Origin of the sequence: Amycolatopsis ruanii (assembly GCF_003385175.1) — a bacterium.
In the GTDB taxonomy this organism is placed as follows: Bacteria; Actinomycetota; Actinomycetes; order Mycobacteriales; family Pseudonocardiaceae; genus Amycolatopsis_E; species Amycolatopsis_E thermalba.
The window spans coordinates 1-49,464 of the sequence record NZ_PQHY01000052.1; the positions used below are offsets into that span (position 1 = coordinate 1).

Sequence of the window (49,464 nt, forward strand, 5' to 3'; positions counted from 1 at the left end):
GGATCCGGTCGCCCGCCTCGTCCGTGGGCAGCGCGGCGACGCCGGCGAACGCGCCGGTCAGCCGGTCCAGTCCGTCGTCGAGGACCTCGGCCCGCCGCTCCACCAGACCGTCGGTGTAGAGCAGCAGATCACCGCCCGAGCGTGGGGCTCGCGAACCTGAACGTGGAACTCGCGTACCCGAGCGTGGGACTCGCCCGCTGGAACGTGGGACTCGCGAACCTGAGCGGGGGACTCGCGGCTGGTTACGGGAACGGCAGCGGCTGCGCGCCCCGCGCGGTGAGCATGTCCCGCATCACCGTCATCTCCGCGCCCTGCGACGTCAGGATGCTCTGCGTCAGCGCCTTCACCGCCGGCACGGTCGTGTGATCGTGCGCGTACTGCGCCATCTCCGTACCACCCTGGTGGTGCCGCAGCATCAACTGCAGGAAATAGACGTCCAGCTCGGTCCCGGACCGCGACCGCAGCTTCGCCAGCTCGTCGTTGGTCGCCATGCCGGGCATCGGCGCCCCGGCCGCCGCGGCTGACGACGGCGGCGCCATCGCCATGTGGCCGTGCCCCGCGTCGGAGGTCATCCACGTCATGTACTCGCCGGTGGCCTGCTCCGGCTGACCCCACAGCATCAGCCAGCCCTTCATCCGGCCGACCTGCTCCCGCTGCGTGGACTCGATGTCGAAAGCCAGCTGCTCCAGCTGCGGATCGCTGGTGTGGCCCCGCTCCCAGCTCGCCATCGTCACGGCCTGCAGGTGGTGCACCGACATGTCCTGCGCGAACCCGACCTCGACCGAGCCCGCGCCGGGCGTGGCGGCGGACTCCGGCCGCAGCGCGGTCTGCGTCAGGAACATCCCGAGCACCACGCCGACCAGCAGCACCACGATCACCGACGCGCCGATGACGACCGGCCGGGATCCCGGCCGGTCCGCCACCGGAGCTTCGTCGTCCGCCATCAGGATCAGGACGTCGGGGCGGAGCTGGGCATCCCGGTGTCCTGCTGCGTGCCGGCCGAGCCCTGGTAGTCCATCGGCTTCGCGTCCGGGCCGGGCGGCGTCGGGTCGAACGGCGGCGGGTTGTCCGGGTCGAAGGCGCCCGCGCCCAGCGCGTCGCACGAGGCGCCGACCTCCGGGTAGGTGTTCTGGTTGGTCCGCAGCGCGGTGATGAACTGGTCGATCCGCTCGTCGGTGGCCGAGTCGAGCTTCAGCTGGTGACCCCACGACTGCAGCGAGATCGGCTTGTCCAGCCCGGGGTAGGGCGACATCATCGTGTACGGCTTGCCCTCGACCTTGGACTTGAGCGTGTTCAGCGCGTCACCGGTCACCTGGTCGGGGTTGTAGGCGATCCACACCGCACCGTGCTCGAGCGAGTGCACCATGTTCTCGGTGCGCACCGCGACCGGGTACACCACGCCGTTGCACGCCGCCCAGTAGCCGTCGTGCGGACCGCCGTAGGGCGGTGAGTGGTCGTAGGCCACCCGTTCGGTCGGCAGGACGTGCACGCTGGCCTGGTACTGGCCGGTGACGATGCCCGGGATGCTCAGCGACGGGTCCGGCTTGTCCGCCGTGGGCGCCCAGCTGGCCAGCGCGCGCTTGGGCGCCGACTGGACCAGGTAGTACCCGACCACCACGGCGGCGAGCGCGACCACCGCGACCACCGAGATGATCGTGCCCCAGGGCACACCCTTCTTGGACACCACCGAGCCGCGGGCCGCCTTCACGCTGCCCTTCTTCGGTGCGCCCTTCTTCTTCGTGCCGCTGGCCATGGCTCCCGCGTCTCCCGTCAAGTGGATATACCCGGGTAGAGTTTAGGGACCCCGTGTTCGGTCCCTGTCAACGGCCGAGGTCGTGGCCCTTACACTCGGCTGGTGACTCCCGAGGCCCTAGCTGACCTGGTCCGTACGTCCGCCGCGCAGGTGCTCACCGCCCGTGGCGCCGACCCCGCCGTGCTGCCCGCCACGGTGACCGTCGAGCGCCCGCGCAACCCGGAACACGGAGACTACGCCACCAACCTCGCGCTGCAGGTGGCGAAGAAGGCCGGCCTGGCCCCGCGCGACTTCGCCCAGGAGCTGGCCGACGCGCTCGCCGCCACCGACGGCATCGACTCCGCCGAGATCGCCGGCCCCGGGTTCGTGAACCTCCGGCTGGCCGCCGACGCCCAGGGCGAGCAGATCCGCCAGGTCCTCACCCTCGGCGACGCCTACGGCCGCGGCACCGCCCTGGCCGGCCGCAAGATCAACCTGGAGTTCGTCTCGGCCAACCCGACCGGCCCGGTCCACCTGGGCGGCACGCGCTGGGCCGCGGTGGGCGACGCGCTCGGCCGCGTCCTGCAGGCGCAGGGCGCCGAGGTCACGCGCGAGTACTACTTCAACGACGCCGGCGCGCAGATCGACCGGTTCGTCCGGTCGCTGATCGCCGCCGCGAAGGGCGAGCCCGCGCCGGAGGACGGCTACGCGGGCGCCTACATCAGCGACATCGCCGCCGAGGTGCTGCGCCAGGAGCCCAGCGCGCTGTCGCTGCCCGAGACCGAGCGCCACGAGACCTTCCGCCGCGTGGGCGTCGAGCTGATGTTCGGCGAGATCAAGAAGAGCCTGCACGAGTTCGGCACGGACTTCGACGTCTACTTCCACGAGGACTCGCTCCACCAGTCCGGCGCGGTGGAGAAGGCGGTCGAGGGCCTGAAGGAGAACGGCCGCCTCTACCACGCCGACGGCGCCTGGTGGCTGCGCTCCACCGAGTTCGGCGACGACAAGGACCGCGTGGTCATCAAGAGCGACGGCGCGCCCGCCTACATCGCCGGTGACATCGCCTACCTGCAGGACAAGATCGGCCGCGGCTTCGACCTGTGCATCTACATGCTCGGCGCGGACCACCACGGCTACATAGCCCGGCTCAAGGCCGCCGCGTCCGCGATGGGCCACGACCCGGCCGTCGTCGAGGTGCTGATCGGCCAGCTGGTGAACCTGGTCAGCGAGGGCAAGCCGGTCCGGATGAGCAAGCGCGCCGGCACGGTGATCACCATGGAGGACCTGGTCGAGGCCGTGGGCGTGGACGCCGCCCGCTACGAGCTGACCCGCTACTCGGTCGACTCCAGCATCGACGTCGACCTCGACCTGCTGCGCAAGAGCAGCGACGAGAACCCGGTGTACTACGTGCAGTACGCGCACGCCCGGCTCGCCTCGCTCCAGCGCCACGCCGCCGACCTCGGACTGAAGTTCGACAACGACGCAGACTTCGGGCTGCTCACCCTCGACCGCGAGGGTGACCTCATCCGCACGATCGGGGAGTTCCCGACGGTCGTGCAGCGCGCCGCCGAGCTGCGTGAACCGCACCGCGTGGCGCGCTACCTGGAAAGCCTCGCCGGCGCGTTCCACAAGTTCTACGCCGTCGCGCAGGTCCTGCCCAAGGGCGACGAGGAGGCCACCCCGCTCACCTACGCCCGGCTCGCTCTGTGCGAGGCGGCGCGCCAGGTGTTCGCCAACGGCCTCGCCCTGCTCGGTGTCTCAGCTCCGGAACGGATGTAACCCCTCATGGCTCACCCCGCCGGCCCGCGGCACGCGGAGGTCTACCCGCACGCCGACAACTCCGGTTTCCCCCCGTCCAGTTCCGCCGAGCTCGACCGGCTCTACCCGAAGGTCTGGCCGCGCAACGCCTACCGCGCCCCGGACGGCGTCGTGCGCATCGCCGGCGTCGACGTGCGCGAGCTGGCCGAGACCTACGGCACGCCGCTGTTCGTCGTCGACGAGGCCGATTTCAAGTCGCGCTGCGCCGAGTACGCCGAGGCGTTCGACGACCCGTCGCTGGTGCACTACGCGGCCAAGGCGTTCCTGTGCACCGAGGTGGCCCGCTGGGTCGCCGCGCAGGGCCTGAGCCTGGACGTGGCCAGCGCCAGCGAGCTGGCCGTCGCGCTGCGCGCCGGGTTCCCGGCCGAGCGGATCACCTTCCACGGCAACAACAAGTCGGTCGCCGAGCTGGAGACCGCGGTCGGCGCGGGCGTCGGCACGGTCGTGCTGGATTCCTACTACGAGATCGCGCGGCTGGCCGACGTCGCCGCGCGGCTCGACGTCGAGCAGAAGGTGCTGATCCGCGTCACGGTCGGTGTCGAGGCGCACACGCACGAGTTCATCGCGACCGCCCACGAGGACCAGAAGTTCGGCTTCTCGCTGGCCGCGGGCGACGCCGCGGAGGCGGTGCGCCGGGTGCTCAACGCGCCGTCGCTGCGCCTGGTCGGGCTGCACAGCCACATCGGGTCGCAGATCTTCGACGCGGACGGCTTCGAGGTCGCCGCGCGCCGCGTCATCGGGCTGATGGCCGAGCTGGTCAAGGAGCACGGCGAGCAGCTGCTGGAGCAGCTGTCGCTGGTGGACCTCGGCGGCGGTTTCGGCATCGCCTACACCGACAAGGACAACCCGCCGCCGCCGGCGCAGATGATCACGCAGATCCGCGAGATCGTCCGCAAGGAGTGCGAGTTCGCCGGGCTGCCGGTGCCGCGCATCGCGGGCGAGCCGGGCCGCGCCATCGCCGGTCCGGGCACCGTCACGCTGTACGAGGTGGGCACCATCAAGGACGTGTCGCTGGGGGACAACGAGTCCCGGCGCTACGTCAGCGTGGACGGCGGCATGAGCGACAACATCCGCACGCCGCTCTACGACGCGGTGTACGACGTCCGGCTGGTGTCGCGCGCGAGCGACGACGGGGCCACCGACCAGGTCGGCGCGGCGCTGAGCCGCGTCGTGGGCAAGCACTGCGAGTCCGGCGACATCGTCGTGCGGGACTGCTGGCTGCCCGACACCCTCGCCCCGGGCGACCTGCTCGCCGTCGCCGCGACGGGCGCCTACTGCTACTCCATGGCCAGCAACTACAACCGGCAGCCGCGCCCGGCGGTCGTCGCGGTCCGCAACGGCAGCGCGCGGCTGCTGCTGCGCCGCGAGACGATCGACGACATGCTGCAGCTGGAGGTGTCGTGACTGAAATGTCCACTGTAGACGGCAAGACGGTGCGCGTGGCGCTGCTCGGCTGCGGCACGGTCGGCACCGAGGTCGCGCGCCTGCTCACCGAGCACGCCGACGAGCTGGCCGCCCGCGCCGGGGCTCCGGTCGAGCTGGCCGGCATCGCGGTGCGCCGCCCGGACAAGCACCCCGAGCTGCCGCAGCACCTGCTGACCAACGACGCCGCCGCGCTGGTGGAGTCCGATGTGGACGTCGTGGTCGAGCTGATCGGCGGCATCGACCCGGTGCGCGAATGGCTGCTCACCGCGCTGCGCAAGGGGAAGTCGGTCGTCACCGCGAACAAGGCGCTGCTGGCCGAGTACTCCGCGGAGCTGTTCGAGGCGGCCGACGCCAGCGGCGCCGACCTCTACTTCGAGGCCGCGGTGGCCGGGGCGATCCCGCTGCTGCGCCCGCTGCGCGAGTCGCTGGCCGGTGACCGCATCACCAAGGTGATGGGCATCGTCAACGGCACCACCAACTTCATCCTGTCCGCGATGGACTCCACGGGCGCCGGTTACGCCGAGACCCTGGACGAGGCCAGCCGCCTCGGCTACGCGGAGGCGGACCCGACCGCGGACGTGGACGGCTACGACGCCGCGTCCAAGGCGGCCATCCTCGCCTCGCTGGCCTTCCACACCCGCGTCACCGCGTCCGACGTGCACCGCGAGGGCATCTCGAACGTGTCGGCCTCCGACATCGCGGCGGCGAAGGCACTGGGCCGCACGGTGAAGCTGCTCTCGATCTGCGAACGCGTCGAGGGCGAGGACGGCACCGAGTCGGTGTCGGCGCGCGTGCACCCGGTGATGATCCCGCGCACCCACCCGCTGGCGAACGTGGGCGGCGCGTTCAACGCGGTGTTCGTCGAGGCCGACGCGGCGGGCAGCCTGATGTTCTACGGCCAGGGTGCCGGTGGCGCGCCGACGGCCAGCGCGGTGCTCGGCGACCTGGTCGCGGTGGCCCGCAACCGGGTGGTCGGCGGCCGCGGCCCGCGCGAGTCGGCGCACGCCCAGCTGCCGGTGCGGCCGATGGGCCAGACCCCGACGCGCTACCACGTCAGCCTCGACGTCGCCGACAAGCCGGGTGTCCTCGCCCAGGTCGCGCAGGTGTTCGCGGCGCACGAGGTGAGCATCGCCGCGGTCCGGCAGCGTGACCGGCACGACACGGCCAGCCTGGTCATCGTGACGCACCTCGCACCGGACGCGGCGCTGGAGGCGACCGTCGAGGCCATCGGGAAAATGGACGTCGTCAACGAGGTCGTGAGCGTGATGCGGGTGGAAGGCGAGGATTCATGACTGCGAAGGCCGGCTGGCCCGGGATCATCGAGGCGTACGCCGACCGGGTACCGGTGCCGGCCGGGGCGGAGGTCATCACCCTCGGCGAGGGCAACACGCCGCTGATGCCCGCCCCGCACCTGTCCGAGCTGACCGGCTCGACGGTCTACCTCAAGGTCGAGGGCGCCAACCCCACCGGGTCGTTCAAGGACCGCGGCATGACGGTGGCGATCACCCACGCCAAGGCCAGCGGCCTGCAGGCGGTCATCTGCGCCTCCACCGGCAACACCTCGGCCTCGGCCGCGGCCTACGCCGCGCGCGCCGGCCTGACCTGCGCGGTCCTCATCCCGCAGGGCAAGATCGCGATGGGCAAGCTCGCGCAGGCCATCCTGCACGGCGCCCGCATCCTGCAGATCGACGGCAACTTCGACGACTGCCTGGAGCTGGCCCGCAAGACCGCGATCGACCACCCGGTCACGCTGGTCAACTCGGTCAACCCGGTGCGGCTGATCGGTCAGAAGACCGCCGCCTGGGAGATCTGCGACGTGCTCGGCGAGGCGCCGGACATCCACTGCCTGCCGGTGGGCAACGCGGGCAACATCACCGCCTACTGGGCCGGGTACTCCGAGTACGCCGCCGACGGTGTGGTGAAGAACACCCCGCGCATGTTCGGGTTCCAGGCGGCCGGCGCCGCGCCGCTGGTCAAGGGTGAGCCGGTGCCCGAGCCGGAGACCATCGCGACCGCGATCCGCGTCGGCAGCCCGGCCTCGTGGGAGGGCGCGGTCAAGGCGAAGAACGCCTCCGGCGGCCTGTTCGAGGCGGTGACCGACGAGCAGATCCTCGCCGCGTACCGGCTGCTGGCCAGCAAGGAGGGCGTGTTCGTCGAGCCGGCGTCGGCGACCAGCGTCGCGGGCCTGCTCGCCACCGCCGCCGACGGCCGTCTGCCGAAGGGGTCGACCGTGGTGTGCACCGTCACCGGCCACGGCCTCAAGGACCCGGGCACCGCGCTGGAGGGCAACGTCGAGGTCGAGCCGCTGGCGGTGGACCCGCGGGCGGTGGCCGCCGCGCTGGAGCTGACGTGACCGCGTTGAAGGTGACCGTCCCGGCGTCGAGCGCGAACCTCGGCCCGGGCTTCGACGCGCTCGGGCCCGCGCTCGCGCTGCACGACGTCGTCGAGGTGCAGGTCACCGACGCCGGTCTCAAGGTCGAGGTGTTCGACGCCGGGGCCGGGGGGGTCGAGGACGTGCCGACCGACGAGACGCACCTGGTGGTGCGGGCGCTGCGGCGCGCGTGCGAGCACCTCGGCGTCACGCCGCCGGGGCTGCATCTGCGGTGCTTCAACAAGATTCCGCACGCGCGCGGGCTCGGGTCGTCGGCCGCGGCGGTGGTCTCCGGGATCGCCGCCGGGTACGCCCTGGCGGGCCGGTCCCTGGACGGCGACGCGGTCCAGCTGGCCGCCGAGTTCGAGGGGCACGCGGACAACGCCGCCGCCAGCCTGCTGGGTGGTTTCGTCCTGGCGTGGTGTGAGAAGGGCCGCTTCCACGCCGAACGGCTGACGCCGCACCCGTCGATCCGTCCGGTCGTGGCCGTGCCGTCGGTGAAGTCGTCGACCGAGGCGACGCGCGGGCTGCTGCCGGCGCAGGTGCCGCACCCCGACGCCGCGTTCTCCGCCGGCCGCGCGGCGCTGGCGGTGCACGCCCTGACCAGCGACCCGTCGCTGCTGCTGCCGGCCACCGAGGACCGCCTGCACCAGGACTACCGCGCCCCCGCCTACCCGGCGACCGGGCGCCTGGTGCGCGAGCTGCGGGCCGCCGGGGTCGCGGCGACGGTGTCCGGCGCCGGCCCGACCGTGCTGGCGCTCACGGTCGACGGAATAATTCCGGCCGCCGTGGACGTTGCAGGGTTCGAAGTCATCGAGCTGCCGGTCGACCAGACCGGGGTTCAGGTCACGGGCCGGTAGATTCCGTGCGGAGATTCGCGGCACGCCGGGGGGTGGTTGTTGCACCTCGTGCCCGGTCGGTCTACCCTCGGGGGCGTTCGATCACCGCGCGCAATCCGCACCCGGTGTCGGTCCCGGGGGTTCCATCCCGGATCGTATTCTCTCGTTGAGTCGATAATTCCGCATAGCTGGTGCAGGGATTGACCTAGGCGGGTTTCCGGTAGCTACGGTGACACGAATTCGGCGCGTTCCACCAGGAACACGCGAGAACCCCGTGTGGCGGCCCGGCCGCTGTGACCCGCGTGTCCCGGCCGGGGAAGCCACACCGGGCAGGAGCAGACCGTTCCGCGATCGGACGCGGGCGGTAGTCCGCTGATCCACCTGGAGGCGTGGATCGGTCAGGAAGGACATGTGTGAGCAACACCGATCTTTTGAGCGGCGACGTGGCGGCCGCCGCGACGAACGCTGAGCCAGGGGAGAGCAACGGCACCGCCGCGCCGAAGCGCCGCAGTGGCGGCCTGTCCGGCATGGTGATCGCCGACCTGCGGGAACTCGCCACCCAGCTGGGCATCGGCGACACCAAGGGGATGCGCAAGGGCGACCTGATCGCCGCGATCCGCGAGCGCCAGGGCAAGGCCCCGCGCAAGCGCGCCGCCGACGAGACCCTGCCCCTTGACGGCATCGCCGCGAAGGTGGAGGCTCCTGCCCAGGCCGAGTCTGCCCAGACCGAGTCTGCGCAGACCAAGCCCGCCGAGAAGGCGCCCCGGCAGGCCGAGGCGCAGGCCGAGAAGCCCGCTCCGGTGGTGGAGAAGGCCGACAAGCCCGCTCCGGCCGACAAGCCCGGGAACGGCGCCGAGGCGCCCCAGCAGGCCGAGGACGGCCCGCGGCGCGAGGGCGGCGCCCGCCGTCGCCGTGGCGCGAACCGCGCCGCAGGCAGCCCGGACAACCGCGGCGGCAACGACAACCGCGGCGGCAACGACCAGCGCGAGCAGCGCGGCGGCAACGACCAGCAGCGCGGTGGCGACCAGTCCCAGCAGGGCGGTGGCGACCAGCGCAGGCAGAACAACCGGGACTCCGGCTCCGGTGGCGGCCAGTCCAAGCAGAACGCGGGCGGCGGCCAGAACTCCGGTGGCGGCCAGAACAACGCGGACGACGACGAGGGCGGCCGTCGCGGCCGCCGGTTCCGGGACCGCCGCCGCCGCGGTGGCAACCGGGGTGAGGGCGGCGCGGACACCGAGATCCGCGAGGACGACGTGCTGCTGCCGGTCGCCGGCATCCTCGACGTCCTGGACAACTACGCGTTCGTGCGCACCTCGGGCTACCTGCCCGGGCCGAACGACGTGTACGTGTCGCTGTCGCTGGTCCGCAAGCACGGCCTGCGCCGCGGTGACGCCATCACCGGTGTGGTCAAGCAGCCGCGCGAGGGCGAGCAGCAGCGCCAGAAGTTCAACCCGCTGGTGCGCGTCGACAGCGTCAACGGCCTGGACCCGGAGGAGGCCAAGCGCCGCCCCGAGTTCACCAAGCTGACCCCGCTCTACCCCAACGAGCGGCTGCGCCTGGAGACCGAACCGCACAAGCTGACCACCCGCGTGATCGACCTGGTCATGCCGGTCGGCAAGGGGCAGCGCGCCCTGATCGTGTCGCCGCCGAAGGCGGGCAAGACCACGATCATGCAGGACATCGCGAACGCGATCACCACGAACAACCCCGAGTGCCACCTGATGGTCGTCCTCGTCGACGAGCGTCCGGAAGAGGTCACCGACATGCAGCGGTCGGTGAAGGGCGAGGTCATCGCCTCGACCTTCGACCGCCCGCCGTCGGACCACACCTCGGTGGCCGAGCTGTCCATCGAGCGCGCCAAGCGCCTGGTGGAGATGGGCATGGACGTGGTGGTCCTGCTCGACTCGATCACCCGTCTGGGCCGCGCCTACAACCTGGCGGCCCCGGCGTCCGGCCGGATCCTCTCCGGTGGTGTCGACTCGACCGCGTTGTTCCCGCCGAAGCGCTTCCTCGGCGCGGCGCGCAACATCGAGAACGGCGGCTCGCTGACGATCTTCGCCACGGCGATGGTCGAGACCGGGTCCACCGGTGACACGGTGATCTTCGAGGAATTCAAGGGCACCGGCAACGCCGAGCTCAAGCTCGACCGCAAGATCGCCGAGCGGCGCGTCTTCCCGGCGGTGGACGTCAACCCGTCCGGCACCCGCAAGGAGGAGCTGCTGCTCTCGCCGGACGAGCTGGCGGTCACGCACAAGCTGCACCGGGTCCTGCACGCGCTGGACTCGCAGCAGGCCATCGACCTGCTGCTGTCCCGCCTGCGCAAGACCAAGACCAACATCGAGTTCCTGATGCAGGTCAGCAAGACGGCTCTGGCGTCCGACGACGACTAGTCGTTCGTAGCCGGCGAAACGGCCACCCTCCCCGCCGGGAAGGGTGGCCGTTTTCGCGTCGTCCTAGCGGTGCGGGACCGCCGCCGGGGTCCAGCCGCGGTAGTTGCTGTAGTAGCTGTAGCCGCCTTGGGCCTTGGTGACGTGCCCGATCTTGCCGCCGACGCTGGTCGCGTAGAAGCCGCCGGCGCCGTCGGAGATGCCGACGTGGCCGTAGGGCGAGGCGATGTTCCAGTAGACGAACGCGCCCAGCGGCGGGTTGCGGTCACCGGCGTGCTTGGGGCTGGCGCCGTTCCAGTGCGCGTTGGCCGAGGCCCACACCCCGGTGGTGCCGTAGGCGTTCTCCACGGCCTTCTCGCAGTAGCCCTGGTAGGCGGTGCTGCCGATGCGGGCCTTGAACCAGGCGACCGCGCCGGACGGGGTGCCGTCACCGGCGGCGAGGATCGAAACGTCGCTGCTGGGGGCTTCGGCGAGGGTGGCGGCCTGGCTCGTGAGCGGGACCACCGTGAGCGCGGCGGCCGCGAGGGCGGCGACGGCGACGGATTTGATGCTGCGGGACATCGGCTCCTCCTCACCCGGCGGGTCCGGGTCTCGGGCGAGAGCCTCCCGCGCGCCCGTACAAAACCCGTACACGTCCCGTACCCGGAATATGCGCCGCCCGGGGGGCGTTGACCTGCATGTCAGCGCGTCTGGCAGAATCAATCCGCTAACGTCCGGCTCCGGTTCACCCCACGTGTCGAAGAACGCCGCGGGGACCCGGCGGCCACCGAGAGAGGACTCCATGAAGAGCGGTATCCACCCCGAGTACGTGCCCACCACGGTCACCTGTGGTTGCGGCAACACCTTCACCACCCGCAGCACCAAGACCTCCGGTGCCATCACGGTCGAAATCTGCTCGAACTGCCACCCCTTCTACACCGGCAAGCAGAAGATCATGGACACCGGCGGCCGGGTGGCGCGCTTCGAGGCGCGCTACGGCAAGCGGGCCGGCAAGAAGGCCGACGCCAAGTAGCTTCACCACCGGCGCCCACTCCCGACCACCGGGGGTGGGCGCCGCTTTTGTGTCACCGGAACGAGAGGAAGGTGCGGTCGTGGATTCGTCCTCCCTGCACGGGCTGCTCGACGAGTACGCCGAGCTGGAGAAGCAGCTGGCGGATCCGGCCGTGCACGCCGACCAGGGCCGGGCGCGCAAACTCGGCCGCCGCTACGCCGAGCTGAGCCCGATCGTCAAGGTCATCAACGAGCTGGACCAGGCCCGGGACGACCTCGGCACGGCGCGCGAGCTGGCCGACGAGGACTCCACGTTCGCCGCCGAGGCCGAGGAGATCGCCGCGCGCATCCCGCAGCTGGAGTCCCGGCTGACGGAGCTGCTGCTGCCGCGCGACCCGTACGACGGCTCGGACGTGCTGATGGAGATCAAGTCCGGTGAGGGCGGCGAGGAGTCCGCCCTGTTCGCCGGCGACCTGCTGCGCATGTACCTGCGCTACGCGGAGCGGCACGGCTGGAAGGCCGAGGTGCTCGACGCGGTGCACTCCGACCTGGGCGGCTACAAGGACGTCACAGTCGCGGTGAAGAGCAAGGGAACGGATGCCGACGGGGTCTGGGCGCGGCTGAAGTTCGAGGGTGGCGTGCACCGCGTGCAGCGCGTCCCGGCGACCGAGTCACAGGGCCGGATCCACACCTCCGCCGCGGGCGTCCTGATCTACCCGGAGCCGGAGGAGGTCGAGGTCGAGATCGACCCGAACGACCTGCGCATCGACGTGTTCCGGTCGTCCGGCCCCGGCGGGCAGAGCGTCAACACCACCGACTCGGCCGTGCGGGTGACCCACCTGCCCACCGGGATCGTCGTGTCCTGCCAGAACGAGAAGTCGCAGATCCAGAACCGCGCCCGCGCCATCCAGGTGCTGCAGGCGCGGCTGCAGGCCATGGCGGAGGAAGAGGCCGCCGCCAAGGCCGCCGACGCCCGCAAGTCGCAGGTCCGCACGGTCGACCGCTCCGAGCGGGTGCGCACCTACAACTTCCCGGAGAACCGGATCTCCGACCACCGGGTGAACTACAAGGCGTACAACCTGGACCAGGTCCTCGACGGCGACCTCGACGCCGTGCTGGACGCGCTGGCCGCCGCCGACCGCGAGGCGCGGCTGGCCTCGGCCGGTCAGTGACGGAACTCCCGGATCCGGGCGAGCCACTCGTCGCGGGCCTCGGCCTGCATCGAGTGGCCGCTCGCGATCTCCACGTACTCGGCCCCGGGGATTCCCTCGGCGAGGTCGCGCTGCACGTCGATCGGCACCAGGACGTCCTGGCGGGTGCCGATGACGCGTGTCGGCACGGTGACGCGGCCCAGCTCGGCGGTGGTGTCCACCGAGGCCACGAGGTCGACCAGCTCCGCCGTGCCATCCGGCACGACCACGCCGGCCACCGCTTCCTCGAGTTCGCGCGGCGTCAGGGCGTTCAGGAACTGCCCGCCGACCCCGGCGAAGGTCACGTACTTCGCCAGCAGCTCCTCGTTCCCGAGGTCGAGCAGCTCGCGCCACACCGCGAGGGCGAGCCGCATCTGGTTGGACGGCCGGGCGAACCCGGCGGTCAGCACCAGCCCGGTCACCCGCTCCGGGTGACGCGTGACGGCGCGCACCGCGACGGCCGTGCCCAGCGAGTAGCCGAGGATCGTGAAGCGCTCCACGCCGGCGTCCACCGCCGTCTGCACCAGGGCATCGGCCAGTCCGTCCAGCGACGGCCGGTCCGCCACCGGGTAGTCCCGGCCGACCACGGTGTGCGTCTGGGCGAGGTCGTCCAGGATGGGCCCGAAGTTCGCGTGGACGCTGCCGCCGGCGCCGTGGGCGAGCAGCAGGCCGGGACCGGATCCGCGGACGACGGGTGCGAAATGTTCGGTCATGCCGCGACGTTAGGTTTTGACATCGGTGTGAAGGTCAACGTCGAGTGAGCGAGGTCGCATGCGGATCGGGGAGCTGGCCGCCCGGACCGGCGTGAGCCAGCGGTTGCTGCGGTACTACGAGGAGCAGGAGCTGCTCTCCACGAAGCGGGACACCAACGGCTACCGGGTCTACGACGACGACGCGGTGATCACGGTGCGGCAGATCCGCGCCCTGCTGGCCGCGGGGTTGTCGACGTGCGTGATCCGGAAGCTGTTGCCGTGCGCGCGGGGGGAGAAGCCGGAGCTGGAGATGTGCCCCGAAGTGGTGAGCACGCTCCGTGAGCAGCTGGACGCCCTGGACGAGCGCATCGACGATCTGCGGCAGACGCGCGGTGCGCTCGCGGCATACGTCCCCACCGCCGGCTGACGGCTGTGGAAAAGTTGGGAGCGTGAAGCGGCAACCGTTGCGACTGGCGATCCTCGAGGCGATGCGCATCCTGGAGGAGGCGGGCGTGGCGTCTCCGCGCGCCGACGCCGAGCTGATCGCCGCCCACGTGCTGGGTGTCGAGCGCGGTCGCCTGCCGCTGGTGCCGCTCGTCGACCCGCCGGTGGTGGAGGCGATCGGCAAGCTGGTCGCCCAGCGCGCGAAGCGGGTGCCGCTGCAGCACCTCACCGGGTGGGCCGGGTTCGCCGGGATCACGCTGGACGTCGGCCCCGGGGTGTTCATCCCGCGGCCGGAGACGGAGCTGCTGGTCGAGTGGGGGTTGCGGCACATCCACGGGCGCGAGTACCCGGTGGTGGTGGACCTGTGCACCGGGTCGGGGGCGCTGGCGCTGGCGATCGCGCACGAGCGGCCGGACGCGGTGGTGTACGCCGTGGACATCGACCCGAACGCGCTGGCGTGGGCGCGGCACAACGCGGACAAGCAGGCGGCGGCGGGGGACACCCCGATCCGCCTGTACTCCGGGGACGTCGGCGACAACACCATCTTCGCGGAGCTGGACGGCCTGGTGGACCTGGTGGTGTGCAACCCGCCGTACGTCCCCCCGGGCGGCGACCTGCCGCCCGAGGTGGTCGACTTCGACCCGCCGCAAGCGGTCTTCGCCCCCGACGGCGGCCTGGCGGTGGTCCGGCAAGCCGTGGCGACCGCCTGCAGGCTCCTCAAGCCCGGCGGCGGACTGGCCATCGAACACGACGACACACACGGCTCGGCCGCCCCGGCGCTGGTGGCGTCGCGGAAGGTGCTGACGGAGGTCCAGGACCACCGCGACCTCGCCGGACGCCCCCGTTTCGTGACAGCACTACGCGGCTGAACCCCAGCGCGGCCCCCTCCTGACTCGGGTCGTCCTCACTGCGCCACGACGGCCGGAGCGTGACCGCCACCCGCAACCGAGCCGTTACACGCTTCGGAATAGTCTTCACCCCATGAGCGCGGTGTACGACTGCAGCCGTCCGGAGACGCGGGCCGAGGGGCTGGCCGCGGCGGCGAGCGCGGTCCGTTCGGGGCGGCTGGTCGTGCTGCCCACGGACACGGTGTACGGCATCGGGGCGGACGCGTTCGACTCGGCCGCCGTGCGCGCGCTGCTGCGGGCGAAGAACCGCGGTCCCGACCTGCCCGTCGGCGTCCTGGTCGGTTCCTGGTCCACAATAGACGGTCTGGTCCTCGGGGTGCCGCCGCAGGCACGCGCCCTCATCGAGGCATTCTGGCCCGGTGATCTGTCCATTGTGCTCTCGCACGCGCCGAGCCTGCGCTGGGACCTGGGCACCACCCGCGGCACCGTCATGCTGCGGATGCCGCTGCACCCGGTCGCGCTGGAGCTGCTGCGAGAGGTCGGCCCGATGGCCGTCTCCAGCGCCAACGTCGCCGGACGGCCCCCGGCCGCCGACGCGGACGAGGCGCGGGACCAGCTCGGCGAGTCCGTCTCGGTCTACCTCGACGCCGGGCCCAGCCGGGAGGCGCTGCCCTCGTCCGTCGTCGACCTGACCGGGGACGAGCCCGTCCTGCTGCGGGCCGGCGCAGTGAGCGCCGAAGCGGTGAGCGAGGTGCTCGGCGCACCGGTGAAGACCGCGGCCTGATGACCCCCGTAACCACCGCCGGCCTCCCGATCCGGGAGTACATCCTCGTCGGCCTGATCGCCGCGACCCTGACGTTCCTGCTCACCGGCGTCATCCGGCGCCTGGCGATCCGCCTCGGCGCGATCGCCAACCCGCGCGCCCGCGACGTGCACGTCATCCCGATCCCGCGGATGGGTGGCGTCGGCATGTACCTGGGCGTCGTCGGCGGCATGGCGATGGCCCACCAGCTGCCGGTGCTGCGCCGCGCGTTCGACTTCTCCCTCGACCCGGTCGGCGTTCTGATCGGCGGCGGCGTCATCGTGCTCATCGGCGCGCTGGACGACCGCTTCGAGATCGACGCCTGGACCAAGCTCGCCGGCCAGGTCATGTGCGCCGGCATCCTGGTCATCTTCGGCGTGCAGTGGAACGTCTTCTGGGTGCCCTGGGGCGGCAACGGCGACGCGCTCGGCTCGGTCGTCACCCTGGACAACAACCAGGGCGGGCTGCTGATGGTGCTGCTCGTGGTGGTGCTGGTCAACGCGCTGAACTTCGTCGACGGGCTGGACGGCCTGGTCGACGAGCTGGGCTTCATCGCCGCGGCCGCGACCTGCGCGTTCTCGCTCGGCCTGCTCAACTCGCAGGGCGGCGACGTCGGCGTCTACCCGCCCGCGCTGATCGCCGCCACGCTGGCCGGCGCGTGCCTGGGCTTCCTGCCGCACAACTTCCAGCCCGCGAAGATCTTCATGGGCGACTCCGGCTCGATGATGATCGGCCTGATGCTGGCCGGCGCCACCACCTCGGCCTCCGGGAAGATCAACTACACCCGGTTCGGCGGCTCCGACGCGCTGGCGCTGCTGTCGCCGCTGCTGGTCGTCGTCGCGGTGCTGTTCCTGCCGGTCCTCGACCTGCTGATGGCCGTCATCCGGCGCACCCGGCGCGGCGAGAGCCCGTTCGCGGCGGACAAGATGCACCTGCACCACCGCCTGCTGGAGATCGGCCACTCGCAGCGCCGCGCGGTGCTGCTGATCTACCTGTGGGCGGGCCTGCTCGGCTTCGGCGCGGTCTCGGTGACGCTGTTCGACACGACGGCGGTACTCTGGATTGTCGGCGCGGGCCTCGTCCTCGCCGCGATCGTGTCCGTCATTCCGCGCCTGAGGTCGCGGAACCAGGGAGTGTCATGACCGACAAGACCGAGAACCCGCACGCGCAGTCGGTGCTCAAGCTGGCCGACGCGATGCTGCGCTTCGCGCTGTGGCCGGGGCTGGCCACGGTGGTGATCGGCGTGGTCGTCTCGACGATCCTGTCCGGGGTCCCCGGACTGCTCGGGTCGCTGGTCGGCGGCGCCATCGCGTTCGCGTCGTCCCTGGTCACGCTGTTCATGATGCGCAAGTCGGCCGCGCTGGACCCGTTCATGGTGATGGCGGTGGCGATCGGCGGCTACATCCTCAAGGTGCTGGTCCTGTTCGGCGTCATGACCGCCCTCAAGGGCGTGGACTCCTTCAACCGGTACGCGCTCGCGTTCACCACGCTCGCGGTGATCCTGGTGTGGGCGGCGGCGGAGTTCCTGGCCTTCCGCAAGACCAAGATCCCGACGATCATCCCGGGCTGACCTCCCGCAGGTCAGCGCCGGATTCCGGCGATCACGCGGCGGGTGGGGACTCAATTAGGAGTACGCCCGTACGGTGTCGATTTACCGGCTGGTATCGTCCGGATCGTGGAGGTGGGCTCCGGGCCGCGCTCCCGATGTGGAACCCCGACCGGCAACGTGGCGATCGAGACGGATGGCCCCTGAGCCGGGTGGGCCGATTCTGCCGTCGGAGATCGTAGTACCGAAACCCCCAAGTGGCTGAAAGTACACGCGGTGTTCACTCAGGGGATCCGCCTCCAACCACCCGAAACGTATCGGGTACGTTAAGTCCAGATCGTGACGATTCCCCCGGCGGAGTGAACGCCGGCCGGGAGAACCGGAAGGAGCCCAGTTGGGCGCGCTGGTATTGGCCGAGGGCGACACGTTCGCGCCCCCGGGTGCCGGAGACTTCGACCTGCCGCCGATCTTCCTCGGCGTCACCAAGCCGATGATCCTCGTCGTGCTGTCGGTGATCATCATCGCGGCCTTCTTCCTGCTGACCTCGCGCAAGCTGAAGGTCGTGCCGGGCAAGGCGCAGTTCGCCGCGGAGTACGTCTACGACTTCGCGCGCAACGGGATCGCGCGTGAGCAGATCGGGTCGAAGGACTTCAAGCCGTTCATCCCGCTGGTGCTGACGCTGTTCAGCTTCGTGCTGATCAACAACCTGTTCGGGATCATCCCGATCGTCCAGTTCCCGACGTTCTCGCACATCGGTTTCCCGATCGCGCTGTCGCTGCTGGTGGTCTACCCGGTGTACCACTACGTCGGGTTCAAGCGGCACGGCTTCGTGGGCTACCTCAAGCACGCGACCGTCCCGCCGGGTGCGCCCGGCCCGATCTACATCCTGCTGACGCCGATCGAGTTCCTGCAGAAGTTCGTCCTCAACCCGCTCACGCTGGCGGTCCGGGTGTTCGCCGCGATGTTCGCCGGCCACCTGATCCTGCTGGTGTTCACGCTCGCGGGTGAGTTCCTGCTGCTCCACGCGGGCGGGGTCTTCAAGCCCATCTCGCTGGTCTCGTGGGCGTTCGCCATCCTGATGACCTTCGTGGAAGCGCTGATCCAGGTGATCCAGGCGTATGTGTTCGCCGTTCTCTCGGCGAACTACATCGGCGCCGCGCTCGCCGAAGACCACTAGAAGAAAACGAACCGAAAAGCCCCCGATCCGCGTGGTAGCGGACCGAGTGAAAGGGAAACGCAAGTGAGCAACATCGTTCTTGCCCAGGCCGCCGAGACCGCTGTCAACCTCAACCCGGGTCTCGCCGCCATCGGCTACGGTCTGGGCGCGATCGGCCCGGGCATCGGTGTGGGTCTGATCTGGGCCGCCGTCATCAACGGCACCGCCCGTCAGCCGGAGGCCCAGGGCAAGCTCATGGGTATCGCCTGGACCACCTTCGTGCTTACCGAGGTGCTCGCCCTGATCGGTCTGGTCGTCTACTTCATCGCCTCCGCCGCCTGAGTTAACCGCTCACCGCTGAAGGAGTCGTTGTGGTGAAGACCCAGATCGTGCTGGCTGCGGAAGCGCCGAACCCGGTGCTGCCGCACCTCAGCGAGATCATCCTCGGCCTGGTGGCCTTCCTGATCCTGCTGTGGCTGCTCAAGAAGTTCGCCGTGCCCCGCTTCGAGAAGATGTACGAGGAGCGCACGGCGGCCATCGAGGGTGGCATCGCCAAGGCGGAGAAGGCGCAGGCCGAAGCCGAAGAGGCGCTCGCGAAGTACCAGGCACAGCTCAAGGACGCCTACTCCGAGGCCGCCAAGATCCGCGACGACGCTCGCCTCGAGGCGGAGCGGATCAAGGAGGAGCTGCGGGCCGAGGCCCAGGACGAGGCCGCCCGGATCATCGCCCAGGGCCACGCCGCGCTGCAGGCCCAGAAGGCACAGATCGTCACGGAGCTGCGCAACGAGCTGGGCCGCAACTCGATCGAGCTGGCGAGCCGGATCGTCGGGGAGCACCTCGAGGACGAGGTCCGTCGCCGTGGCACGGTCGACCGGTTCCTCGCCGAGCTCGGCAGCAGCGCCGGTAACGGAGCAGGAAAGTAGCCCAGATGACGCTGACGCTGCACGCCGCGAGCCGCGAAGCGCTCGCCTCCGCCGAGACCCGGCTCGCCGAGGTCACCGGCGAGGCCGGCGCCGACCCGGCCGCTCTCGGCAACGAACTGCTGGCCGTGGTCGACCTGCTCGGCAGGGAGATCGGCCTGCGCCGTGCGGTCGCCGACGCCTCGTCCGACCCGGGCGCCCGCACCCGGCTGGTCCGCTCGGTGCTGGCCGGCAAGGTGTCCGAGCAGACCCTGCGCGTGCTCGACGCCGTGGTCGCGGCACGCTGGTCCAGCCCGCGGGAACTGCTCGACGGGACGGAGTCGCTCGGCCGGCACGCGCTGCTGACCAGTGCGGAAAAGGCCGGGAAGCTGGACGCCGTCGAGGACCAGTTGTTCCGGATCGCCCGTATCGTGGGAAGCAACCCGGAGCTGGAGCAGACGCTGTCCGACCAGACGGCACCCGGTGACGCGAAGCGCAGGCTGCTGCGCGACCTGCTGCAGGGCAAGGTGGACGACATCACCCTGGCCCTGGCCGAGCAGGTCGTCGGCCGGTCGGCGGGTCGCAGCGTCGGGATCAAGCTGGACGAGCTGGTCCAGCTGGCCGCGGAGCGCCGCGAGCGCTCGGTCGCGTACGTCACGAGCGCGAGCGAGCTGTCCGCGGAGCAGCGGGAGCGGCTGGCCGAGCAGCTGCGCCGGATCTACGGGCGGCCGATCGGGCTGCACGTCGAGATCGACGCCCGCCTCGGTGGCGGGCTCGTCGTCCGGGTGGGCGACGAGGTCATCGACGGCAGCACCGCCGGCCGGATCGCCGAGCTGCGCAGGCAGCTGGCCTGACACCACACAAGACTTTGCACACCTGCAGGAACGAGAGAGCGGGAACGACATGGCGGAGCTGACGATCTCCTCGGACGAGATCCGTAGCGCGATCGAGAACTACGTCTCGAGTTACTCACCCGAAGTCAACCGGGAAGAGGTCGGCGTCGTCGTGGACACCGGCGACGGCGTTGCCCACGTCGAGGGTCTGCCCTCGACCATGGCCAACGAGCTGCTGGAGTTCCCCGGCGGCATCCTCGGTGTGGCGCAGAACCTGGAGCCGCGCCGGATCGGTGTCGTCATCCTCGGTAACTACGAGAAGATCGAAGAGGGTCAGGAGGTCAAGCGCACCGGCCAGATCCTCTCGATCCCGGTCGGCGAGGCCTTCCTGGGCCGCGTCATCGACCCGCTCGGCAAGCCGATCGACGGCCTCGGCGACATCGTGGCCGAGGACCGGCGCGCGCTGGAGCTGCAGGCCGCCTCGGTCGTGCAGCGCCAGCCGGTGTCCGAGCCGCTGCAGACCGGCATCACCGCGATCGACGCGATGACCCCGATCGGCCGCGGCCAGCGCCAGCTGATCATCGGTGACCGCAAGACCGGCAAGACCGCGGTCTGCGTCGACACGATCATCAACCAGAAGGCCAACTGGGCGACCGGCGACCCGAACAAGCAGGTCCGCTGCATCTACGTCGCGATCGGCCAGAAGGGCTCCACCATCGCCGGTGTCCGCAAGTCCCTGGAGGACGCGGGCGCGCTGGAGTACACCACCATCGTCGCGGCCCCCGCGTCGGACTCCGCCGGCTTCAAGTGGCTGGCCCCCTACACCGGTTCGGCGCTCGGCCAGCACTGGATGTACCAGGGCAAGCACGTCCTGATCGTGTTCGACGACCTGTCCAAGCAGGCCGACGCCTACCGCGCGCTGTCGCTGCTGCTGCGCCGCCCGCCGGGCCGCGAGGCGTTCCCCGGCGACGTCTTCTACTTGCACTCCCGGCTGCTCGAGCGCTGCGCGAAGCTGTCGGACGAGCTGGGTGGTGGCTCGCTGACCGGTCTGCCGGTCATCGAGACCAAGGCCAACGACATCTCGGCCTACATCCCCACCAACGTCATCTCGATCACCGACGGGCAGTGCTTCTTCCAGTCCGACCTGTTCAACTCGGGTCAGCGCCCCGCGGTCGACGTGACCACCTCGGTTTCCCGGGTCGGTGGTGACGCGCAGATCAAGGCGATGAAGACGGTGTCCGGTTCGCTGCGGATCGACCTGTCCCAGTACCAGGAGCTGCAGGCGTTCGCCGCCTTCGCTTCCGACCTGGACCCGACCTCGCGTGCCCAGCTGGACCGCGGTGCCCGCCTGTACGAGGTGCTCAAGCAGCCCCAGTACTCGCCGATCCCGGTCGAGCAGCAGGTCATCACCGTGTACCTGGGCACCAAGGGTCACTTCGACGACGTGCCGGTGGAGGACGTGGCGCGGTTCAACTCCGAGCTGCTGGAGAACATCCGCCACAAGCACGACGACATCCTCGCCGAGATCCGCGACAAGGGTAAGTGGACCGACGAGCTCGCCGAGCGCGTCGCCGCCGCCACCGCCGAGTTCAAGAAGGGCTTCACCACCTCTTCGGGTGAGCAGCTCGTGAACGAGGCCGAGGCCGAGGCGATGGACGCCGACAAGGTCGGGCAGGAGACCGTCAAGGTCAACAAGCCCGCCCCGACGAAGTGACCGGATAGCTCATGGCGCAACTTCGCGAGCTCCGGGCAAAGATCCGGGCGACGAAATCGATCGGCAAGATCACCAAGGCGATGGAACTGATCGCCACCTCGCGGATCGGCCGTGCCCAGGCACGGGTCGAGGCTTCGCGCCCGTACGCCGAGGAGATCACCAAGGTGCTCTCCGCCCTGGCGAGCGGGGCCGCGAGCCTCGACGACCCGTTCCTCGTCGAGCGGCCCAACCCGAAGCGGGCGGCCGTGCTGGTGGTGACCAGTGACAAGGGCCTGTGCGGTGGTTACAACACCAACGTGCTGCGGGCCACCGAGGAGCTGCTCTCGCTGCTGCGCTCGGAGGGCAAGGAGCCCCAGGTCTACGTCATCGGCGGCAAGGGCCTGAACTACTACCGGTTCCGCAACCGCGAGGTCGTCGACAGCTGGACCGGGTTCTCCGACCAGCCGCACTACGAGAACGCCGCCGCCGCGGGCGAGACGCTGACCAAGGCGTTCCTCGCCGGTGCGGACGACGACGCGAACGGCCCGGGCGAGGACGGCATCCTGGGCGTGGACGAGGTGCACATCGTGTACACCGAGTTCAAGTCGATGCTGACCCAGACCCCGGTCGCCAGGCGGATGGCGCCGCTCGAGGTCGAGTACGTGGAAGACGGCGCGGAGGGCACCGCTCAGTCCGGCGAGATCCTCCCGGCGTACGAGTTCGAGCCCAGCGCGGACCGGCTGCTGTCGGCCCTGCTGCCGAAGTACATCAACACGCGGATCTTTTCGGCTCTGCTCGAGTCGGCCGCTTCCGAGCTGGCCGCCCGGCGCACCGCCATGAAGTCGGCGTCGGACAACGCCAGCGAGCTGGTGGAGACCTACACCCGGCTGGCCAACCAGGCGCGACAGGCCCAGATCACGCAGGAGATCAGCGAAATCGTCGGTGGGGCCGATGCGCTCGCCGCTGTAGGAAGTGATGAGTAGATGACCACCACTGAAACCCGGACCAAGGGCCGGATCGTCTCGGTGACCGGCCCGGTCGTCGACGTGGAGTTCCCGCGCGGCGCCGTGCCCGAGCTGTTCAACGCGCTGAAGGTCGAGGTCGAGTTCGAGCAGCTGCGCAAGACGGTCACCCTCGAGGTCGCGCAGCACCTCGGCGACAACCTCGTTCGCACGATCTCGCTCGCCCCTCAGGACGGTCTCGTCCGCGGCGCCGAGGTGATCAACACCGGCGCGCCGATCTCGGTGCCGGTCGGCGACGAGGTCAAGGGCCACGTCTACAACGCGCTGGGCGACTGCCTCGACCAGCCGGGCTACGGCGCGGACCTGGAGCGCTGGAGCATCCACCGCAAGCCGCCGGCCTTCGACCAGCTCGAGGGCAAGACCCAGATGCTGGAGACCGGCCTCAAGGTCATCGACCTGCTCACCCCGTACGTGCAGGGTGGCAAGATCGGCCTGTTCGGCGGTGCCGGCGTGGGCAAGACGGTGCTGATCAAGGAGATGATCACCCGCGTCGCCAAGAACTTCGGTGGCACCTCGGTGTTCGCCGGCGTCGGCGAGCGCACCCGTGAGGGCACCGACCTGTTCCTGGAGATGAGCGAGGACGGCGTCATCAACGACACCGCGCTCGTCTTCGGCCAGATGGACGAGCCGCCGGGCACCCGTATGCGGGTCGCGCTGTCCGCGCTGACGATGGCGGAGTACTTCCGCGACGTCAAGAACCAGGACGTGCTGCTGTTCATCGACAACATCTTCCGGTTCACCCAGGCCGGTTCCGAGGTCTCGACCCTGCTGGGCCGCATGCCCTCGGCCGTGGGTTACCAGCCGACGCTGGCCGACGAGATGGGTGAGCTGCAGGAGCGGATCACCTCGACCAAGGGCCGTTCGATCACCTCGATGCAGGCGATCTACGTGCCGGCGGACGACTACACCGACCCGGCCCCGGCCACCACGTTCGCCCACCTGGACGCCACCACCGAGCTGTCGCGGTCGGTGTTCCAGAAGGGCATCTTCCCGGCCGTGGACCCGCTGGCCTCCACCTCGACGATCCTCGACCCGGCCATCGTCGGCGAGGACCACTACCGGGTGGCGTCCGAGGTCATCCGGATCCTGCAGAAGTACAAGGAGCTGCAGGACATCATCGCCATCCTCGGTATGGACGAGCTGTCCGAAGAGGACAAGCTGACCGTGCAGCGGGCCCGCCGCATCGAGCGGTTCCTGTCGCAGAACATGCTGGTCGCCGAGACCTTCACCGGCCAGCCGGGCTCGACCGTGCCGCGCGCGGAGACCGTCGAGGCGTTCGACAAGATCACCAAGGGTGAGTTCGACCACTACCCGGAGCAGGCGTTCCTGGGCATCGGTGGCCTCGAGGACCTCGAGAAGAAGTACAAGGAACTCACCGGCAAGTGATGTCGGGACGACGGCGGGGCGGGTGTCCTTTAAGGACTCTCACCCCGCCGTTGTCGTAACCGGTCGCGAACCTATTAGACTGCGCTCATCGGCGCGGGAACGAAGGAGAACCACGTGGCTGAGATGACCGTCGAGCTTGTCGCCGTCGAGCGCCGTCTCTGGTCCGGCCAGGCGACGTTCGTGGTCGCGCAGACCACTGAGGGTGAGATCGGCCTGATGCCGGGTCACGAACCGGTACTCGGTCAGCTCGTCGAGGGTGGGGTCGTCAAGGTGACGACCACGGACGGTGAGACCGTCCGCGCCGCGGTCCACGGTGGCTTCCTGTCCGTGACCGCCGAGCGGGTGAGCGTGCTCGCCGAGACCGCGGAGCTGGCCGACGAGATCGACGTCGAGGCCGCCCGGTCCGCGCTGAGCGCCGAGGACGAGGCGGAGCGCGCCAGAGCGACCGCCCGGCTCCGCGCGGCCGGTCAGTCGGTCTGATCCGGCGACGAGCAGGAGCCGGCCGTGGAAATCACCCTCGTTGTCCTGGTCGTCCTGCTCGGTCTTGCCGTCGTCGCGTTCTGGTACAGCTTCCGCTGGGGGCGGATGCGTCGCCAGGGCGGGGTGAGCGTCGCGTTGCGGTGGGATCCGGACAACGCGCGCGCCGGCTGGCACCTGGGCCTGGGGCGTTACGAGGGTGAGGTGTTCGCCTGGTACCGGGTGTGGAGCCTGCGCACCGGCCCGGACCGGGTGTTCGAACGCGAGACGTTGATGATCGCCGACCGCCGCGATCCGATCGGCACCGAGGCCTACGCGGTGCCCTCGGACGCGACGGTCCTGCGCTGCGAGTCAGCGGTCCAGGAGCCCATCGAGATCGCGATGGGGCCGGACGCGCTGACCGGTTTCCTGTCCTGGCTGGAGTCCGCTCCGCCGGGACGCCAGGTGCCGAGAGCTTCCTGATTCAGCCTGGGGTGAACCGGCGCACCCAGCGGCGTTGCCCCGGCGTTTCGACCGCCCGGGGGTGGTGGTGCTGCCGTGTCCAGGCGACGGCCTCGGCGGGGTCGACGCCGCTCAGAACGGCGAGGCAGGCGATGACCGTGCCGGTCCGCCCGACCCCGCCGGCACAGGCGACCTCGACCGCTTCCCCGGCGCGCGCCCGCTCGTGCAGGGCGCGGATCTCCCGGACGGCGGCGTCCTCGTCGCGGGGCAGCCGGAAGTCCGGCCAGTCCAGCCAGGTGTGCGGCCACCCGAGGCCGGCGTCGTGCTCGCGACGCAGCCGCGCGGAGCCCAGGTAGAGGCCGAATCGGGGCGCGGGGCCGGTGGGCTGGGGGCGGCGCAGGCCGCGCCCGCGGACCCAGGACCCGTCCGGCAGCCGGATGCTTCCCGGCAGCGGTGTGTTGTCGCTCATGGCACGAACCTAGATCGCCGCGCGGGTGGCGGGTATGAGGATGTCCGCATGCTGGCCCGGGGTGAACCGATCAGGCCTCGCCGCCGGGTTTCCACAGCACGTCGCCCTCGGGGTTGGCCAGCCGGGCCAGGATGAAGAGCAGGTCGGACAGCCGGTTGAGGTACTTGACCGCCAGCGTGTTCGTCCGGTCCGGGTCGGCCTCCACCAGCGCCCACCCCGCCCGCTCGGCCGGGCGGCTCACCGTGCGCGCCTGGTGCAGGAACGCCGCGCCCGGGGTGCCGCCCGGCAGGATGAACGACGTCAGCTTCGGCAGGCGCTCGTTGAACGCGTCGCACCAGCCCTCCAGCCGTTCGATGTAGGCCTCGGTGATGCGCAGCGGGGGGAACTCCGGATCGGGCACCACCGGCGAGCACAGGTCCGCCCCGACGTCGAACAGGTCGTTCTGCACGCGGCGCAGCACCACCGCGATCTCCTCGTCGAGACCGCCCATCGCGAGCGCCAGCCCGACCACCGAGTTCGTCTCGTCGACGTCGGCGTAGGCGGCCAGCCGCGGGTCGGTCTTCGGCACGCGCGAGCCGTCCCCGAGCGCGGTCGTGCCGTTGTCGCCGACCCTGGTGTACACGCGGTTGATCCGTACCGGCATACCGAGCACCTTACGACTGCTCGAACAGCCGCATGGCCTCCGGAGCCTCGAAACACACCGCGGAATCGATTCGCGCCCGCAGGTCCCGCACCAGCGCCCGGCCGCCGCGCCAGTCGCCGGGGCGCACGGTGATCGCCCCGCCGTGCGTGCCGAACAGGTGCAGGATCGGCAGCTGCCCGTCGGTGTGCTCGATGCCGACCCCGGCGAGGTCGTCGAAGCGCACGACGGCCGCGGGCGACGGGTTCTGCCCGAAGTACGTGGACAGACCCTCCTCGCCCACCACGAGCCGGTAGCCGCGCGGCGCGGTCGACCCGACCAGCGCCCGCTTCATCTCCCGCCCCGGCGGCGCGGGCAGCGGGCTGCCGGGCAGTTCCGGCAGGGCCCGCGGCACGTGCTGCTCCGGCGCGCACAGCACCAGCCGCCCGGCCAGGTCCCGCGCGGCCGCCGCGACCGCCGCCGGATCGAGCCCGGCCAGCACCCGCTGCTGGTGCTCGGCCGCCGACGGCCACCCGGTCAGCTCGCTCATCGCCGCGTCGAACGCCCGGTAGACGGCGAAGTCCCGCTCGGCGACCTCCTCGGCGAGCCCGGCCCGGTCGACCGCCAGCTCCTCCTCGGTCGGTCCGCCGCGGCCCAGCTCGGCCAGCTCGGTGCGGATCTCGTCGACGACCCGGGCGGCCTGCTTGTCCGGCACGTCGGTGCCGAACCCCAGGACGGCGTGTCGGGCGTCCACCATCTGGTGGTCGAAGGCGATGTCGTAGACCAGGCCCTCGAGGTGCCGCAACCGGTCGGTGAGCCGGTGGATGAGGACCCCGGCCGCGCACGCGGTCTCCGCGGTCCAGTCGACCAGCGCGCAGCCCACCACGCCGTTGGGGATGCTCGTCTGCGCGGGGGTGGGCAGGTCGAACGGCTCGGCGGTCACCGGCTGCCGCGGCGGGCCGTCGGGCAGGGGGAGCGTCAGACCGGCCGGGGGAGGGCCGGACAGCACGAGCGCGGCGTTGCCGCGGTGGAACCAGCGCGCACACCACTCACGCGCCTGCTGCGGACCGGCGTGGACGGCGGCGAGCTGGACGTTGCCGGCCAGGCCGAACGCGCGGTTGCCGAACCACAGCGCGGACGGCAGCCACGCGGTCACGCCGGGACCCTCGTTGCCGCGCTCCTCGGCCAGCAGCACGCCCCGCTCCAGCCGCAGCGGCCCGGTGTCCAGGTCCGCCAGGGACTCGCACACGCGCCGCAGGTGCTCCGCGACGGTCTCCGGGGTGCTGGTGACGTCGAAACTGGTGTGCAGGACCTCGGTCGAGGCGTTGTTCTCGTAGCGGCTCGTGCGCACCCGCCGCATGGCCAGGTGCTCGACGAGGTGCGTGATCCCCGTCTCCAGGAACGACTCGTGGGCGAGGCCGACCCCGAACAGCAGGCTCGCGCTGAGCCGGCCGGGCTGGTCGGTCCAGAAGACCGGCACGCCGTCGATCTCCGCCCGGTGCACCTCGGGCAGGGACGGCGGCGCCGGTGGGGTCAACATTTCGCTCAAGGTTCCCCCAGTCAGTGGGCCATCCGGGCGCCTAATCGCCGTGAGAGGCCACAGTGTTTCACACGATAGTGCGAACTCGGTCGCCCTCTGTTATGTCCCGCCCCTCCGTTCGGGTGCCCGAACCGGAAGGCATGATGACGGCCATGAGCGAGCACTTCGACGTGCACGGTGGTGCGCGGCTGGTGGGCGAGGTCGAGGTCGTCGGAGCCAAGAACAGCGTTCTGAAGCTGATGGCGGCCGCGCTCCTCGCCGAGGGCACCACCACGATCACCAACTGCCCGCAGATCCTGGACGTCCCGCTGATGGCGGACGTGCTGCGCAGCGTCGGGTGCGAGGTGGTCCTGGACGGCGACACCGCGAAGATCACGACCCCGTCCGAGCTGTCCCACCGGGCCGACTCGCCCGCGATGGGCAAGCTGCGCGCGTCCGTGTGCGTGCTCGGGCCGCTGGTCGGGCGGCTCAAGCGGGCCGTCGTCGCGCTGCCGGGCGGGGACGCGATCGGTTCCCGGCCGCTGGACATGCACCAGAACGGGCTGCGCGCGCTCGGCGCGACGAGCACCATCGAGCACGGCTGCGTCGTCGCCAAGGCCGATCACCTCAAGGGCGCGCAGATCTGGCTGGACTTCCCGAGCGTCGGCGCGACCGAGAACATCCTGATGGCCGCGGTCCTGGCCGAGGGCACGACCGTGATCGACAACGCCGCGCGCGAGCCGGAGATCGTCGACATCTGCGTGATGCTGAACCAGATGGGCGCGCAGATCGAGGGCGCCGGCACGTCGACGCTGACCGTGCAGGGCGTGACCGAGCTCCACCCGACCGAGCACCGCGTGATCGGCGACCGGATCGTGGGGGCGACGTGGGCGTTCGCGGCGGCGATGACCCGCGGTGACCTGACGGTCAAGGGCGTCAACCCGCACCACCTGGACCTGGTGCTGGAGAAGCTGCGGATGGCCGGAGCCGAGATCACGACGTTCGACGAGAGCGGTTTCCGGGTGGTGCAGAACGACCGGCCCAAGGCGGTCGACTTCGTGACGCTGCCCTACCCGGGGTTCGCCACGGACCTGCAGCCGTTCGCCGTTGCGCTGTCCGCGGTGTCCGAGGGCACGTCGATGATCACGGAGAACGTGTACGAGGCGCGGTTCCGGTTCATCGAGGAGATGGTCCGCCTGGGCGCCGACGCCCGCACCGACGGCCACCACGCGGTGGTCCGCGGGGTCGAGAAGCTGTCCTCCGCGCCGGTCTGGGCATCCGACATCCGCGCCGGCGCGGGCCTGGTGCTGGCCGGCCTGTGCGCCGACGGGGTCACCGAGATCTGGGACGTGTTCCACATCGACCGCGGATACCCGTACTTCGTGGAGAATCTGAACCGGCTGGGCGCGCGCGTGGAGCGGGTCATCGGCGCGGCGGAGCGCGCCTGACCGCGCCTTTACTTCCAACGGTGTTGGAAGTCAAGTAGCCTCGAACTCAGGAACTCACAGAGGTTGGGGGTCGGATGACGGCGCTGCCCGAGTGGATGGTGCTCCCGCCCGACGGGTTGACGGCGGCAGACTACGAAGCCCTTCCGGAGGAAGTGTGCCGCAGTCTGGAAATCGTCGATGGAGCCATTGTCGTGAATCCGGCCCCCCGCAGGGTGCATCAGCGAATCATCCGCAACCTGTCCTACCTCCTCGCCGAGGCGAGCGGCCCGGGCTATGAGGCCGATTTCGATGTCGATCTGCGGCTCCGCGACGTGCCGCTGCTCAACCGCAGACCGGATCTCGTGGTGTACGACTCGTCGCTGGACGAGGACGCGGTGCTCCGTCCGGAACACTGCCTTCTCGTGGTCGAAGTCATGTCGCCCGGGTCGATGACGGCGGACCGGATCGACAAGCCGGGTGAGTACGCCGACGCGCGAATCCCGCACTTCTGGCGGGTTGAGAACCCGAACGACGACCCGCGGCTGATCCAGCTCTTCCGCTACCGGCTCGACCCCACCACTCGCGTCTACGCCTCCGCGGGTGTGGACACCGGCAAGGTCAGCCTGCACGACCCGTTCCCCGTCACGCTGGACCTCGCCGCGCTGCTCTGACTCACTCCACCGCCAGCCCGACGCCGAAGCCGATCAGCGCGGTGCCGGTGACCGCGTCCATCGTGCGGCGGACGCGGCGCCGGTTCAGCCAGGTCTTCGCCCAGCGCACCAGGAACAACAGCGTCAGCTGCCACACCGTGCCCACCACCAGCACCGTGTAGGCCAGCAGCAGCGCCTCGGCCGCCCCGGTCGTCGCCGGGTCGAGGAACTGCGGCAGCACCGACAGGTAGAAGGCCATCACCTTCGGGTTGGTGATGTTGGACAGGAACCCCTCGCGGAACCGCCGCAGCCCGTTGCCGCGCCGCCGGTCCAGCCCGGCGAGCGCCTCGTAGTTCCCGCGCCACGCGCCGCGCAGCGCCTGGAACCCCAGCCAGCACAGGTAGGCCACGCCGGCCCAGCGCACGGTCTCGAACAGCGGCCGCACCTGCACGATCAGCGTGCCCAGCCCGAGCCCGACCGCCGTCGCCTGCACGAAGTTGCCCAGCGCGATGCCCGAACACGTGAACAACCCGCCGCGTGCGCCGCCGGCCAGGGCGTTCTTCAGCACCACCATCGTGTCCGGCCCCGGCACCACGGCGATCAGCAGGGCGAACACCAGGTAACTCGCGTACAGGCTCCACGTCACACCCGACAGGCTAACCCGGGCGTCATCATGGGGTCAGGCCGATTTCGCACCCAGTGACGTGCGTCCTTGCGGGGCTGCGCGCGAAGTTACCGGCGAGTACGCTCTGTGTGTCGTTCATCTGGAGGTGCACCGATGCCCTACCCCACGGATCGCGAGCGGGACCGCCCCTGGGTCATGCGCACCTACGCGGGGCATTCGTCGGCGGCGGCCTCCAACGAGCTGTACCGCCGCAACCTCGCCAAGGGCCAGACCGGCCTCTCGGTGGCCTTCGACCTGCCCACCCAGACCGGCTACGACCCCGACCACCCGCTGGCCAAGGGCGAGGTCGGCAAGGTCGGCGTGCCCGTCTCCCACATCGGTGACATGCGCCGCCTGTTCACCGGCATCCCGCTGGCCGAGGCCAACACCTCGATGACGATCAACGCGCCGGCCATGTGGCTGCTCGCGCTCTACGTGACCGTCGCCCGGGAACAGGCCGACGCCGAGGGCCGCGACCGCGACGAGGTGCTCGCCAAGCTCACCGGCACCACCCAGAACGACATCATCAAGGAGTACCTCTCCCGCGGGACCTACATCTTCCCGCCCGCGCCGAGCCTGCGCCTGATCACCGACGTGATCGCCTGGACGGTGCACCACATCCCGAAGTGGAACCCGATCAACATCTGCAGCTACCACCTGCAGGAGGCCGGCGCGACGCCGACGCAGGAGGTCGCCTACGCGTTGTCCACCGCGATCGCCGTGCTGGACGCCGTCCGCGACTCCGGCCAGGTCGAGCAGGCCGACATGGCCAAGGTCGTCGGCCGGATCTCGTTCTTCGTCAACGCCGGCGTGCGGTTCGTCGAAGAGATGTGCAAGATGCGCGCGTTCGCCCGGCTCTGGGACGAGATCACGCGCGAGCGCTACGGCGTCGAGGACCCGAAGGCGCGCCGCCTGCGCTACGGCGTCCAGGTCAACTCGCTCGGCCTGACCGAGGCCCAGCCGGAGAACAACGTCCAGCGGATCGTGCTGGAGATGCTCGGCGTCGCGCTGTCGCGGGACGCCCGGGCCCGCGCGATCCAGCTGCCGGCCTGGAACGAGGCGCTCGGTCTGCCGCGGCCGTGGGACCAGCAGTGGGCGCTGCGCATGCAGCAGGTGCTGGCCTACGAGACCGATCTGCTGGAGTACGAGGACATCTTCGCCGGGTCGCACGTGATCGAGTCCAAAGTGGAGGAGATCGTGTCCGGCGCCCGCGCGGAGATCGAGCAGGTGGCCGATCTCGGCGGTGCGGTGGCCGCGGTGGAAAGCGGGTACATGAAGTCGCAGCTGGTCGCCTCGCTCGCCGAATACCGGCGCGAGGTCGAGGCCGGCGAGCGGATCATCGTCGGCGTCAACAGGTTCGAGACCACCGAGCCGAGCCCGCTGCAGGCCGAGGGCGCCAAGGCGATCGAGACCGTCGACCCGGCGGTGGAGAAGCAGGCAGTCACCGCGCTGGCGGAGTGGCGCCGGCAGCGCGACCAGACGGCGGTCGACGAGGCGCTGGCACGGCTGCGCGAGGTCGCGAAGACCTCGGAGAACCTGTTCGACGCCACGCTGGCGTGCGCGGCGGCCGGGGTGACCACCGGGGAGTGGGCCGGCGCGCTGCGCGAGGTGTTCGGCGAGTACCGGGCGCCGACCGGGGTGTCCGCGGCGGCCATGTCGGGGGACGCGGCCGAGCTGTCCCGCGTGCGCGACCGGGTGCGCTCGACCGGCGAGGAACTGGGCGAGAAGCTGCGGATCCTGGTCGGCAAGCCGGGCCTGGACGGGCACTCCAACGGCGCCGAGCAGGTCGCCGTGCGGGCTCGCGACGTCGGGTTCGAGGTCATTTACCAGGGCATCCGCCTCACGCCCGAGCAGATCGTGGCGGCCGCGGTGCAGGAGGGCGTGCACGTCGTCGGCCTGTCGGTGCTCTCCGGCTCGCACCTCGAGGTCGTGCCGCAGGTGGTCGACGGGCTCCGTGCGGCCGGTGCCGGGGACATCCCGGTGATCGTCGGCGGCATCATCCCGCCCGAGGACGCGCGGCTGCTCGTCGAGCGCGGCATCGCGCGCGTCTTCACGCCGAAGGACTACGAGCTGACCGGGATCATGGACGAGATCGTTTCGGTGGTGCGGGAACGTCACGGATTGCCCCAGGGCTGAGCCAGTTCTGTCACGTTCCGTGCGCATTGTCCACACGCAACGTTGATCTCTTTCCGATAACAGCGAGTGGCGATCTCGTTGCATCTTTTGACCCCATCGGACGCACCGCCTACGTTCGGTGAACCGGCTGAACCGAATAAGGGGTGCGACGAAGATGACGCACGGTCAGTGGACGCGACGGGACTTCTTCCGGCGATCGGCGGTCGTGGGCGCCGCGGCGGTGGCGGGGCCGACCCTGTTGGCGGCCTGCCAGAGCACCGAGAGCGGGAACACCCTCGACGCGGCGAGAAGTTCCAAGACGATCCGGATCGGCATCGCCAACGAGGCGCCCTACGGATTCGCCGACGCCTCGGGCAACACGACCGGTGAAGCGCCGGAGGTGGCGCGCGCGGTGTGCAAGGGGCTCGGGATCGACACCGTGCAGGCCAGCGTGGTGCCGTTCGACCAGTTGATTCCCGCGCTGAACGCGAAGCAGTTCGACATCGTCGCCGCGGGCATGAACATCACGCCGGTGCGCTGCAACGCGGCGCTGTTCTCCGATCCGGACTACTCGGCGCTGACCGCGTTGCTGGTCCCCAGCGGGAACCCGCAGGGCATCAACACCCTCGCCGACGTCGCCGCCAAGAAGGTCAAGGTCGCGGTGCTCTCCGCCGCGGTGGAGAAGGGTTTCGCCACCGCCGCCGGGGTGGCCGAGGACCAGATCGAAACCCTGGACACGCAGGACAACATGCTGCGCGCGGTGACCGCCGGGCGCGTGTACTGCGCCGCGCTCACCGACATCTCGCTGAAGTGGCTGGTGAAGCAGAACCCGAACTCCGGGGTCGAGGTCACGTCCGGCTTCCAGCCGACGGAGAACGGCCAGCCGGTGCAGACCGCGGGCGGTTTCGTGTTCCGCAAGGAGGACACGTCCCTGCGCGACGCCTTCAACCAGCAGCTGAAGACGTTGCACGACAACGGGGAATGGCTGCGGATCGCGTCGCCGTTCGGGTTCGACCAGAGCAACCTGCCCACAGCCGACCTGACCACCGACAAACTCTGCGCGGCCTGACGCTCGAGCCCGGGGACGCGTCGTGTCCGACTCGACATCCAACATCATCTCGACCATCCTCAGTGGACTCGGCGCGACGGTGGCCGCGGCCGCCGGCGGCATCGCGCTGACGATCGTGCTGGCGTTCGTCGCCGGGCTCGCGATGCTGTCGCGCTCCCGTGCGGTGCGGTTCGTCAGCCGGGTCTACGTCGAGGGCTTCCGCGGCACGTCGGAGGTCGTGCAGCTGTTCTGGCTGTACTTCGTGCTCCCGGCGATGGTCGGGTTCAAACTGGTCCCGTTGTTCGCCGGCATCATCGTGCTCGGGCTCAACCACGGCGCCTACGGTGCCGAAATCGTGCGCGGCGCGGTGCAGTCGGTGCCGCGGGCGCAGCGCGAGGGCGCGGTGGCGTTGTCGTTCAGCCCGGCGCAGCGGATGTTCCGGGTGATCCTGCCGCAGGCGGTGGTGGAGATGCTGCCACCGTTCAACAACCTCTTCATCCAGCTGATGAAGAGCACGGCGCTGCTGTACTTCATCTCGGCCGGCGAGATCACCGAAAAGGGCGAGCTGCTGCGGCCGCTCTACGGCAGCCAGCTGGTGCTGATCTACGGCGTCGAGCTGTTGTGCTACCTGGCGATCGCGGTGGTCATCACCACGGTCATGCGCCTGCTGGAACGGGTGCTCGCCAAGCGGCTCGGGCGTGAGCCACCGTCCCGGGAGAAGGCGTTCGCCAAGGCGGGGGTGATCACCTGATGGACTGGGACTGGGACTACTTCTGGGACTCCGTTCCGGTACTGCTGGAGGGGTTGCTGGTCACCGTCGAGCTGACGGTGCTCGGCTCGCTCGTCGCCTACCTGCTGGGTCTGGTGTTCGCCCTGGTGCGGCGGGCGCGGATCCCGGTGCTGAGCCAGGCGATGTACCTGTTCATCGAGCTGGTGCGCAGCACGCCGCTGCTGATCCAGGTGTTCATCGTCTTCTACCTGCTGTGGCCGGCACTGGACATCCGGCCGTCGGCGTTCCTCACCGGCGTGATCGCGCTGGGCATCCACTACGCGACCTACACCTCCGAGGTGTACCGCGCGGGCATCGACGCCGTCCCGAAAGGACAGTGGGAGGCCGCGACGGCGCTGAGCATCCCCCGTACGCGCGTGTGGACCGGGATCGTCCTGCCGCAGGCGGTGCCGCGGGTGCTGCCCGCGCTCGGCAACTACATGATCTCGATGTTCAAGGAAACACCGCTGCTGATCAGCATAGGTATTTTCGAGGTGCTGAACCAGGCGAAGGAGCAGGGCGCGGAGACCTTCCGGGTGATCGAGCCCTACACCCTGGCCGGCATCCTTTTCCTGCTGGTCAGTTACCCGTCGTCGATCCTGGTGCGAAGGTTGGAACGCCGTGTCGGACAGCTCTGAGATGATCCGGTTCGAGGGGGTCGTGAAGAAGTTCGGCGACCACGTGGTGTTGCGGGAGCTGGACTTCTCGGTCCGGCCGGGCGAGTTCGTGACCCTGATCGGGCCCAGCGGTTCGGGCAAGACCACGATCCTGCGGTTGCTGATGACGCTGGAGCAGGTGAACGAGGGACGGATCTTCGTCGGCGGCGAGTGCCTCTCGCACGTGGAGAAGAACGGGAAGTTCGTGCCGGCGGGCGAGAAGCACCAGCGGCGCATGCGCAGGCGGATCGGGATGGTGTTCCAGCAGTTCAACCTGTTCCCGAACATGAAGGTGCTGCAGAACGTCACCGAGGCGCCGATCCGGGCGCTGGGGCTGTCCCGCCAGGAGGCCGAGCAGCGCGGCCGGGAGCTGCTGGAGATGGTCGGGCTGAGCGAGAAGGCCGACGCCCACCCGTCCCAGCTGTCCGGCGGGCAGCAGCAGCGCGTGGCGATCGCGCGGGCGCTCGCGATGCGGCCGGAGGTGCTGCTGCTGGACGAGGTCACCTCCGCGCTGGACCCGGAACTGGTGGCCGGTGTGCTGAAGGTGCTCAAGGACATCGCGTCGACCACGGACATCACGTTCCTCTGCGTGACGCACGAGATGCAGTTCGCGCGGGACGTCTCGGACCGGGTCCTGATGTTCGACCACGGGCAGATCATCGAGGACGCGCCGCCGGAGAAGCTGTTCACGAACCCGGACCACGAACGAACGCGGGAGTTCCTGCAGGCCGTGCTCGACCGGGGCTGACCCCGCGGAACGCCGTCGAGCGCGCGACGAGCGCGGCCGCCTGGACCAGCGTCGCGGACGCGATCCAGTCGACGAGCGCCGGCGAGTAGTACGCGACCTGTTCGAACGTCAGGTCCCGCCCGCCGCCGACGACCGCACCCAGCAGGCCCGGCAGAGTCACGAGCACCACGACCGTCACCAGTCCCGGCGCCAGCTGGAGAACCACGCGCCACCACGGCCGCCCCGCCATCCGCGTCGCCCAGTGGCGAGCGCGTGCCACACCCCGGATTCCGAGCGCCAGAACGGCGAGTGTCAGCACACCCAGCACCAGGTCGATGACCAGCCGCAGGGTGGTCGTGGTCGTGGCGCGCATCCCGGCAGGCCCGAACACGTGCCGTCGCGGGTGTTCGTCGAACGGCTTCCCGGAGGCCGGCGTGCCCTGCCGTGCCCGCCTCCACCTGCTGCATCACCGCCAGCGCGAGGTGGACGATCCGGTGGATGTCCCGGCGAGCAGGACCCGAACGGCAGCGCACCACCCCGACCCTCGTCAGGGGGAGCACAACACGGCCGCCAAGAGGTAGCGTCGGAGTATGGCCGAGTACGAGCACATCCTGGTCAAGCGCGACGACGAGACGGTGACGATCACGATGAACCGCGCCGCGCGCCGCAACTCACTCTCCGAAGCCCACCTGGCCCAGCTGCTGGCGGCGTTCGAGGAGGCGGCGGCGACCGACGCGACGGGCATCGTGCTGGCGGGGGCTGGCCCGGTGTTCTCGGCGGGCCACGACTTCGGCGACGTGGCCGCGCGGGACCTGGACGGGGTGCGGCGCCTGCTCACCCTGTGCACGCGGCTGATGCGGACGATGGAGTCGGTGCCGCAGGTGGTGATCGCGCGGGTGCAGGGGCTGGCCACGGCGGCGGGGTGCCAGCTGGTGGCGTCGTGTGACCTGGCGGTCGCGGCCGAGTCGGCGGGCTTCGCGCTGCCCGGCGGCAAGGGCGGCTGGTTCTGCCACACGCCGGCGGTGCCGGTCGCGCGGTCGATCGGGCGCAAGCGGCTGATGGAGCTGGCGCTGACCGGAGACGTCATCGACGCGGCGACGGCGCTGGAGTGGGGCCTGGTGAACCGGGTGGTGCCGGACGCGGACCTGGACACCGCGGTGGCCGAGCTGCTGGGCCGGGCCACGCGCGGCAGCCGGGCCAGCAAGGCGCTCGGGAAGCAGACCCTGTACACCCAGCTGGACCGCCCGGAGGCCGACGCGTACGCGATCGCGGTCGAGGTGATGGCGGCGGCGTCGCAGACGCCCGCGGCGCGGGAGGGGATGGCGTCGTTCCTGGAGAAGCGGAAGCCGGAGTGGCCCGCCTGAGCCGTGGTTTTCGCTGCGCCGTTCGGGTGAACTGAAAGTTCAGTCACTGAGTTCCGTCGTGGCCGGAACGGTGATCATCCGTGCAGCTCAGTGCCACTGTGGACGGTCCCGGTCAAGATCCACTTCTGCCGGCTGGTCCGCTTGAACGCTGTTACAAGCGCGAGCGCGCGGCGATTGACGGTGTGACGCAGCGGGACGGCCCGCTGCGCGTGCCCGTCAAGGAACACTCGTGACTCATCCGCCCTACGCCTCGCCCGCGCCCACTCCCGCGCCGCCGAAGAACGGCCTCGGAACCGCGGGTTTCGTCCTCGGCCTCGTCGGCCTCGTGTTCGCCTTCATCCCGCTCGTCGGCGTCGTGGCGTGGCCGCTGGTCATCATCGGCCTGATCCTGTCGCTGGTCGGCCTGTCCCGCGCCACCAAGGGCGCCGCGACGAACAAGGGGCTCGCCATCGCCGGTGTCGTGTGCTCCGCGGTCGGCCTGGTGGTCTGCATCCTGTGGGCCGCCGTCTTCGGCGCCGCGGTCGACGAGGTCAACGACTCGACCCCGACCAGTGGCGACCCGGCCGCCGCAGCGCACCAGATCCTGCTCGAGGTGACCACTGGCCAGCGGAGCAACCTCAACTGGACCAGCGGGCTCAGCGTGAACAACCAGGAGATCGTCGAGGCCGGGCAGACCTGGTCCAGGACCCTGGGCGTCGAGGACCTCGGCTTCACGTCGATCACGGTCACCCCGGTGACCACCGACATCGACGCCCAGCCGAACAGCTGCAAGATCACCGTGGACGGCAAGCCGGTCGCCGAGAACTCGAACATCGTCGCCGCGATCTGCTCCTACCCGGGCGGCTGACCTGACGGGCGCGGCGGCGCGGGAAACGCCCTCGCCGCCGGCCCCGCTGCCGCGCGCGGCGCAGCTAGCGTTCGTGCAGCAGCAGGAGTCCGTACGCGGCGATCGACTGGGCGTCCGTGATCTCCCCGCGCGTGATCATCTTCTCGAACTCGTCCCGGCCGAACCACGCCGTGCGCATGTCCTGTTCTTCGTGCTCGCGCTCGTGCGGCCCCTCGGCCAGCTCCGTCGCCAGGTAGACCCGGCCGCGCTGGCTCGACATGCCCGGCGCGACGTCGAGCAGCCCGAGGTCGGTCAGCGAACCGGCCACCAGCCCGGTCTCCTCCCGCAGCTCCCGCGCCGCCAGCTCGAGCGGGTCCAGCTCGGCCAGCCCGGGCGCGGTGCCCTGCGGGAACTCCCACCGCCGCAGGCCCAGCGGGTACCGGTACTGCTCGACCAGGTGCAGCCGGTCGCCGTCGAGCGGGATCACCAGCGCGTAGGCGGGCTTGTCGACCACGCCGTAGATGCCGGGCGAGCCGTCCGGGCGGCGGATGGCGTCCTCGCGCACCGTCATCCAGTCGTTCCGGTACACCTCGCGCGAGCCGAGCCGTTCGATGGGATCCACGCGACCAGTCTGCCGAAGCATCTTCTACCCTCGCCGGGTGCGTCTCGTGATCGCTCGTTGCCAAGTGGACTACGCCGGCCGCCTGACGGCCCACCTCCCGATGGCCACCCGGTTGCTGCTCATCAAGGCCGACGGCTCGGTGTCGGTGCACTCCGACGACCGCGCCTACAAGCCGCTGAACTGGATGAGCCCACCGTGCTGGCTGATCGAGGACGATGACATCTGGACGGTGCAGAACAAGGCAGGCGAGAAGCTCGTCATCACGATCGAGGAGCGGATCGACGAGATCAGCCACGACCTCGGCGCCGAGCCGGGCCTGCAGAAGGACGGCGTCGAGGCGCACCTGCAGGAGCTGCTGGCCGAGCACATCACCACGCTCGGCGAGGGGTACACGCTGGTCCGCCGCGAGTACCCGACGGCGATCGGGCCGGTCGACATCCTCGCCCGCGACGCCGACGGCGGTTCGGTGGCGGTCGAGATCAAGCGCCGCGGCGAGATCGACGGCGTCGAGCAGCTGACCCGCTACCTGGAGCTGCTCAACCGCGACCCGCTGCTGGCGCCGGTGCAGGGCGTGTTCGCCGCGCAGCTGATCAAGCCGCAGGCCCGCACGCTCGCCGAGGACCGCGGCATCCGCTGCCTCACGCTGGACTACGACGCCCTGCGCGGCACCGAATCGGACGACCTCCGCCTGTTCTGACCTGCGACCGACGGCCCCCGCGCGGCGACCACGAGCCGCGCGGGGGCCGTCGTGCGTCCGGGGTCCGAGTTGCGCCGTGTGACGCTGCGCTGTTGGGTTGTCACCGGTTTGATCTCGACACGGTCAAGGCGTGCCTGCTGGCGTGCACAGCCGGGATACCGCGTAGTAATGTGCGCTCGTCACTCGATCGTGGTGATTTTTGTTCGGAGATGTTGGACTCCCGGAGGTGCATCGGTGCATGTCCTAGCCGCAGCGAACCTGCGACTTGATGCGCACGCGATCGACTACGTGTTGCTCGCGTTCTACTTCGTGCTGGTGCTCGGCATCGGCTACCTGGCCCGGAAACAGGTGTCGAGCAGCATCGACTTCTTCCTGTCCGGCCGTTCCCTGCCGGCCTGGGTCACCGGGCTCGCCTTCATCTCCGCCAACCTCGGCGCCATCGAAGTGATGGGGATGTCGGCCAACGGCGCGCAGTACGGCCTGCCGACCGCCCACTACTTCTGGATCGGCGCGATCCCCGCGATGCTGTTCCTCGGCATCGTGATGATGCCGTTCTACTACGGGTCGAAGGTCCGCAGCGTGCCGGAGTTCATGCGGCGCCGCTTCGGCACCGGCGCCCACCTGACCAACGGCATCAGCTTCGCCCTGGCGCAGATCCTCATCGCCGGGGCGAACCTGTACCTGCTGGCCAGCGTGGTGAACCTGCTGCTGGGCTGGCCGATCTGGTTCTCGATCGTCATCGCCGCGGTCATCGTGCTCGCCTACACCGCGCTCGGCGGCCTGTCCGCCGCCATCTACAACGAGGTGCTGCAGTTCTTCGTCATCGTCGCCGCGCTGGTGCCGCTGACGATCGTCGGCCTCTACAAGGTCGGCGGCTGGAACGGCCTGGTCGACAAGGTCACGAACAGCCCCGGCGGCGCGGAGCAGCTGAGCTCCTGGCCGGGCAACCAGCTGACCGGGTTCGGCAGCAACTTCCTGTCGGTGCTGGGCCTGGTGTTCGGTCTCGGCTTCGTGCTGTCCTTCGGCTACTGGACCACGAACTTCGTCGAGGTCCAGCGCGCTATGGCGTCGAAGAGCATGTCCGCGGCCCGCCGCACGCCGATCATCGGCGCGTTCCCGAAGATGCTGGTCCCGTTCATCGTGATCATCCCCGGCATGATCGCCGCGGTCACGGTCACCGAGCTGCAGGGCCAGAACAAGCAGGCCCTGCTCGACGGCGGGTCCGCCCCCAGCGGCGCGACCTTCAACGACGCGCTGCTGCTGCTCATGCGCGACCTGCTGCCCAACGGTGTGCTGGGTGTCGCGATCGCCGGTCTGCTGGCCTCGTTCATGGCCGGTATGGCGGCGAACCTGAGCTCGTTCAACACCGTGTTCACGTACGACATCTGGCAGGCCTACATCAAGAAGGACAAGCCGGACTCGTACTACCTGAACATGGGCCGCTGGGTCACCGCGGGCGCCACGATCCTCGCCATCGGCACGGCCGGGATCGCCTCGCAGTACTCGAACCTGATGGACTACCTGCAGCAGCTGTTCTCGTTCTTCAACGCGCCGCTGTTCGCCACGTTCATCCTGGGCATGTTCTGGAAGCGGATGACGCCCGCGGCGGCCTGGATCGGCCTGCTGTCCGGTACCGCGTCGGCGATCGTGGTGTTCCTGCTCGCCGAGACCGGGGTGTGGGACCTGCCCGGCCAGGGCGCCAGCTTCATCGGCGCCGGTGCGGCGTTCGTGGTCGACATCGTGGTCAGCGTCGCCGTGTCCTCGGTGACGCGGCCGCGCGAGGCTTCGGAGCTGACCGGGCTGGTCTACTCGCTGACCCCCAAGGAGTCGCGCCAGCACTCCACGACCGGCGAGGACGCGGGCTGGTACCGCAACCCGGGCCTGCTCGCGGGCATCGTCCTGGTCATCACGATCGCGCTGAACATCGCCTTCTAGGAGGTTGGCAGACATGGCTAGCGAAACCCCCGCCGGCACGCGCCGGGCAGGCGCGTTCGACATCCGGCTGATCATCGCGCTGCTGACCGGTGTCTACGGCGTGGTCCTGACGATCATGGGAATCGCGTTCACCGACGAGGCCGAGCTGCAGAAGGCGGCGGGGGTGAACATCAACCTGTGGGCCGGCATCGGCCTGCTGGTGTTCACCGCGCTGTTCGTGCTGTGGGCGCTCGTGCGGCCGATCCGGGTCCCGGTGTCGGAGGACGGCGAGACCCCGGCCGAATAGGAAGGTTCGGAACATCCCGGCGAGGCCGGGCGGCTACGGTGCTCTGCGTGCTCCGTGTCGCCCGGCCTCGCCGTTTCGTCCCCGTGGTCCTGCTCGCCCTGGCCGTTTCCGCGTGCGGCGGGCCCGATCTGGGCAAGCAGAACTTCCCGCGCACCACCGTCACGCAGACCAGCGCGGCGGCGGTCCCGGTCGACGACCCGGAGGTCGCGCTGGACGTGCAGCGCACCGTCGACCCGTGCGGCCTGCTGCGGGGTGACACCGTCAGCGGCGTCGGCACGCCGGTCGAGGACAGCCTCTACGACGACGAGCTGGACAGCTGCAGCGTCGGGGTCACCGACGCCGGCGGCAAGCAGGCCCGGCTGAGCCTCACGTTGGGCGACAACCTTGCCCTCTCCATGGCGCGCGAGGCCGGCGTCGTGGAAGGCCTGCCGGTCGTCGAGAACGACCTGGACAACCCGGACACCGCCGAGAACGAGGGCTGCGTCGTCTCGGCGGTCACCCACCGGACGTCCTCGCTGGGCATCTCCGTCCAGGTCACCTACGAGGGTGGGGACGCCTGCGGCGCCGGGATGACGGTGATCCGCGAGGTCGTGGCCAAGATGCACGCCGGGCCGCCCCGGCTCAGCCGTCCGGCGAACTCGGCGGTGCCGCTGGACCCGTGCGCGCTCGCCGACGACGCCGTGGTGGCCGAGGTCCTCGGCCGGGGCACCGAGAAGGGTGCCAGCGGTCTGCACGACTGCCACTGGTCCGGCGGCAACGCCGACGGGTACCTGCGGATCTCCGAGACCGTCGAGCCGTCCGAGGGCGACAACGGCACCCGCGTCGACCTCGGCGTCGGCGTCACCGGCTACCAGGAGAAACGGACCAACGCGGGCAACAGCTGCGTCATCGCCTGGACCCACCTGAAGACCGGCGACGGCGAGGGCGAGATCGTCAAGTTCACCTACGACAACTTCCACGACGACGCCGCCGGGGACGACTCGTGCGGAAAGGCCCGGCGCATCGTCGGCACGATCCTGCCGAAGCTGCCCAAGTCCTGATAGGAAGGGGCGACGACGGAGTCAGGAGGCGGGCATGAAGAAGATCATCAACGACCCGGCGGACGTGGTCACCGAATCGCTGCGCGGGCTGGCCGCCGCGCACGCGGACATCCTGCGTGTCCAGGAGGACCCGAACGTGGTGGTGCGCGCCGACGCGCCGGTGGCCGGCAAGGTCGCGGTGATCTCCGGCGGCGGGTCCGGGCACGAGCCGCTGCACGGCGGGTTCGTCGGCCTCGGCATGCTCGACGCGGCGGTGCCCGGCGCGGTGTTCACCTCGCCGACGCCGGACGCCGTGCAGGCGCCGATCAGCGCGACCACCGGCGAGGCCGGGGCGCTGCTGATCGTCAAGAACTACACCGGTGACGTGCTGAACTTCGAGACCGCGGGCGAGCTGGCCGCGGCCGAGGACCTGGACGTGCGCAGCGTGGTGATCGACGACGACGTCGCGGTCGCCGATTCGACCTACACGGCCGGGCGCCGGGGCGTCGGCGGCACGGTGCTGCTGGAGAAGATCGCCGGTGCCGCCGCCGAGCGGGGCGACTCGCTGGACGCGGTGGAGGCGCTGGCGCGCAAGGTCATCGGCCAGGTCCGCTCGATCGGGGTCGCGCTCACCGCACCGACCGTGCCGCACGTCGGCGAGCCCAGCTTCGACCTGGGCGCCGACGAGATCGAGTTCGGCATCGGCATCCACGGCGAGCCGGGCCGGGAGCGGATCCCGGCCGAGCCGGCCGGCGCGCTGGTGGCGCGCATGGTCGGGGCGATCGTGGAGGACCTGCCGTTCGGCGAGGGTGACCGGGTGCTGCTGTTCACCAACTCGATGGGCGCCACCCCGCTGGTCGAGCTGTACCTCGCGCACGGCATCGCCGAGCGGCTGCTGGCCGATCGCGGCATCATGGTCGAACGCCGGCTGGTGGGTCCCTACATCACCAGCCTGGAGATGCAGGGCATCAGCCTGACCCTGCTCAAGCTCGACGACGAGCTGACGGAACTGTGGGACGCGCCGGTGAACACCGCCGCACTGCGCTGGAAGGCCTGAGGACATGGGATGCACGCCGGAGGGCGTCGCGAACGCGTTGCGGGGTGCCGCGGCCGTGATCGCCGAGCACCGCGCCGAGCTGATCGAACTCGACCGGGCGATCGGGGACGGGGACCACGGGGAGAACATGAACCGCGGTTTCCAGGCCGTCGTGGCCGCGCTGGACGGCGCCGTGCCGGACACGCCGGGCGCGGTGCTCAAGCTCGCGGCGACGACGCTCATTTCGAAGGTCGGCGGCGCGGCGGGGCCGTTGTACGGCACGGCTTTCCTGCGGGCGTCGACGGTGGTGTCGAACCAGCCGGAGCTGGGCGCGGCGGAGGTCGTGGCCGCGCTGCGGGCGGGGCTGGAGGGCGTGCAGGCCCGCGGCAAGGCGGTGGAGGGCGACAAGACGATGGTCGACGCCCTGCTGCCCGCGGTCGCGGCGGCGGAGAAGGCGGGCGGCGCGGACGTCGCGGCGGTCCTGGCCGCGGCCGCGGAGGGCGCGGCGAGCGGTGCGCAGTCCACTGTGGACCTGGTCGCGCGGAAGGGCCGGGCGTCCTACCTGGGGGAGCGCAGCGCGGGACACCTCGACCCGGGTGCGCGATCGACGGCGCTGCTGCTCGAGGCGTTCGCGAAGGCGGCGCGATGAGCGTCGGACTGGTGCTGGTGTCGCACAGCGCGAAGCTCGCCGAAGGGGTCGCCGAGGTCGCCGCGCAGATGGCGCCCGACGTGACGATCGTGCCCGCGGGCGGGCTGCCCGACGGTGGAATCGGGACGGACTACGACTCGGTGGTCGCGGCCGTCCAGCGCGCCGATTCCGGGTCCGGCGTCGTGCTGCTCTACGACCTGGGCAGCGCGCAGATGACGGCGGAGCTGGCGGTCGAGTCGCTGGCCGACCCGGAGGCGATCGCCGAGGCGGACGCGCCGCTGGTGGAGGGCACGATCGCGGCGGCGGTCGCGGCGCAGAACGGGGCGGACCGGGCGGGGGTCCTGGAGGCGGCGTCCGCGGCGGGCGCACCCCCGGAACTGGGCGCGGCGACCGAGCCGGCGGGGGACTCGGTGGAGCTGACGCTGACCAACGAGGTCGGCCTGCACGCCCGCCCCGCGGCGGTGCTGGCGCGCAGCCTGGCCGCGATCGAGGCCGAGGTGAGTGTGCGGTTGGGCGACCAGGAGGCGGACGCGCACAGCGTGCTGGCGCTGATGGCGCTGGGCGCGCGCAAGGGCGACCGGATCCAGGTGCGCGCGGGAGGCCCCCAGGCGGCCGAGGCGCTGCGCGTGGTGCAGGAGCTGGTGGAAGACAACTTCGGCGAACCCGCCTGAGCCCCACACCCCGGTACCCGCGAGCCCACTCGGCGCTGCGAGTCCCACGTTGCGATGCCGCGAGTCCCACGTTCGGGCGGGCGAGTCCCACCTCCCGACGCGCGAGTTCCACGTTCGCCCGTGCGAGTTCCACGTTCCGGCGCGCGAGTTCCACGTTCGCCCGTGCGAGTTCCACGTTCCGGCGCGCGAGTTCCACGCTCCAGCCCGCGAGTCCCACGTTTCGGCCCGCGAGTCTCACGTTCGGGCGGGCGAGTTCCACGTTGCGTTGCCGCGAGTCCCACACTCGGTGCCGCGAGTTCCGCGCTCCTGCCGCTACTCCCACATTCGCGCGCGAGTTCCGCGCTCCCGCGCCGTGAATCCGCGCGCTAGCCCGCGAGTTCCACACCGCGCGAGCCCGTCGCGCGCCGAACGGCTGACGGGGCAGGGCTTCGCGGACTACACCACTCAGTGACCGCAGCCGCAGGCGCCGCCGCAGCAGCCGCCGCCCGCGGGCGCGCCGGCGGCCGACCCGGTGAGCGCGACGGTCGTGAGCAGCTTGACCGTGTCCGTGTGTCCCTCGGGGCAGGTCGCGGGCGCGCTCGACTCGCTCATCGGCCGGTTCACCTCGAAGGTGCCGGTGCATTCGCGACAGCGGTAGGCGTAGGTCGGCATGTCGTCATTATCCGGCACGGCGTGCGTCCGGAGCCACCTTCCTGCCAAGCTGGTGCCGTGGAGCTGCCGACGCTGTCCGGCCAGGGGCATCTTGCCGACGTGGTGCCTTCCGTCCTCGCGACCTTGGGTGTGCGCGGGTGTGTCAACACGCTCGACCTGCCCGAGTCCGCGGGCGCCTGCGTCCTGCTGATCGACGGTCTGGGCGCCGAGCTGTTGCGTGACCACGCCGCCGACGCGCCGGTGCTGGCCGAGCTCGCGCGGGCGACGCTGACCGTGGGCTGCCCGTCGACGACGGTCGCCGGGCTGGCCGCGATCGGGACCGGGCTGGCGTCCGGTGAGCACGGCATGGCGGGGTACACGTTCGAGGTGCCGGGCTGCGGGGTGCTCAACGCCTTGCGGTGGCGCGAGCATCCGGGCGGTGGCGAGCTGGACCTGCGGCCGGAGGACGTGCAGCCGCTGCCCACGACCTTCGAGCGCGCGGCCGCGGCGGGCGTCGAGGCGGTGGTGGTGTCCGACGCCAAGTTCGCGAAGTCGCCACTGACCAGGGCGGTGCAGCGGGGCGGGACCTACCGCGGCGTGTACGCGATGGGCGACCTGGCCGCGGAGACGCTGCGGACCCTGCGCGAGTCGCCTGGTTTCTGCTACGCCTACCACAGCCAGCTCGACGAGCTCGGTCACCGCTACGGGCCGGGCTCGCCGGCGTGGGTGATGCAGCTGCGGCAGGTCGACCGGCTCGTCGAGTCGCTTGTGGACGGTCTGCCGCCCGGACGGCTGCTGGCGGTGGTGGCCGACCACGGGATGGTCGCGCTGGACGAGAACGTGATCGACTTCGACGCGACGCCCGAGTTGCAGGCGGGGGTGCGTGCGCTGGGCGGGGACCCGCGGGTGCGGAACGTGTACACCGAGCCCGGCGCGACGGAGGACGTGCTGGCTGCCTGGTGCGCGGTGCTGGGGGAGCGGGCCTGGGTGGCCCGCCGCGACGAGGCGATTGCCGCGGGCTGGCTGGGCCCACGCGTGAGCGGCCGGGTGCGCCCCCGTTTCGGCGACGTGATCGCCGCCGCCCGGGACGACTTCGGGATGCTGCGCCGGACCGCCGAGCCGCTGGAGTCCGCGCTGATCGGCCAGCACGGCTCCCTGACACCGGCCGAGCAGCTGGTCCCACTCGCGATCGCGCACCGCTGAGGTGCGTTGTGCTCGTCGTGGTGCGGTGGTGAGGCTGGGCCTGCTCGCGGTGGTGGGGTTTGGGCCCGGTGGCGATCGCGCATTGCTGAGGTGGTCGGGCTCGTGGTGGCGCAGTGGTGAGGTCGGGCTTGGCCGCGATCGTGCAGCGGAGGGGTTCGGGCCTGGTCGCGGTCCTGCGTGTGGGCTGGCCCGATCGCGGTGATGTGGTGGTGAAGTTGGTGCGGTCGCGGAGCGGTGGGGTTGGCCGTGCTCGCGGCCGCACAGTGGCGCGGTTCGGCCCGGTCGCGATCGTGCGCCGCCGGCTCAGGTTTTCGGCTGCCGGAGGCCGTCCAGCATCACCGTGAGCAGGCGCTCCGCCGTTTCGTCGTTGCCCTCCGCCGCTATGGACACCCCGTGGCCGAGCAGCAGCAGGTCTCGCGGCCGCACGTCCGCGCGCACGGCGCCCGTCTCCTGCGCCGGCTTGAGCACTGCCGCCGCGGCCTCGTTCATCATCGCCTTGCACAGGGCGAACGTGTCCGAATCCCGGTCCATCGCGGCCTTCAGCGTGGCCGCCAGCCCGCGCTTGTGCAGCACGAAGGCGACCTGCTCGCGCATCCACCGGTTCAGCGCTTCCGACGGCTCGTACTCCGCCAGCAACCGGTGCGCGGCCGCGCTGAGCCGCTCGATGTCGTCGCGGTAGACGGCCTCGACCAGTGTCTCCCGAGTCGGGAAGTGCCGGTAGAGGGTGCCCGCCCCGACGCCCGCCCGCCGCGCGATGTCGTCCAGCGGGGCGTCCGGCCCGTGCTCCAGGAACGCCTCGCGTGCGGTGTTCAGGATCCGCTCGTAGTTGCGCCGTGCGTCAGCCCGCATCGGCCGCGGTGCTGTCATGCGCCTCACCTCAAAACCGGACACATTCTCCGGATACTCTTGCGCAACCGGAGACCTTCTCCATATGCTAGCTCCATCGAAGCGGAGAGCTTGTCCGTTTCCTTCGCCCTCTTCCGATGGAGTCTTCTTGCCTGAGACAACGCTGCCCGCGTCCGGCACGGCTGTCGCCGCGACCGCGGCGCGGCCACGCCCCGGCGTGGTGCTGGCAACCCTGCTCACCTGCCAGCTGATGATCGTCCTCGACATCACCGTCATGAACGTCGCGCTGCCCCGCATCCAGGCGGACCTCGGGTTCACCGCGGCCTCGCTGAGCTGGGTGATGTCGAGCTACACCCTCGTCTTCGGTGGTCTGCTGCTGCTCGGCGGACGCGCCGGCGACCTGTTCGGCCGCAAACGGATGTTCATCGGCGGTGTGCTGCTGTTCACCGCCGCCTCGCTCGCCGGCGGTCTGGCCGGTTCGGCCGAATGGCTGATCGTCGCCCGGGTCGCGCAGGGCCTCGGCGCCGCCGCCGCGGGGCCGAGCACGCTGGCCCTGCTCACCACGACCATCACCGAACCCCGGGCCCGGGTGCGGGCGCTGGCCCTGTTCTCCGGCATGTCCAGCGCCGGGTTCGCGGTCGGTCTCATCCTCGGCGGGCTGCTCACCGAGTGGCTGTCGTGGCGGGCCGTGCTGTTCATCAACGTGCCGTTCGGGCTGGTCGTGGCCGCTCTGGCCGCCCGGTTCGTGGTGGAACCACCCCGGCAGCGACCACGGCTCGACCTGCCCGGCGCGGTGACCGGGACGGCCGGGGTCGCGGCACTGGTCTACGGATTCATCCGCGCCGCCGAATCGGGCTGGACGGGCACGCTGACGATGGTCTCGCTGATCACCGGTGTGGTCCTGATCGGCGTGTTCCTCGCCGTCGAGGCCCGCACCGCCGAGCCGTTGCTGCCGCTGCGGCTGTTCGCCGACCGCAACCGCGCCGCCGCCTACGCCAACTTCTTCCTCGGGCCGATGGCCGGCATGTCGATGTTCTTCTTCATGACCCAGTACCTGCAGGACGTGCGGGGGATGAACGCGCTCGGCACGGGCTTTGCGTTCCTGCCGATGGCGGTGCTGGTGTTCGCGCTGAGCCGGGCCATCCCGCGGCTGCTGCCCCGGTTCGGGCCCAAGCCCGTCGCGATCGCCGGGACCCTGTCGATGATCGCCGGGATGGCGTGGCTGACGCAGCTCGCCACCGGCACCACGTACCTGCCCGGCCTGCTCGGCCCCACGATCCTGATGGGACTGGGCATGGGGCTGGCGTTCTCACCGCTCAACGTGATCATCATGAGCAGCGTCCCGGCGCGGGACGCCGGTGCGGCGGGCGGTGTGCTGCAGACGATGCAGCAGACCGGCTCGACGCTCGGCCTGGCCATCGTGGTCACCATCTTCGGCACCGCGACGCGCACCGCGACCGGCTCGCCGCACGAGGTGCTCGTCACCGGGATGACCGCCGCCTTCACCGGCTCGATGGTGATCGCGTGCCTGGCCTTCGTGGTGGCACTCACCTTCCGCCGCAAGGCCGACGGCACCGCGTAGGCGATACCGTGGCCGGGTGCCGCGCCGCAACCGACAACACCGTGGCCGCCCCGACGCCGACCGCGCCGGGGCGGCTTCCGGTTGGGCGCGCGCCGAGTCCGGTCCGGACGGTGACTGGCTCGTGCGCAGCGTGCCGGGCAGCCACGCGACCAAGGTGTACCGCTGCCCGGGCTGCGACCACGAGATCCAGCCCGGCGTCCCGCACGTGGTGGCCTGGCCCGCCGGCGAACTGGGATCGATCACCGACCGCAGGCACTGGCACCGTGCCTGCTGGCAGGCCCGCGACCGCCGCGGCCCGACGCGGAAGCGGTTCTAGGTGTATCCGGCCGTTAGGTTGGTAGCCGGCTGATGGGCGGTCGTCCTCCGAGTGCGCTGTGGCGGCGTTCAGTGTTGTAGTGCTCGATCCAGGCTGCAAGTGCTGCTGCTCGTGCCTCGTTGCTGGTG

Annotated in this window: 54 protein-coding genes; 41 read left to right on the top strand and 13 right to left on the bottom strand. The window is 70.7% G+C overall.

Annotated elements, in window-relative coordinates; genetic code table 11:
- Positions 1 to 242 precede the first annotated feature (242 nt).
- Together D0D28_RS24300 and D0D28_RS24305 are read right to left on the bottom strand one after the other, a co-directional pair.
- Entirely contained in the window at positions 243 to 944 is a 702-nt protein-coding gene (locus tag D0D28_RS24300; protein WP_116112663.1) for a DUF305 domain-containing protein, read from the bottom strand.
- Positions 945 to 949: 5 nt separating this feature from the next.
- Complete coding sequence (locus D0D28_RS24305) at positions 950 to 1,753, bottom strand: DUF3105 domain-containing protein (RefSeq protein ID WP_162831172.1); 804 nt, start codon at positions 1,751 to 1,753, stop codon at positions 950 to 952.
- Between the two features lie 102 nt (positions 1,754 to 1,855).
- On the opposite strand from D0D28_RS24305, the gene argS reads away from it, so the two are divergent.
- The 6 genes from argS (at position 1,856) to rho (ending at position 10,575) form a co-directional block, all read left to right on the top strand.
- Entirely contained in the window at positions 1,856 to 3,511 is a 1,656-nt protein-coding gene (gene argS, locus D0D28_RS24310) for an arginine--tRNA ligase (protein ID WP_116112666.1), read from the top strand.
- Between the two features lie 6 nt (positions 3,512 to 3,517).
- Entirely contained in the window at positions 3,518 to 4,954 is a 1,437-nt protein-coding gene (gene lysA / locus D0D28_RS24315) for a diaminopimelate decarboxylase (protein ID WP_116112668.1), read from the top strand.
- A 5-nt stretch (positions 4,955 to 4,959) separates the two neighbouring features.
- Positions 4,960 to 6,267: a homoserine dehydrogenase gene (locus D0D28_RS24320; protein ID WP_116112671.1), complete on the top strand. Its 1,308-nt coding sequence runs from the start codon at positions 4,960 to 4,962 to the stop codon at positions 6,265 to 6,267.
- Complete coding sequence (gene thrC, locus D0D28_RS24325; protein WP_094006595.1) at positions 6,264 to 7,328, top strand: threonine synthase; 1,065 nt, start codon at positions 6,264 to 6,266, stop codon at positions 7,326 to 7,328. Before D0D28_RS24320 ends, thrC begins: the two co-directional genes overlap by 4 nt.
- Complete coding sequence (gene thrB / locus D0D28_RS24330; protein ID WP_116112673.1) at positions 7,325 to 8,206, top strand: homoserine kinase; 882 nt, start codon at positions 7,325 to 7,327, stop codon at positions 8,204 to 8,206. Before thrC ends, thrB begins: the two co-directional genes overlap by 4 nt.
- A gap of 392 nt (positions 8,207 to 8,598) precedes the next feature.
- Positions 8,599 to 10,575 (top strand): transcription termination factor Rho, encoded by a 1,977-nt coding sequence (gene rho / locus D0D28_RS24335; protein WP_116112676.1) that lies wholly within the window; start codon positions 8,599 to 8,601, stop codon positions 10,573 to 10,575.
- Positions 10,576 to 10,638: 63 nt separating this feature from the next.
- Here rho and D0D28_RS24340 read toward each other — a convergent pair whose 3' ends face one another.
- On the bottom strand, positions 10,639 to 11,133 hold the full coding sequence (locus tag D0D28_RS24340) for a CHAP domain-containing protein (RefSeq protein WP_094006592.1): 495 nt from the start codon (positions 11,131 to 11,133) through the stop codon (positions 10,639 to 10,641).
- A 220-nt stretch (positions 11,134 to 11,353) separates the two neighbouring features.
- Between D0D28_RS24340 and rpmE the strand changes: the two genes are divergently transcribed.
- Complete coding sequence (gene rpmE / locus D0D28_RS24345) at positions 11,354 to 11,584, top strand: 50S ribosomal protein L31 (RefSeq protein ID WP_017987296.1); 231 nt, start codon at positions 11,354 to 11,356, stop codon at positions 11,582 to 11,584.
- A gap of 79 nt (positions 11,585 to 11,663) precedes the next feature.
- Complete coding sequence (gene prfA, locus D0D28_RS24350) at positions 11,664 to 12,734, top strand: peptide chain release factor 1 (RefSeq protein WP_116112679.1); 1,071 nt, start codon at positions 11,664 to 11,666, stop codon at positions 12,732 to 12,734.
- Here the strand turns inward: prfA and D0D28_RS24355 are convergent.
- The gene (locus D0D28_RS24355; RefSeq protein WP_116112682.1) at positions 12,728 to 13,465 is read right to left on the bottom strand and encodes an alpha/beta fold hydrolase; all 738 of its coding nucleotides are present in this window, start codon (positions 13,463 to 13,465) and stop codon (positions 12,728 to 12,730) included. The two genes, prfA and D0D28_RS24355, sit on opposite strands and share 7 nt — an antisense overlap.
- Positions 13,466 to 13,523: 58 nt before the next feature.
- Between D0D28_RS24355 and D0D28_RS24360 the strand changes: the two genes are divergently transcribed.
- The 14 genes from D0D28_RS24360 to D0D28_RS24425 all read left to right on the top strand — a co-directional run bounded on the left by D0D28_RS24360 (position 13,524) and on the right by D0D28_RS24425 (position 25,012).
- A complete protein-coding gene (locus tag D0D28_RS24360; protein ID WP_116112686.1) occupies positions 13,524 to 13,871 on the top strand; it encodes a MerR family transcriptional regulator in 348 nt (115 codons plus the stop codon).
- Positions 13,872 to 13,893: 22 nt separating this feature from the next.
- The gene (prmC, locus tag D0D28_RS24365) at positions 13,894 to 14,757 is read left to right on the top strand and encodes a peptide chain release factor N(5)-glutamine methyltransferase (RefSeq protein WP_094006588.1); all 864 of its coding nucleotides are present in this window, start codon (positions 13,894 to 13,896) and stop codon (positions 14,755 to 14,757) included.
- A gap of 112 nt (positions 14,758 to 14,869) precedes the next feature.
- Complete coding sequence (locus tag D0D28_RS24370) at positions 14,870 to 15,520, top strand: L-threonylcarbamoyladenylate synthase (protein ID WP_116112689.1); 651 nt, start codon at positions 14,870 to 14,872, stop codon at positions 15,518 to 15,520.
- Positions 15,520 to 16,680 (top strand): glycosyltransferase family 4 protein, encoded by a 1,161-nt coding sequence (locus tag D0D28_RS24375; protein WP_116112692.1) that lies wholly within the window; start codon positions 15,520 to 15,522, stop codon positions 16,678 to 16,680. Before D0D28_RS24370 ends, D0D28_RS24375 begins: the two co-directional genes overlap by 1 nt.
- Positions 16,677 to 17,108: a hypothetical protein gene (locus tag D0D28_RS24380; RefSeq protein ID WP_116112695.1), complete on the top strand. Its 432-nt coding sequence runs from the start codon at positions 16,677 to 16,679 to the stop codon at positions 17,106 to 17,108. The genes D0D28_RS24375 and D0D28_RS24380 overlap by 4 nt, the downstream gene beginning before the upstream one ends.
- A 370-nt stretch (positions 17,109 to 17,478) precedes the next feature.
- Positions 17,479 to 18,261: a F0F1 ATP synthase subunit A gene (atpB, locus tag D0D28_RS24385; RefSeq protein ID WP_205413346.1), complete on the top strand. Its 783-nt coding sequence runs from the start codon at positions 17,479 to 17,481 to the stop codon at positions 18,259 to 18,261.
- Positions 18,262 to 18,324: 63 nt separating this feature from the next.
- Positions 18,325 to 18,582: a F0F1 ATP synthase subunit C gene (locus tag D0D28_RS24390; RefSeq protein ID WP_020417788.1), complete on the top strand. Its 258-nt coding sequence runs from the start codon at positions 18,325 to 18,327 to the stop codon at positions 18,580 to 18,582.
- Positions 18,583 to 18,611: 29 nt separating this feature from the next.
- Entirely contained in the window at positions 18,612 to 19,163 is a 552-nt protein-coding gene (locus D0D28_RS24395; protein WP_094006583.1) for a F0F1 ATP synthase subunit B, read from the top strand.
- 11 nt (positions 19,164 to 19,174) lie between these two features.
- The gene (locus D0D28_RS24400) at positions 19,175 to 19,993 is read left to right on the top strand and encodes a F0F1 ATP synthase subunit delta (RefSeq protein ID WP_167481472.1); all 819 of its coding nucleotides are present in this window, start codon (positions 19,175 to 19,177) and stop codon (positions 19,991 to 19,993) included.
- Positions 19,994 to 20,042: 49 nt separating this feature from the next.
- Complete coding sequence (atpA, locus tag D0D28_RS24405) at positions 20,043 to 21,686, top strand: F0F1 ATP synthase subunit alpha (protein WP_094006581.1); 1,644 nt, start codon at positions 20,043 to 20,045, stop codon at positions 21,684 to 21,686.
- An 11-nt stretch (positions 21,687 to 21,697) separates the two neighbouring features.
- The gene (locus tag D0D28_RS24410; RefSeq protein ID WP_094006580.1) at positions 21,698 to 22,648 is read left to right on the top strand and encodes a F0F1 ATP synthase subunit gamma; all 951 of its coding nucleotides are present in this window, start codon (positions 21,698 to 21,700) and stop codon (positions 22,646 to 22,648) included.
- Positions 22,649 to 24,073 carry a F0F1 ATP synthase subunit beta gene (gene atpD / locus D0D28_RS24415; RefSeq protein WP_094006579.1) on the top strand — a complete coding sequence of 475 codons (1,425 nt, stop codon included), beginning with the start codon at positions 22,649 to 22,651 and terminating at the stop codon, positions 24,071 to 24,073.
- A 114-nt stretch (positions 24,074 to 24,187) separates the two neighbouring features.
- A complete protein-coding gene (locus D0D28_RS24420; protein WP_094006578.1) occupies positions 24,188 to 24,553 on the top strand; it encodes a F0F1 ATP synthase subunit epsilon in 366 nt (121 codons plus the stop codon).
- A gap of 24 nt (positions 24,554 to 24,577) precedes the next feature.
- Complete coding sequence (locus D0D28_RS24425) at positions 24,578 to 25,012, top strand: DUF2550 domain-containing protein (RefSeq protein ID WP_094006577.1); 435 nt, start codon at positions 24,578 to 24,580, stop codon at positions 25,010 to 25,012.
- 1 nt (position 25,013) lies between these two features.
- Here D0D28_RS24425 and D0D28_RS24430 read toward each other — a convergent pair whose 3' ends face one another.
- The 3 genes from D0D28_RS24430 to D0D28_RS24440 form a co-directional block, all read right to left on the bottom strand.
- The gene (locus D0D28_RS24430; protein WP_116112701.1) at positions 25,014 to 25,460 is read right to left on the bottom strand and encodes a protein-tyrosine phosphatase family protein; all 447 of its coding nucleotides are present in this window, start codon (positions 25,458 to 25,460) and stop codon (positions 25,014 to 25,016) included.
- 70 nt (positions 25,461 to 25,530) lie between these two features.
- Entirely contained in the window at positions 25,531 to 26,103 is a 573-nt protein-coding gene (locus D0D28_RS24435; protein WP_116112704.1) for a cob(I)yrinic acid a,c-diamide adenosyltransferase, read from the bottom strand.
- Between the two features lie 10 nt (positions 26,104 to 26,113).
- Positions 26,114 to 27,619: a M16 family metallopeptidase gene (locus tag D0D28_RS24440; protein WP_116112706.1), complete on the bottom strand. Its 1,506-nt coding sequence runs from the start codon at positions 27,617 to 27,619 to the stop codon at positions 26,114 to 26,116.
- Between the two features lie 152 nt (positions 27,620 to 27,771).
- On the opposite strand from D0D28_RS24440, the gene murA reads away from it, so the two are divergent.
- A complete protein-coding gene (gene murA, locus D0D28_RS24445; protein ID WP_094006637.1) occupies positions 27,772 to 29,046 on the top strand; it encodes a UDP-N-acetylglucosamine 1-carboxyvinyltransferase in 1,275 nt (424 codons plus the stop codon).
- Positions 29,047 to 29,120: 74 nt separating this feature from the next.
- Positions 29,121 to 29,696, top strand: coding sequence for a Uma2 family endonuclease (locus tag D0D28_RS24450; RefSeq protein WP_094006573.1), 576 nt, complete (start codon positions 29,121 to 29,123; stop codon positions 29,694 to 29,696).
- A 1-nt stretch (position 29,697) separates the two neighbouring features.
- On the opposite strand, the gene D0D28_RS24455 is transcribed toward D0D28_RS24450, so the two are convergent.
- A complete protein-coding gene (locus D0D28_RS24455) occupies positions 29,698 to 30,321 on the bottom strand; it encodes a LysE family translocator (RefSeq protein ID WP_167481468.1) in 624 nt (207 codons plus the stop codon).
- 132 nt (positions 30,322 to 30,453) lie between these two features.
- On the opposite strand from D0D28_RS24455, the gene D0D28_RS24460 reads away from it, so the two are divergent.
- From D0D28_RS24460 to ehuA, 5 genes are all read left to right on the top strand, one after another.
- On the top strand, positions 30,454 to 32,475 hold the full coding sequence (locus D0D28_RS24460; protein WP_094006571.1) for a protein meaA: 2,022 nt from the start codon (positions 30,454 to 30,456) through the stop codon (positions 32,473 to 32,475).
- Between the two features lie 154 nt (positions 32,476 to 32,629).
- Complete coding sequence (ehuB, locus tag D0D28_RS24465) at positions 32,630 to 33,523, top strand: ectoine/hydroxyectoine ABC transporter substrate-binding protein EhuB (RefSeq protein WP_116112709.1); 894 nt, start codon at positions 32,630 to 32,632, stop codon at positions 33,521 to 33,523.
- A gap of 22 nt (positions 33,524 to 33,545) precedes the next feature.
- On the top strand, positions 33,546 to 34,253 hold the full coding sequence (ehuC, locus tag D0D28_RS24470) for an ectoine/hydroxyectoine ABC transporter permease subunit EhuC (RefSeq protein WP_094006569.1): 708 nt from the start codon (positions 33,546 to 33,548) through the stop codon (positions 34,251 to 34,253).
- Positions 34,253 to 34,909 carry an ectoine/hydroxyectoine ABC transporter permease subunit EhuD gene (gene ehuD, locus D0D28_RS24475; RefSeq protein WP_094006568.1) on the top strand — a complete coding sequence of 219 codons (657 nt, stop codon included), beginning with the start codon at positions 34,253 to 34,255 and terminating at the stop codon, positions 34,907 to 34,909. Before ehuC ends, ehuD begins: the two co-directional genes overlap by 1 nt.
- 1 nt (position 34,910) lies before the next feature.
- Positions 34,911 to 35,675 carry an ectoine/hydroxyectoine ABC transporter ATP-binding protein EhuA gene (gene ehuA / locus D0D28_RS24480; protein WP_094006567.1) on the top strand — a complete coding sequence of 255 codons (765 nt, stop codon included), beginning with the start codon at positions 34,911 to 34,913 and terminating at the stop codon, positions 35,673 to 35,675.
- Here the strand turns inward: ehuA and D0D28_RS24485 are convergent.
- On the bottom strand, positions 35,614 to 36,027 hold the full coding sequence (locus D0D28_RS24485; protein WP_116112712.1) for a hypothetical protein: 414 nt from the start codon (positions 36,025 to 36,027) through the stop codon (positions 35,614 to 35,616). The two genes, ehuA and D0D28_RS24485, sit on opposite strands and share 62 nt — an antisense overlap.
- 217 nt (positions 36,028 to 36,244) lie before the next feature.
- Here D0D28_RS24485 and D0D28_RS24490 point away from each other — a divergent pair, with 217 nt between their 5' ends.
- Positions 36,245 to 37,018 (top strand): enoyl-CoA hydratase-related protein, encoded by a 774-nt coding sequence (locus D0D28_RS24490; RefSeq protein WP_116112715.1) that lies wholly within the window; start codon positions 36,245 to 36,247, stop codon positions 37,016 to 37,018.
- A 229-nt stretch (positions 37,019 to 37,247) separates the two neighbouring features.
- Positions 37,248 to 37,865, top strand: coding sequence for a DUF4190 domain-containing protein (locus D0D28_RS24495; protein WP_116112718.1), 618 nt, complete (start codon positions 37,248 to 37,250; stop codon positions 37,863 to 37,865).
- Between the two features lie 64 nt (positions 37,866 to 37,929).
- Here the strand turns inward: D0D28_RS24495 and D0D28_RS24500 are convergent, their stop codons facing one another.
- The gene (locus D0D28_RS24500; RefSeq protein WP_094006563.1) at positions 37,930 to 38,466 is read right to left on the bottom strand and encodes an NUDIX domain-containing protein; all 537 of its coding nucleotides are present in this window, start codon (positions 38,464 to 38,466) and stop codon (positions 37,930 to 37,932) included.
- A gap of 37 nt (positions 38,467 to 38,503) precedes the next feature.
- On the opposite strand from D0D28_RS24500, the gene nucS reads away from it, so the two are divergent.
- From nucS to dhaM, 7 genes are all read left to right on the top strand, one after another.
- Entirely contained in the window at positions 38,504 to 39,163 is a 660-nt protein-coding gene (nucS, locus tag D0D28_RS24505) for an endonuclease NucS (RefSeq protein ID WP_162830523.1), read from the top strand.
- A 234-nt stretch (positions 39,164 to 39,397) separates the two neighbouring features.
- Entirely contained in the window at positions 39,398 to 41,098 is a 1,701-nt protein-coding gene (locus D0D28_RS24510) for a sodium:solute symporter family protein (RefSeq protein ID WP_094006561.1), read from the top strand.
- A gap of 13 nt (positions 41,099 to 41,111) precedes the next feature.
- Positions 41,112 to 41,384 carry a hypothetical protein gene (locus tag D0D28_RS24515; RefSeq protein WP_094006560.1) on the top strand — a complete coding sequence of 91 codons (273 nt, stop codon included), beginning with the start codon at positions 41,112 to 41,114 and terminating at the stop codon, positions 41,382 to 41,384.
- 47 nt (positions 41,385 to 41,431) lie between these two features.
- Entirely contained in the window at positions 41,432 to 42,424 is a 993-nt protein-coding gene (locus D0D28_RS24525) for a DUF3558 domain-containing protein (RefSeq protein WP_240323330.1), read from the top strand.
- A 34-nt stretch (positions 42,425 to 42,458) separates the two neighbouring features.
- Positions 42,459 to 43,460: a dihydroxyacetone kinase subunit DhaK gene (dhaK, locus tag D0D28_RS24530; RefSeq protein ID WP_116112723.1), complete on the top strand. Its 1,002-nt coding sequence runs from the start codon at positions 42,459 to 42,461 to the stop codon at positions 43,458 to 43,460.
- 4 nt (positions 43,461 to 43,464) lie between these two features.
- Positions 43,465 to 44,088: a dihydroxyacetone kinase subunit DhaL gene (gene dhaL / locus D0D28_RS24535; RefSeq protein WP_094006557.1), complete on the top strand. Its 624-nt coding sequence runs from the start codon at positions 43,465 to 43,467 to the stop codon at positions 44,086 to 44,088.
- The gene (dhaM, locus tag D0D28_RS24540; RefSeq protein ID WP_116112726.1) at positions 44,085 to 44,759 is read left to right on the top strand and encodes a dihydroxyacetone kinase phosphoryl donor subunit DhaM; all 675 of its coding nucleotides are present in this window, start codon (positions 44,085 to 44,087) and stop codon (positions 44,757 to 44,759) included. The genes dhaL and dhaM overlap by 4 nt, the downstream gene beginning before the upstream one ends.
- Positions 44,760 to 45,203: 444 nt before the next feature.
- Here the strand turns inward: dhaM and D0D28_RS24545 are convergent, their stop codons facing one another.
- Positions 45,204 to 45,410 carry an FmdB family zinc ribbon protein gene (locus D0D28_RS24545; protein WP_017987344.1) on the bottom strand — a complete coding sequence of 69 codons (207 nt, stop codon included), beginning with the start codon at positions 45,408 to 45,410 and terminating at the stop codon, positions 45,204 to 45,206.
- A 57-nt stretch (positions 45,411 to 45,467) separates the two neighbouring features.
- On the opposite strand from D0D28_RS24545, the gene D0D28_RS24550 reads away from it, so the two are divergent.
- Complete coding sequence (locus D0D28_RS24550; RefSeq protein ID WP_116112728.1) at positions 45,468 to 46,592, top strand: alkaline phosphatase family protein; 1,125 nt, start codon at positions 45,468 to 45,470, stop codon at positions 46,590 to 46,592.
- 303 nt (positions 46,593 to 46,895) lie between these two features.
- On the opposite strand, the gene D0D28_RS24555 is transcribed toward D0D28_RS24550, so the two are convergent.
- The gene (locus tag D0D28_RS24555; RefSeq protein WP_094006554.1) at positions 46,896 to 47,459 is read right to left on the bottom strand and encodes a TetR/AcrR family transcriptional regulator; all 564 of its coding nucleotides are present in this window, start codon (positions 47,457 to 47,459) and stop codon (positions 46,896 to 46,898) included.
- A 127-nt stretch (positions 47,460 to 47,586) separates the two neighbouring features.
- On the opposite strand from D0D28_RS24555, the gene D0D28_RS24560 reads away from it, so the two are divergent.
- Positions 47,587 to 49,020 carry an MFS transporter gene (locus D0D28_RS24560; RefSeq protein WP_233157352.1) on the top strand — a complete coding sequence of 478 codons (1,434 nt, stop codon included), beginning with the start codon at positions 47,587 to 47,589 and terminating at the stop codon, positions 49,018 to 49,020.
- A 16-nt stretch (positions 49,021 to 49,036) separates the two neighbouring features.
- Positions 49,037 to 49,336, top strand: a complete 300-nt coding sequence (locus D0D28_RS24565; RefSeq protein ID WP_094006552.1) for a hypothetical protein — start codon at positions 49,037 to 49,039, stop codon at positions 49,334 to 49,336.
- A 13-nt stretch (positions 49,337 to 49,349) separates the two neighbouring features.
- Here the strand turns inward: D0D28_RS24565 and D0D28_RS24570 are convergent.
- A partial coding sequence (locus D0D28_RS24570) for an integrase core domain-containing protein (protein WP_162830614.1) occupies positions 49,350 to 49,464 on the bottom strand: 115 nt, incomplete at its 5' end.

Bases quoted from the DNA above. Each gene is read 5' to 3' on its own strand.
- D0D28_RS24300 (WP_116112663.1), bottom strand. From the start codon at position 944: ATGGCGGACGACGAAGCTCCGGTGGCGGACCGGCCGGGATCCCGGCCG.
- D0D28_RS24305 (WP_162831172.1), bottom strand. From the start codon at position 1,753: ATGGCCAGCGGCACGAAGAAGAAGGGCGCACCGAAGAAGGGCAGCGTG.
- lysA (WP_116112668.1), top strand. From the start codon at position 3,518: ATGGCTCACCCCGCCGGCCCGCGGCACGCGGAGGTCTACCCGCACGCC.
- D0D28_RS24320 (WP_116112671.1), top strand. From the start codon at position 4,960: ATGTCCACTGTAGACGGCAAGACGGTGCGCGTGGCGCTGCTCGGCTGC.
- thrC (WP_094006595.1), top strand. From the start codon at position 6,264: ATGACTGCGAAGGCCGGCTGGCCCGGGATCATCGAGGCGTACGCCGAC.
- D0D28_RS24340 (WP_094006592.1), bottom strand. From the start codon at position 11,133: ATGTCCCGCAGCATCAAATCCGTCGCCGTCGCCGCCCTCGCGGCCGCC.
- rpmE (WP_017987296.1), top strand. From the start codon at position 11,354: ATGAAGAGCGGTATCCACCCCGAGTACGTGCCCACCACGGTCACCTGT.
- D0D28_RS24355 (WP_116112682.1), bottom strand. From the start codon at position 13,465: ATGACCGAACATTTCGCACCCGTCGTCCGCGGATCCGGTCCCGGCCTG.
- D0D28_RS24360 (WP_116112686.1), top strand. From the start codon at position 13,524: ATGCGGATCGGGGAGCTGGCCGCCCGGACCGGCGTGAGCCAGCGGTTG.
- D0D28_RS24370 (WP_116112689.1), top strand. From the start codon at position 14,870: ATGAGCGCGGTGTACGACTGCAGCCGTCCGGAGACGCGGGCCGAGGGG.
- D0D28_RS24375 (WP_116112692.1), top strand. From the start codon at position 15,520: ATGACCCCCGTAACCACCGCCGGCCTCCCGATCCGGGAGTACATCCTC.
- D0D28_RS24380 (WP_116112695.1), top strand. From the start codon at position 16,677: ATGACCGACAAGACCGAGAACCCGCACGCGCAGTCGGTGCTCAAGCTG.
- atpA (WP_094006581.1), top strand. From the start codon at position 20,043: ATGGCGGAGCTGACGATCTCCTCGGACGAGATCCGTAGCGCGATCGAG.
- D0D28_RS24410 (WP_094006580.1), top strand. From the start codon at position 21,698: ATGGCGCAACTTCGCGAGCTCCGGGCAAAGATCCGGGCGACGAAATCG.
- atpD (WP_094006579.1), top strand. From the start codon at position 22,649: ATGACCACCACTGAAACCCGGACCAAGGGCCGGATCGTCTCGGTGACC.
- D0D28_RS24430 (WP_116112701.1), bottom strand. From the start codon at position 25,460: ATGAGCGACAACACACCGCTGCCGGGAAGCATCCGGCTGCCGGACGGG.
- D0D28_RS24435 (WP_116112704.1), bottom strand. From the start codon at position 26,103: ATGCCGGTACGGATCAACCGCGTGTACACCAGGGTCGGCGACAACGGC.
- D0D28_RS24440 (WP_116112706.1), bottom strand. From the start codon at position 27,619: ATGTTGACCCCACCGGCGCCGCCGTCCCTGCCCGAGGTGCACCGGGCG.
- murA (WP_094006637.1), top strand. From the start codon at position 27,772: ATGAGCGAGCACTTCGACGTGCACGGTGGTGCGCGGCTGGTGGGCGAG.
- D0D28_RS24450 (WP_094006573.1), top strand. From the start codon at position 29,121: ATGACGGCGCTGCCCGAGTGGATGGTGCTCCCGCCCGACGGGTTGACG.
- D0D28_RS24460 (WP_094006571.1), top strand. From the start codon at position 30,454: ATGCCCTACCCCACGGATCGCGAGCGGGACCGCCCCTGGGTCATGCGC.
- ehuB (WP_116112709.1), top strand. From the start codon at position 32,630: ATGACGCACGGTCAGTGGACGCGACGGGACTTCTTCCGGCGATCGGCG.
- ehuD (WP_094006568.1), top strand. From the start codon at position 34,253: ATGGACTGGGACTGGGACTACTTCTGGGACTCCGTTCCGGTACTGCTG.
- ehuA (WP_094006567.1), top strand. From the start codon at position 34,911: ATGATCCGGTTCGAGGGGGTCGTGAAGAAGTTCGGCGACCACGTGGTG.
- D0D28_RS24485 (WP_116112712.1), bottom strand. From the start codon at position 36,027: ATGCGCGCCACGACCACGACCACCCTGCGGCTGGTCATCGACCTGGTG.
- D0D28_RS24490 (WP_116112715.1), top strand. From the start codon at position 36,245: ATGGCCGAGTACGAGCACATCCTGGTCAAGCGCGACGACGAGACGGTG.
- D0D28_RS24515 (WP_094006560.1), top strand. From the start codon at position 41,112: ATGGCTAGCGAAACCCCCGCCGGCACGCGCCGGGCAGGCGCGTTCGAC.
- dhaK (WP_116112723.1), top strand. From the start codon at position 42,459: ATGAAGAAGATCATCAACGACCCGGCGGACGTGGTCACCGAATCGCTG.
- dhaL (WP_094006557.1), top strand. From the start codon at position 43,465: ATGGGATGCACGCCGGAGGGCGTCGCGAACGCGTTGCGGGGTGCCGCG.
- dhaM (WP_116112726.1), top strand. From the start codon at position 44,085: ATGAGCGTCGGACTGGTGCTGGTGTCGCACAGCGCGAAGCTCGCCGAA.
- D0D28_RS24545 (WP_017987344.1), bottom strand. From the start codon at position 45,410: ATGCCGACCTACGCCTACCGCTGTCGCGAATGCACCGGCACCTTCGAG.
- D0D28_RS24555 (WP_094006554.1), bottom strand. From the start codon at position 47,459: ATGACAGCACCGCGGCCGATGCGGGCTGACGCACGGCGCAACTACGAG.